The organism is Mammaliicoccus sp. B-M6, assembly GCF_022386965.1.
GTDB classification, from domain to species: domain Bacteria; phylum Bacillota; class Bacilli; order Staphylococcales; family Staphylococcaceae; genus Mammaliicoccus; species Mammaliicoccus sciuri_A.
Genome location: NZ_JAJNHJ010000006.1, coordinates 57,672 through 102,672, shown reverse-complemented (window position 1 = coordinate 102,672; position 45,001 = coordinate 57,672). Strand labels below are relative to the sequence as shown.

Below are 45,001 nucleotides of genomic sequence, written 5' to 3'. Positions count from 1 at the left end.
TTTTGAATGGTGAATTCTTTCTGAAAAATATCGTCTTGATAATGGGCAATAACACTTGTTCTTTTACTAATATCAATGCCAAAATAATTCATCTAACAACCTCCTTATTTTAATTGAGAAGCTCCAAGCTTAATTAACCTTTCTCATTTCACTTTCCTATACACGACTTCAAGAGCCCTACATACTACAACCGAATTTCAAAAGGTGAGAGTTAAGCTGACTAGTTTATCTTACGGATTTGAAACCCAATAGACTCTTCAGTCTACTTCTCTCTACAACTATAAAAAATAGCTGTGAAAAAATCTATCGTCATAGATTTCTTCACAGCTAATCTTAGTATGTTTATCTTGTTTGGTTAGTCTTGATAAATACAAGGTCCTCCAACATTGCTTGTCGCACCTCACTTGCAATATTCAGACCTCCAACATTGCTAGTCACACCTCACTTGCAATGTTCAGCACTATATTTCTGAAAATATGAAAAAGAGTCTAGAACATTTCTGTCCCAAACTCTTATTTTTATAATAAATGTTTTCTTATAACTTGCTCGATAATAGTAGGTATTTCTTCAAACGCACTTTTCATATTGATGCGTTCTGTTACTTGATGAGCATCTTTACCGATAGGTCCAATATTAATAACTGGTGCACTTATTTCTTGTATATCTTTAAATGGTATAAAGTATGATTGATTAAACACAGGTGTTTGCTCAATATAGCTTTCAAATCCTAAATCGTCTTGTCTATATTTGGCATAACTCAGATCGCTAATACCATTAAAGAAATATTGCCTTTTTGACACTCTATCAAACTGTTTTAAAGATGTCTCACTAACAGTTTGGACGATTTCATCAATAAATGGATCTTCAGAAGAGTGCGCAGCAGGGTAATAAGGTGGTGCAAAAAATGTCACAACACTTGGTCCTAAACCTTTTAACATATGCATAAATCGATCTGTTATTTCTATAGATTGTGCTCTTTCATCAGGAATTTCATGAACAATTTGTTCAATGATTTGATTAATTTTACTTTCACCATACTCTTTTATTGCAAGTGCTTTTAATTCTTTGAAAGATAAGATATTAATTGATAACTTTTTATCAAAGCCCTCGGATTTTAATGTTTCTTGGTATGCTTTTTCACAATTGTGAATGGCATCTTTAACGACATCATTAAAAATTTTAAAAGCTTGTTCTGCATTTCTGTTAAATAAGAATACATTATATAATGAAACAGTTCTAAATGGTGTTTGAACATCATAATGATCTTTAATATCTCTACTCATGAGAGAGACAGGAAGTGGCGTCGTTTCATCTTTATATGTTTCCTTAAACAAAGTACAGTATTCCATTTTGCTATTAATAAAGCTTTGTATGTAGTTCGAACTAATACCATTCAATGGTTGTCCAACATGAGTTTCTTTACCATAGCATAATACTGAAGGCATGATTTTGCCTATTGTACCTGAATAAACATAATGATTTGGGTCATTCTCTGCTTGTGAAAAAGTAGGTTCACTGTTTAAATGTAAAGCTATATCTAAATGGTCTTCTTTACGAATTTGATTGAGCTTTTGAACGGCAGCATGCATACCTTTAGATTCAACTTCTTCATCAGGTACTGAAACAACGATTATGCTAATATCCCATGATTCATGTATTGCTTTTTCTATCAGAGACATATGTATCATAAGACCTGGTTTCATATCCATTGAACCACGTCCGAATAAATAATTGTGCGTTTGGATATCTTTTTTAGCATCAGGCGTTAAGTATTTCATATCTTGTCGAAATTTCTCTGTAATTTTATCCATATCAAAAGCATCATCTTTATATTCGCTATAATCATCGATACCTACCGTATCAAAATGACTTATACAAACGAGCGTTTTTTTAGATTGTGGTGCTTTGTAATATGCAAGAACTGCATGACGACCATCCCCAGTCGGTTGCAGCATAACTTGATGAGCATTACGCTTAAAATAATCTAACTTTAAGTATTGATCTCTTAAAAAGTAAGGAAAAGTCTTTTCTCCTTCTGAATGTGTTATAGATTGATGTCTGACTAAACTTTTAAGTAAATGACTTCTATCTTCAAACGTTTGCCATAATAAATCCATTGTGTTCTAGCCCCTTTAAAATAGTTCTTGAATCATTCTTTCTAATCTATTCAGTCCTTCTTCAAGTGCATCTATATTGTAAGCATATGAAATTCTAATATAGCCTTTGCCAATATGGGTGAAAGCTGAACCAGGTACAATCGCGACATGGTAATCTTCAAGTGCTTTCATACAGAATTCATAATCATCCATTCCGAAATGTGAAATTTGTGGAAAAATATAAAATGCACCTTGAGGTTTTTCATTTAATTTAAAGCCGATTTCAATTAATCGCTTGTATACATAATCTCTACGTTCTATATATGCTTTATTCATTTCTTTAGGTGAATCAATTGCATTTGTTAATGCTTCAATTGCAGCATATTGGCTCGGTACATTCGCACAAATACAATTATAGGCATGTACAAATGTTAATTGTTTCATAACATATTGTGGTCCTAATAAAAAGCCAATTCTAAGGCCAGTCATTGAATGAGATTTACTCAAGCCACCTAGTAAAATACATTGATCTTTGATTGCGTCATATGAAGCGAAAGATGTATGCGTTTGATTAAATGTATTCTCAGCATAAATCTCATCGCTGACTACATAAATAGGGTAATCTTTAAATACATCAACAAGTGCTTCTACTTCTTGTTTATTCAACGTAATACCAGTAGGGTTATTAGGATAATTTAGCAAGATAGCTTTTGTCTTATCAGTAATATGAGATTTAACTAATTCAGGCGTTATTTTAAGGCCAGTTTGGGTAGTATCTATGTATATAGGCTTAGCACCTAACAGTTCGATAAGGGGGACATACCCAGCATATACTGGTGAAGGAATTAATACTTCATCGCCATGTTCAAGAATTCCTCTTAAAGTTGTGTCTAATGCTTCGCTTGCACCATTAGTGATGAGGATTTCATCTGTTTCAAATGAAGCATTGAAGCGATTTTTATAATATTGTGCAACGATTTTTCGCAATTCTGGTAAACCAGCATTATGAGAATAAGATGTAAAGTTATGATCAATTGCATCTTTCATTGCATCTTTAACACTTGTTGGTACAGGAAAATCGGGTTGACCAACTGTTAAGTTAATCACATCATCAATTTCAGGTATACGGTTAGATATCGCTCTAATACCAGACACTTGAAGTTGAGATGCAAATTTATTTAATGGTAATTGCATTTTTTTCACCTCTTCAAAACGATAGTTTAATTATAACTTTAAAAAGCATACAAATAAATGAATATAGCAAAAATTTAGAAAACGTATTACAATAAGGGAAACATTACAATAATAGGGGATGTTTATATGGTGAATTTAGCTAATATGAATCAACGATTAAAGTTACTATTATCTTTAAATATTTTTGATTGGTTACCACATCCAACGTTTGTATTGATACAAAATAATGAAGAACAATGGATGGTTTCATTTGAAGAAGATTCAATACATATTTGTAGAGCGGAAGCTCAATTACCACATTTTCATCGATATTATTTCGGGCAAGATAATCGGCTTATTAAGAATGCGCAATTTCATATTAAATTTAAAGTGAAAGAAGAACTATCGTTAGACGAAAGAAAATTTGTTTCTGATTTTATGCAACCAACGTCTAAAAAAGAGAATCCAATATTATTTATTCAGTCAGATACACCGTATACGCAAGAGTGGGTAGATTATTTAACATACTTATTAAGTGCGAGCTATGAAGTATTAGAAAATCTTTATAATAACAATCATGAGTTAGCGCCCATTACACATAAACATGTACAAATACCAGCCTATTTATTAAATAGTGAAGATAAATTTATCGGAACGATATCGTATGCAACATTAATTAGATAAACAAAAAAGCCAATCCTTAAGTTATGTACTCAAAGGATTGGCTTTTCTATATTTATTTTTTCTTTTTTGGTGGCTTTTTAATGTTAACAACAGGATTTGCGTAATGTCTTACAAGATCGCTACTAAAGAAGTAAACAATAGCAATTGTTATAAGAATGATTGCAACCCAAACATAAGGTTGGTCTAATAACATTTGATCCCATTCTTTTGAACGGAATAGACCTACGAAAAGTCCGTGTAGTAAATAAATAAACATTGTTCTTGAACCAATATAAGTTAATGGTAATTTACGTTCTGGTATTAAGTTTAAGAAACTAAATGTTGAAACGAAAATGACAACATATATGAATAATCTTTTTAATGCACTATAAACGTCTACATCGCCTTCAAGTGCAGAGTAAGGTTTGCTACCAAATAACCATTCAAAGTTATAATCAGTTAGTAAATAAGCAATGAAAATAACAATTAAACTAATGGAAGATAACCAAATATGCTTTTTATTTCTTAAAATAAATGATTGTTCTTTATTGATGTAATAGCCTAATAGGAAAATTGGGAAGAATACAAATGTTCTTGATAGACTAAGTTTTGCATTAATAAAGTCAAAATAACCGACAACTAAACCTAATAATATTGCTACTGTAAATGTGATATATGGATTGAAGTTTCTCACAAAGTGCAAAATAATATGCCATGAGAATAAACTTACTAAGAACCACATTGCCCATTGTGGATCGAAGGGACTAATATTTAATGTATCGTCTCTATCAATATAGTAGTAATATAAACCATAAAATAATTGGAATATTAAATAGGGTAGTAACAGTTTGATAGTAATTTTTTTTATGTAACCTGGTTTTCCTACGCCTTTAGCAAAGAATCCTGATATCAGTACGAATGCTGGCATATGGAAACTATAAATAAACATATATAGTGCTTTGAAAATATGACTTTCATTAACATAAGATCTTGTTAAATGACCGAATACAACTAGCACAATTAAGAAAAATCGTGCGTTATCAAAATAATGGTCTCTTTCTTTTTCGTTTGCCATGAAAAGTGCTCTCCTAAAACGATAATCTACAATTTGCTTGAAATGTAGATTATAAATTAAATTTTTCAAAAGTACAAATAATTTTATTTCGTTAACACTATAAAATCAAACCAATGCCTTATTAAAGGCATTGGTTTTTACTTTAATATTATGCTTTATATTGGTCGACATCGTAATATTGACCGTCTGTTTGAATCTGTTGATAGAAGTCGCTAATTCGTTTTGCATTAGACTTAGCGAAGTCTATGCCTGTTGCATATTGATGAACCCCTGGATTTTGTGGATTAAATCTCATTTTATAAAGTGTGTTTTGTCCTGATTTAATGTAATTATTAGCTATAAATTGAGCACCACCTAGGATTGCTTTTTCAGGTGTGTTCCATCCTGCTTGTTGAGCATATTTAATTCCGCCGTATAATGCATTTTTATCAATAGCGCCAACACCAAACATATTATAATATTTTGTTTGTGCATTTAAATCAACATTACCATTTTGGTCAATTGCTCCACCGTTAGCTAAATCACTTGTACCGTTACCAGTTTCTAATAATGCATGTGAAATTAAATAAATTTCATTAATACCTACTGCTTTTGCAGCTTGGCTAAAGGCACTACCTTGATTTTCAAGAATTCCTTTTCCACGTAACAAGTCATTTAGTTTAGTTACTGAAATATTTTGAGATTTGTTTAAGTCTAAAAATTGATATTTTTGAACTGGATCGTTTACATACTTACTTGTATCCATTGCATCTTTAACTTCAGCTCTCGTAGCATTTCTAATACCACTTGCTAATACTTTTTTAGGTTCAGTACCATTTCTTAATGCCATTTGAATATCAACAGCTTGATCTAACGTGTATGGGCTAGTTGAAATATTTGTTGATTCTGTAGCGAGTTGTAAATACTTAGCATTAATCCATACAGTTTTACCATTTAATAAACCTTTATACCATAATTCATTACCAACTTTTTGAGATGTAATCACTTTAAAGTATGAATATTGGTAGTTTTGTAATGAACCAAGTAATGTCTTTTTAGATACTGAAGGTTCACTATAGAAATATCCACTGTTATCAAAAATTAAGTAATTTTGATAGTTCTCTTTTAAGACAATAGGTTGATTGTTAACAGCACTTGATTTTATAGCATTAGTCTTTTTAGGTTGAGCGACAGTTGGTTTATTAACAACTTTTGGTTGTGTTGTTACTTTTTGCAATTGAATGTCTTTAGCGTTTACCCATCCTAATGGAATAGCATTATTATCTTGAAGTAGATAATATGTTTGATTGTTATAAGTTGATTGTTTACCAATCTTGAATGTTTTTCCTGCTTTGTTGATTGCAGGTACAGTTTTTTGATCATATACAGAAGTATATACACCAGAAATATTTTTATTAACTTTACCTAAATAGTTAACACGAACTGTTTTAGCAACTGCGTTTGCCTTTGTTGTCTTAGAAGCAACAGGTTTAGAAGTTGCTTTAGGTTTCGCTGTATTAGAAGCAACAGGTTTAGAAGTTGCTTTAGGTTTCACTGCGTTAGAAGCAACAGGTTTAGAAGTTGCTTTAGGTTTCGCTGTATTAGAAGCAACAGGTTTCGGAGTTGCTTTAGGTTTCGCTGTGTTAGAAACAACAGGTTTCGGAGTTGCTTTAGGTTTCACAGTGTTAGAAGCAACAGGTTTCGGAGTTGCTTTAGGTTTCGCTGTGTTAGAAGCAACAGGTTTCGGAGTTGCTTTAGTATTATTTTGCAGTTGAATATCACTAGATTTCACCCAACCTAAAGGTGTACCGTTATTATCTTGTAATAAATAATATACTTGGTTGTTATAGTTAGATTGTTTACCGATATTAAATGTTTTACCAACTTTGTTAGCAGCTGATTTTGTTTTAGTATCATAAACTGAACTATAGACACCTGATGCATTTGTATTAACTTTACCTTTATAGTTAACAACTACTGTTTTAGCAAGACTCGCTACAGGCGTAGAAGTCTTAGGTTTAGACGTTACAGGTGTAGTCGTTTTAGGCTTAGAAACTACAGGCGTAGAAGTCTTAGGTTTAGACGTTACAGGTGTAGTCGTTTTAGGTTTAGAAACTACAGGAGTAGTAGTTTTAGGTTTAGACACTACAGGAGTAGTAGGTTGAGTTGCGCTACCTGTTTTATATAAATATTTTTCACGCACTAAATCTACAAGCTCATTAAAAGTATAATTATTTTCTGCAAACCAACCATATGGATCACTATGATCCGTGCCACCTAGATATCTTGAAACGGCATCATGAGACCATAAAGTACCAGTACCATCATTTTCAGCACTATCAAATGGTAAGCCATAATATGATAAGTTAGTTGCGATATAATCTGCATAATTGTTAATAGAGCGAGCAAAACGATCTCCACCATATACACGAACTAATTCAACATGTATAAATCGTTCATTTGCGACACCACCAGCACCCCAAGCTAAGTAATCAGTTGGCGCAACTTCAATAATATTATTATCATCTACAAAGGCATGTACAAAAGCACTTTCGTAGTTGTTTTTCATATATGCAATTTCACCTTGAATTGTTGAATTAGGATTTGCAGTTTCATGTGCAATAATTCCTTCAGGTTTACCAACACCATTACGATATGGAATTTTAGGAATATGACTTGAAAAATCTTCAACATATGTCGGCACTGCATAATTATTATTTCTAATTTGACTATTTATTGATGAACTTACTGTAGGACTATAAGAACTAGTAGTAGCTACTGCTTTTTTAACAACAGGCGCACTACTTACAGATCTAAATGCAAAAGTGCTAACTCGTGGTTGAACACTAGCAGTTTCTAATTGAACTTTGTCGTTTTGAGTACTAGTAGCCGCTTCAGTATTTTGAGCATCATTAGTAGAAATAGGTTGAACTGTGTCTTCAGAAACTTCTTCGTTGTTTGTAACTTCAGTATTATCTTCAGTAGACGTTACATTAGTGTTTTGCTCTTCTTCGTTAGAAGTAGGTTGAACTGTGTCTTCAGAAACCTCTTCGTTATTCGTAACTTCAGAGTTATCTTCAGAAGAAGCTACATCAGATTTTTGCTCTTCTTCGTTAGAAGTAGTTTGAGTAATATCTTCAGAAATCTCTTCGTTGTTCGTAACATCAGAGTTATCTTCAGTAGGAGCTACATCAGAATTTTGCTCTTCTTCATTAGAAGTAGGTTGAACTGAGTCATCAGAAACGTCTTCGTTGTTTGTAACTTCAGTATTATCTTCAGAAGAAGCTACTTCAGTGTCTTGCTCATCTTCGTTAGAAGTAGGTTGAACTGAGTCATCAGCAACTTCTTGGTTGTTTATAACTTCAGTATTATCTTCAGTAGAAGCTACTTCAGAATTTTGCTCATCTTCGTTAGAAGTAGGTTGAACTGAGTCATCAGCAACTTCTTGGTTGTTTGTAACTTCAGTATTATCTTCAGTCGAAGCTACATCAGAATTTTGCTCTTCTTCGTTAGAAGTAGTTTGTGCTGAGTCATCCGAAACCTCTTCGTTCTTTGTAACTTCAGTATTATTTTCAGTAGTAGCTACATTAGTGTTTTGATCTACTTGGTTAGAATTAGATTGAGCTGAGTCATCCGAAACCTCTTCGTTATTCGTAACTTCAGAGTTATCTTCATCAGAAGCTACTTTTGTGTCTTGATTTTCTTCATTAGAAGTAGGTTGAACTGAGTCATCAGCAACTTCTTGGTTGTTTGTAACTTCAGAGTTATCTTCAGTAGGAGCAACTTCAGTGTCTTGCTCATCTTCGTTAGAAGTAGGTTGTACTGTTGCATCAGCTGTATTTTCCACTTCTTGTTTTGGTTCATCAATGATAGAAGGATCTTTATATTCTTTCGTACCTGAAACGTTTAAAGATTGGCTTTTTAATTCTTTTTGTTCATCTTGAATTTGACTAGCATTATCATGTTGTTCAATGATGTTTTTATTTTCTTTGTTTGTTGTTTGTTCTTCTGCATTAACTTGATGTGATACGAGCGTAGTACCTGCTAGAGTCATTGCTACAAGTGCGGGGGTTTTGTAATAGAATTTTTTATCCATAAACAATCTCCTTTTGTATAGGTATTTATTTATAAACAGTATAAGGCTTTTTAATATTAAAAGATGAACTTTTTATGAAATGTAATGTAACTTTAATATTTGAGATATTAATAATTTAATTAAAAAGTTAATTTCATAAAATAGTGAGGAATGTTTTCTTCTAAAAATTCTTCGCCTTCAGTTTTATAACCTAATTTTTCATAGAATCCTTTAGCGTGAGATTGTCCATTAAGTACAGTACCTTTATATCCATCTTCACTAGCTTTTTGATTAATAAAATTCATTACATCTTTGCCGTAACCAAATTTTCTATAAGGTTTTAAAACAGCAACTCTTTCTACTTTCGCATATCCATCTTTATAATTTCTAAAACGACCAACCGCAGCTGGTTTATCATCGTGATATAGAACAACATGCTTAGAAACATTTTCAAATTCATCTATCTCTGCATCTATAGAAACACCTTGTTCCTCAACGAAGACAGTTTTTCTAATATTTAATCCATCTTGTATATCTTTTTCGCTTTCCGCTATTTTAATCATCGTGATACCTCCATAGTTTTGATTCAATTTATTATACATTATGATTATTCTAATTGATGTAGTAAATAAAAAATCTCAATAAATATTTGGTAAAAAGAACTTGTATATATCAAGATTGCCCAAACAAGATAAATAGAAGCGCTGTATATATCAAGACTGACTAAACAAGATAAATAGTGGCGCAGTATTTATCAAGACTGACTAAACAAGATAAATATGAATCTCTAATATTGCAAGAGGGACGTGACTAGCAACATTGCGAGTCTGAATATTGCAAGTGGAGCATGACTAGCAACATTGGAGGCGTGAATATTGCAAGTGGAGCATGACTAGCAACATTGGAGGCGTGAATATTGCAAGACAAGGCTGACTAGCAACATAGAGGATCTGAATATTGCAAGACAAGGCTGACTAGCAACATAGAAGCCCCGTATGTTGCAAGACACACAAAACAAGCAACATAGAAGCCCCGTATATTGCAAGACACTCCAAACAAGCAACATTCACACTATATTTTCACAATAATTCCCATCTTATTTCTGTCCACACAAAAAAGCTGAACCACTTTATATGGTTCAACTTTTATTTTATATCGTTTGTACTGCTTGTCTTCTAACGATTGCGGTATATTGCCAGAATAATCTTAATTGGTGAATGCTCCAATTTGTCATACCCATTGTATATCCGCTCGGTGTGAATATTTGAATTTGGCTAGTTTCTAGTGCTGCTGCTACTAAATATTGTAAATGAACACTTAATGATTTCATTTCTTCTGTTAAGCCTGTTTCAGTATATACCCATGAAAAAGGTAGGGGGTTATCAAAGATATTGATAACATTAAATATTTCTGGGATGGCAATGATGTAACAAGCGCCATCTACAATTGGATCGTTGTTTGCTTGATTATAATATAGTAATAACGCTTCATAATTTTCATGATGTTCGTGATTAACATAGTATAAATTTTGTCTGAAGTGAGACAAATCTCCAGAATGAATGATTTGATTTTCAAGAGCATCAAACATTGTATTGATTTGTTCATATTTTTCATATGTTTTACGTTGAATCATAATTTGCCTCCTTTCCTAGTAAACTTCTGGACCAGGTTGTTGAGCGCTTAGATCTGGTGCTTGACCACTTAGATCTGGTGTTGGTTGTTGTGGTGTTTCTTGTGATGGTACTTCTTCTGTAGGTGTTTGTTGTACAGGTTGTTCTACAGGCTGTTCGGATGGTTGCTCAGACGGTTGTTCAGTTTGCTGCTCGGTTGTTTCTTCAGTATCAGGCTCTATAGCTGGTTCTACTGTTTCAGCTGAATCGTTGTCACCTGATGTGCTTCCACTCTTTAGACTTTTCTTAGATACTTCAATATAAGGTGTTAAATCACCATATGCTTGAATCATAAGATAATTCATTAATTCTGTTTTCTTAGTCTTAGGTAAGTTTAAGTCTTTTCTAAGTTTATTAGAAAGTTCTAATAAATTATCTAAGTCAGGATTGAAGAAGTAAACACCATTGAAATTAGCATCAGTTCCTGTAATTTGTTCTGTTTTGATTTTTACTTTACTTGATGAATAAGTCGTTGCTAAGTTTTGAATATCTTCAAATGAGAAATTGTGTTTCGCATTTTTACCAACGATTTTAACTAAGTCATCTAATTTATTAATAGAATTTGTTTCTTGAGCTTTTTTGATAATGGCTTTAATCATTTCCATTTGACGTTTACCACGCTCTAAATCTGAATCTTGTTTTCTTGAACGAACAACTGCAAGTGCTTCGTCACCAGATAAATTACGTTTACCTTTTTTAACTTTAATACGTCCTTTATCTTCTGTGTTTGGCTCGTTTAAATCAAATGGTACATCATACTCAATACCACCAAGCTCATCTACAACTTCAACAAAAGCTTCCATATTAATTCTTGCATAGTAATCTACTGGAACGTTTAATGTACTTTCAACACTTTCCATTGAACCTTCTGGACCATCTATTGCATGAGCGTGCGTGATTTTATCATAATATTTTACGGCTGGTATATAACTTAATGTATCACGTGGAATACTAACCATACGTATTTGCTTTTTATCTCTATTAAATGTTGTATAAATCATAGCATCAGTACGAGATTGGTTAGCCTTTTGACCACCTTCACGTCTTGATGTACTATCATCTACACCTAAAAATAATACCGACACATGATCTAAACTAGGATCTACTGGTTTATCTCTTAAAGATGATTTGCTTTTTTTAGAATCAAGAAATGAATCATTAATCGCACCTTTAGTTTCAAGATAAAGCATGAGTCCAAATACTACGGGTAGAATCATGAGTACTATTGACATCAAAAGTAAACCTATTTTTGCAAATCTTTTCATATTATATATTTACCCTTCTATTCGTATTGTGTTTTGAAATATCTATTTTTGCATATTATACATCATATATGATTATACAAGTAAAATTCAACAATTTAAATGAATTATGTGTACTACTTATCAAATATAGAATGTAAATTTGTTGTAAAATTTATGGAAATGGTGTAAATTATAGTGAAGAATGAGAGGTGAGACAAATGGCAAAAGTACTAGAAAAAGATTTAAATAGTATAAGTGAACAAATAGAGTTAAATAGAGAGAATTCGTATGATGTGATTAAGCCTCCAACCGTTAATGTTCTAGGTTTGCCATTTGCAAACCTGACGGCGAATGAAATGGTAGAACGTATTAAGTATTTTGTAAATCAGGAGACGAAAGACAATTTATTTATTGTAACAGCTAATCCTGAAATTGCACATTATGCTTATAGCAATAATCACTATCAACGACGTATTAAACATGCAGATTACATTGTACCAGACGGTATTGGTATTGTTAAAGCAGCAAAATATTTAAATACGCCATTGAAAGAACGTGTTCCGGGAATAGAGTTAATGGAAGAAATGTTGAATATTGCGAACGCAAGTAGCAAGAGAGTATTCTTATTAGGTTCTTCTAAAGAAGGCGTTAAAGCAACACGTAAAATTTTAGAAGAACAATATCCAAATATTACGTTTGATCATAAACATGGCTATAAACATGTATTAGATTATAAAGTAACTAAGAAAATAAAGAAATTTAATCCAGACTTTATTTTTGCGGCAATGGGTTTTCCTAAACAAGAAGATTGGATTTATTATAACCGTCATCACTTTGAGCATACAGTAATGATGGGTGTAGGTGGCTCATTTGATGTCATAAGCGGAAATGTTAAACGTGCACCAAAAATGTTTATTAAACTTAATTTAGAATGGTTATATAGAATTATAACTGATTTGAAACGTGTGAATAGAGCACTTAAAATTCCACTGTTTTTAAAAGAAGTTCAATTCCAAAAATCATGCACACCTAAAAAGAATAAATATGATTATATGAAGAATAGATAATTTAGAAACATCTTAATGTTGAAATTTAACATTAAGGTGTTTTTTTATGAAGAATTTTATCTATTTAATTGTTAACTAAATGTTATGATAAAGGTAACAATAAAAGTAGGTGGTATGATCATGCAAGTACTGGAACTTATAAATCAACAATTAAATACAAAAGCAGATAAAATTGCCATGTATATTGATGAGATGCATTTATCTTATAACGATTTATTGATAGAATCTGAAAAAATTGCCACAACATTAAAAGAATATCCAAAACATAACATGATTGGTATTTCGATGAAAAATCCACTTCAGTTTATAAAATGGTATATTGCAGCTTTAAAGTGTGAACTTATACCGTGCGTCCTAGATCCTTATATATCTGAAGAGAAGAAGCATGAATTATTAATGTTATATCGTATTCCATTATTAATAGATGACAGCAATAAAGTAAAATATCGACAAATAGAAAATAATACGGTATTACCTCAAGATATCTTACATATTGGATTTACTTCTGGGACGACAGGCATGCCTAAAGCATATATGAGGAATCATCAATCTTGGATTCAATCATTTAAATATAATGAAGACTTAATCAATGGTCATACAGACATTATGATAGCACCTGGACCACATGCACATTCTTTAACACTATACGCTATGATTTATGCATTAAGTACAGGTAGAACATTTATTGGCCAAAAGAAATTTAATACACAAATTCTAAATAAATTAATCAATATATTTAGTGAAAATCAAACGATGTTTATTGTACCTACAATGCTATATAGTTTATTGAATCATAACGTCCATTTAATGAATGTTTCGAGTATTTTTTCATCAGGTGCAAAATTATCTACACAAATATTTGAAAAATTTAAATACAAATATCCTGATATTGATTTAATTGAATTCTTTGGAAGCTCTGAAGCGAGTTTTATTAGCTACAATACTAATGGACAAGCAGATTCAGAATCTGTAGGTAAACTATTTCCTTCTGTACAAGTTCAAATTAAAGACAAAGATGAAAATAATATAGGCAGGTTATATGTCAAAAGTGACATGACATTTAGTGGTTATTTAAATGAAGAAGTCCGTGACGAGTGGATTAAAATAGGCGATTGGGCATCAATTTCTGCAGACCAAGAACTACGCTTATATGGACGAGAAAGTGACCGTTTAATTATTGGTGGTAAAAACGTATATCCAGAGATTATTGAGCAAAAATTATTAAATCTAGATATTGTTGATGAGGCAATTATTATAAGTAAAAAACATAATAAATTCGGAGAAATTGCTATTCTATTATATAAAGGTAAAGATCATTTGCAATATTTAAGTATGAAAGAGTATTTATTAGCGTGTGGGTTAAGTCGTTATGAAATACCGTCTCGAATGATACGAGTTAAACAGATGAAATATACATCTAGTGGAAAGATAGCGAGATATAAGATGAAATCTATTTATGAGTTAGGAGGAAAAGCATGGAACCAGTTATTGTAGCTGCAAAAAGAACGCCATTTGGTAAATATGGCGGTATTTTTAAACAATTAGAACCCGAATTACTCTTGAAACCTTTATATGAATATTTGTTAGCTGATCATGCTGAAGCACTTGAACATTTAAGTGAGGTTGTTTTAGGAAACGTAGTAGGTAATGGAGGCAATATCGCTAGAAAGTCTTTGCTAGAAGCAGGTTTGCCGGTTGATATACCTGGTATCACAATAGATAGACAATGTGGTGCAGGATTAGAAGCGGTAACGTATGCTTGTAGAATGATTCAAGCAGGTGCTGGTGATGTTTATATTGCTGGTGGTGTTGAAAGTACAAGTCGAGCACCTTGGAAAATCAAAAGACCACAATCAGTTTATGACTCACCAGAATTTTTTGAGCGTGCTTCATTTGCGCCTGATGGAGAAGACCCATCAATGATTGAAGCGGCTGAAAATGTTGCACAAGTATATCAAATATCTAGAGAAATACAGGACGAATATGCATACAATAGTCATCAAAAGACAATCGAAGCTATGGAAAAAGGTTATTTATCTAACGAAATTTATCCAATTAAAGTAGGTAATGAATGGATCCAACATGATGAAGGTGTTAAACCTAAATTAACTTTAAGGACGTTATCACGTTTAAAACCACTTATTAAAGATGGAACTGTAACAGTAGGTAATAGTTGCATGAAAAATGACGGTGGGGTATTACTTTTAATTATGAGTAAAGAAAAGGCGACTGCTTTAGGTTATCGCGAAGGACTGGAATTTATCGATAGTTCTGTAAAAGGTGTTGATCCAAGATTGCTAGGTATAGGACCAGTACCTGCAGTTGAAAGTTTATTAAAGCAGACACATTTAACAATGAACGATATTGACGGTGTTGAATTTAATGAAGCATTTAGTTCTCAAGTACTTGCTTCAAAAGATATGTTAAATATTCCAGACAATAAATTTAATTTGTATGGTGGAGCCTTAGCTATTGGACATCCATATGGAGCGAGTGGTGCTAGCCTCGTTACACGTTTATATCATATGAAAGAAATTGAGACATCGATAGCAACAATGGGAATAGGAGGCGGCATGGGACATGCAACATTATTTAGAAGATGGAATCGAAATAATTGACGTCATTTTCAACAAAGAAGATGTTGATGCATATAAAAAAACACTTCCTATAGAAAAGGATGTACCTTCAGTACCCGTATTATATTTAGCAAGTATATGGCCGGAATTTTCAATGTTTGAGCGTTTTTTAGAAAAAGAGATTTACTTAAAAGAAACATCAGTTGATGAGCTTAAAGCAATAGATGTTGATACAATTTATAAAGCAAAATTAAAAAATGAGAAAATAAAAAAAGTAAAGTCGTTTACGATTTACGAATTTAGTTTGACGATTACAAGTGGAAATGACATATACACTCGACTCAATCAAACATTCGTTGGAAAGTGAGGTATAGTATGAAATTTGATATTAGTCTTGTTAACAAATATTTAACTATTATTCATGATTCAAATCCAATCCATCAAGAAATTGTACCTGGCCAACTTGTATGTGAATGGTTGTTAGAAGATGTTGAGTGGCAACATTATACAGTGAGATACAAAAATCCAATTTATATAGATGAACCATTAGAAAAATCTTTGAAAAATAATAAAATTAAATGTATCAATCAACATGGGAAGATAAAGATTATAATTGAAAAGCAATAAAGTAGATTTAATATTTATCTAACAAAAGTTTTGTTATAACTATTATATAAAATCATTTTACAAGTTATTTAAAATCATGTAATCTTCATAAGTGACAAAAAATTATGAGTTGGAGTACTTATGAATAGAAAACATGAAATTACATATGCAAGGGCAATATTTTGCTTAATTATAGTAGCCGTGCATATATTATCAAATTATTTGAGAGACGTAGAATTACAAGATCATAATCGCATGGTTGTATTAACATTTCAAATATTAATTTTGTTTGCAACGCCGTGCTTTATTATTTTGTCAGAATCACTAATTTCAATGGTTTATAAAGATAAATTACCGAAAAACTTTCTAGTCAAACGCTTTAAATATATTATGATTCCTTATTTTTCAATTGGAACATTTTATGTGTATACAAAGTATAAAGTTGATGGAAATGAAGAAACATTCTGGCAGTTGTTTAAAGAAAATTTATTAATTGGTAATTGGTATGGCTGGTTTGTCATTGTCATATTCCAATTTTATATTCTACATTTAATCTTCCATAAATCATTAAGTAAAGCAAATCCAGTTGTTATGCTGGTCATCAGCTTTGCGATTAGTCTCGCACATTCATATCTAATGTACGATAATGACACGTATACGAATTGGTGGAATGAATTTTACCCGTTATTCCATAGAACGAATATTCTTTATTGGTTATTCTATTTTGTATTTGGTTTTTACTTAGGTAGATACTACAATGAAGTTCTATCGTTTATGGAGAAAAAGTTTATGTGGTTAGTTGGAAGTTTAGCTGGGGTAACACTTTTAGTTATTTATTCAATTTATCAAAATGATGTAACAGTTGTTCAATCTAACCGTTATGACATTTTAATATATTCAGCATTAGCGTTTATATTTATCTTGGTTATTTCTAAAAAGCTGGCTAACTTTAATATAAGCTTTTTATATTTTATTGGCGAAATATCGTTCTTTATTTACTTAACACATAAAATTATGGTCTATTACATGGCAAAATATACATTTCATTTTATAGATCAATTCTTTATGTATAATATTGCAACGTATATCTTTGCATTATCATTAAGTGTCGGTTTAGCAGTTGTTCTATCATTTATACCACTTTCTAGATTTATAATTGGTAGAAATTCTATTAACACAATGATTAGAGGAAATTATAGAGCAAATTAAGGGAGCGGGACAGAAATCTAATTTGTATAAAAAGATTTCGTAGTCCCGCCCCGGCAAGGATGACTAGAGTTGAAAAAAGCTTGATACAAGCGCATTTTCAATTCAGTCATCTACTGCCAATATACTAAAACAGGCTGAGACATTACTTTATGTCCCAGCCTGTTTTGTTATTTAAAATAAAAACGTGTAGCATCTAATTCGTCTTTAAAAGCTTTTTTATCGTTTGCTGACTTTTTGTTGAAATCTTTTAAGAATGCTTGGTATTTTGGAAGTACATCTTCAGTAGAACCAAATTCTTTTAGTATGCCGCCTTCAATCCAAGCTATTTTTGTACAAAAATCTTTAACTTGATTTATATTGTGACTGACAAAGAAAATAGTCTTGCCAGCTTCTTTAAATTGATTCATTTTATCTAAACTTTTCTTAGTGAATGTTTGGTCACCAACAGATAATGCTTCATCAATTACAAGAATATCTGGATCGACGGTAACATTGATTGCGAAACCTAATTTAGATTTCATACCGCTTGAATATTTCTTAACAGGTTGATATATAAATTCACCTAATTCAGAGAATTCGATAATTTGAGGTGTAAGTTCTTTAATTTGTTTTTTAGAGAAACCAAGTAATAACATCTTGTATTCGATATTATCTATTCCGTTTAATTGAGTGTTTAAACCTGAGTTAATTGCGATAACGTTAACATCACCGTGGCGTTCTATTACACCGTCTGTTGGTTGTAGTGAACCACCAATAATATTACTTAATGTCGATTTACCTGACCCGTTAATACCAACTAAACCGATAATATCGCCTTCATACGCAGTAAATGATATATCCTTAAGCGCGTAAAATCTTTGTGATTGATGTTTCGGTAAAAACACATCTTTTAATCTATCTTTATTATTACGGAAAATTTTATATTCTTTTGTTAGATTATTAATGATAACTGATTCTTTCATATGTACTTCATTCCTTATAATTATTAACATTTCTATTATGCATTATTTTATGAGTTTAGTAAATTTATTGTAAATTCTGTTAGAATCATGTAAATTATATATGTTCTATAATTATGAGATTAACCTAAAGTTTAATATATCATCTATGCTCATTTGATGCTATATTAAAGATTAAGTTATAAATGTCTTAGCGAGAGAGTGATATTCATGCATGCTGTTTTTACAGTAATAAAAGAGCACGTCAAAAACTTTTATTTGATTCAAAGATTAGCACAATTCCAATTAAAAATTTCGAATCATGATAATTATTTAGGATTAGCTTGGGAACTGATTAATCCTATACTACAAATATTTGTATATTGGTTTGCATTTGGCTTTGGTATTCGGCAAAATGGTCCAGTAGATGGTGTACCGTTTATCTTATATTTATTAGTCGGTATTAGTATGTGGTTCTTTGTGAACCAAGGTATACTTGAAGGGACTAAATCAATAGGTACTAGGTTTAATCAAGTTGCAAAGATGAATTTTCCTTTGTCAGCAATACCTGCTTATATTCTGACGAGTAGATTTTATGGTCATATTATTTTAGTTTTAATTATAATTTTATTATGTATTCCAACTGGTATTATACCTTCGATTTATATATTACAATTATTTATATATTTACCTTTAGTGTACATATTTGCATTTTCAGTTTCTTTATTAACGTCCACTTTAGGTGTTATTATTCGAGATACACAAATGGCGATGCAAGCTATTTTGAGAATGCTATTTTACGTGTCGCCAATTCTTTGGGTACCAGAAAAAGGTTCAGTGATTGAAATGATTATGAAATTAAATCCAGTATTCTTCTTTGCAGAAGGGTATCGAGCAGCAATATTATATGATAATTGGTACTTCATAGAACATTGGCAATTATTACTTTATAATATATGCGTGACAGTGTTATTCTTTGTAGTAGGTGCAATATTGCATGTTAGATTTAGACAAAGATTTGCTGACTTTATTTAAAATGATTAATAAATGAAAAGGCTGAGACATCAATGATTGTCTCAGCCTTTATCTCAATATAGAGCTTCTCATAGTCAATTTTTTTAACTTTAGTAAATTTACGTAAGGAAGTGTCAATGTGGTAAGAAGCATAATTAAACAAGTCTATCTTTCTGTTATTTTTGTATTTAATAAATTATTTAAAAGTAATGTGAAAAGTAAAAATGTCGTGGTATTTATGACATTTAAAGAAGATGTGTTACCTATAATCGAAGCATTAAAGAAAGAACAATATCATATTACAGTTATTGCGCATCCAAAGTGGATTGATTTTTTGAATGATATAGATGTAGATAAAGTGATCAATTTAAGTAATAAATATGTCTTACAACAGTTAAAAGCAATTAAAAGTAGTAAAATAATAATTATCGATACATATTATTTATTATTAGGCAGTATCAGCAAAACGCCAGAACAAAAAGTTATTCAAACATGGCATGCTGCCGGAGCCTTAAAAAAATTTGGCTTAGAAGATAAAAGTGTTAATCTTGAGCATAAACAACTCATAAAAAATTATTTATCAGTTTATCATTTTACAGATTATTATTTAGTAAGTTCAGATATTATGAAAGACGTCTTTATTAAAAGTTTAGATGCCAAACCGAATCAAATATTACCATTTGGATTACCTAGGTTAGACCAATATAAAAATAAACATGAATATCCTAATAAAACCAAAAAAATAGCTTTATATGTCCCTACTTATAGAGATTATACAAATGAAATTCATACGATAGATAAACAGAAATTTGAAAAAATGTGCCCTGAATACGAACTTGTGACTAAATTACATCCAAGCATTACTTCACATGATTCAGATCCGAGAGATATACAAGATTTAGTTGAAATGGCAGAAATCATTATTACAGATTACAGTTCACTCAGTATTGAAGCAGCACTTTTAAATAAGACGATTATTTTCTATAGTTATGATGAAGCAAAGTATGATGAAATGAGAGGACTCAATCAATACTATTATGAAATGACGAAAGAGAACAAAGCTTATGATTTAGAAACACTTTATAAACTTGTGAATCTGAATAAAATTAATCATAAAATTAAACCAATGTGGCATCAGTATACAAACTACGATGCAACTCAAAAGTTAGTTGATTTTATAAACAAAGGAGCTTAACGATATGGAAGTAAGTGTCATTATCCCTATTTATAATGCAGAAAAAACAATAGAGCAAACCATTAAATCAATTAAAAGTCATTATGAGCATGAAATCATTTGTATTAATGATGGATCTAAAGATAATAGTGCAGATGTAATTAGCAAAATTAATAATCCTAATATTGTACTTGTGAATCGAGAAAATAAAGGTGCTGCGGCAACGAGGAATGAAGGCATTAGTATCGCAAAAGGTAAATATATTATGTTTTGTGATGCAGATGATAAATTAGGTGAAGGCATTATCGACAAAATGGTTGATGCGATAAAAAGAAATGATACAGATATCGTGGTCGGTAAGGTTTCTCATTTAATTGGTGATCAGATTAGACCGATTCAAACATACAATGATTTAAAAGCTGTAGATCGTACGACATTAAACTTAACACCAGAAGTTACGCAGTCTATAGGTCCATACGGTAAATTGTACAAACATGACGTATTAGAAGATATTAGATTCGATGAAGATATTACTTTTTGTGAAGAGCATACCTTTAATTTAAAAGCTTGGTCAAAGAGTCGTATTACAATATTAGATGATTCAGCGTACTTGTATAATATAGGTATTGAAGACTCAATAGTAGCGACAAGTTACAAAAATATTGAAAAATATTTAAATGATGCCATTGAAGTTAGAAAAAGAACTTTGGACATTTTAAGTGATTTAAAAGAAAAAGTGAGTAACTATTATAGTTATAGAATGGATTATCTTATTATTTACTTTTTAATTCGAAATAATTTTATGAAAGTAGAAAACTTAAATCATGTTATAGATCCAGCAATTAACTATTTAAAAGTCGTACAACCACTTCAAACGAATAGTGTGAAAGATTTAAAAGAACTCGTATTGACAATTGCTGCGACTTACAATTTTGAAAGATTTAAAGAAGTGGCAAGTAATTTAGATATGCAAATTGATAAAAAAACTTATCGTACTTATAAACTCAAACTATTTAAACTTAAGACAAAAATGAATTTAAGAAATATAAGAAATAAAAGAAAGAAAATATCTCATTAAATTATAAAAAATAAAAATACTAACAGCCTTAAATGGTTGTTAGTATTTTTTATTTATTTTCATATATTAATTTCCAGTGTTGAATCAATATTTACATTTATTAATTAAATATACATAAACTTTACAATAGTTAATTATTTGATATAATTTACAATTGCATATCAAATTAAATTAAAATGGAGTTAAAATATGGATAAAAATATAATTGATATTGAAAGAAAGTTTAGGCCAGAAATTGAAGGCCTAAGGATTGTTGCAGCTTTATTAGTCGCTATTTACCATATTTGGTTTGGTAAAGTATCTGGTGGGGTAGATGTTTTCTTTGTTGTATCAGGATTCCTGATTACAACATCAATCATATCTACAATCAATAAAACAGGGGAATTTAAGTTTTGGCCATACATATCTAAATTAATGAAGCGTTTATTTCCGCTTGCATTTATTATTATATTAGTGATTCTCATATTAAGTATATTTTTCTTACCATCAACCATTTTTGATAAAACAATGAAAGAAGTCATTTCATCAATGTTCTATTATCAAAATTGGCAGTTGGCAATTAGTAATACAGATTATTTAGATGCACACCAAATGAAAAGTCCACTTGAACATTATTGGGCAATGTCCATTCAAGGACAATTCTATATCATTTGGTTCTTATTATTTACATTTATATTATTCATAATAAAAAAATATAAATTAGTAAATGGAAAGAGAATAGTAAATTACTTACTCGGTTTTATATTTATTGTATCCTTTGCATACTCAGTATATTTAACAGCAGTTAATCAACCTTTAGCATACTTTATTACATTTACGAGAGTATGGGAATTTGCGTTAGGTGGTTTACTTTGTATTAACTTAAGCAAAATTAAAATCAATAATTTAACAGCAGAAATTATTGGATGGATTGGTCTTATTGGTTTAATTTTAACGGGGGCTTTATTTGATGTATCAACAATGTTTCCAGGTTATATTGCTTTATGGCCTATGACTTGTGCATTACTGATTATTTTATCAGGTAATAAAGATACTAAATACGGTGTTAAGAACTTCTTATCTATGCCGATTATGATTAAACTAGGTGGCGTATCATTCGGAATATACTTATGGCACTGGGTATTGCTATCATTCTACAAATACAATATTTCAGAAACACCTGGTATTATTTCAGGGATACTTATCATTGTATTATCAATTGCTCTGTCATTTATTACGACTAAATATATTGAAACACCTATAAGAAGTGCAAATTTAAATAAAGTCGCATTCAAGAGAATAGGTATTATTGCATTAGCTAATATCATTTTAATCGCTGGTTTAGTCTCTCATAATGCATATGTGAAAATATCTGACGATAAAACACTAGCATCGAAAGATTATCCAGGAGCACTAGCCGCAACATCAAAACAAAAAATTAAAGAAAATGATCCAAAGCCTGAATTTGCCAATGTATTTGATGATTTACCACAATCACACTTAGATGATTCAAATCAAGGATTAAAAAAATCAGATTTAAAGATTGGTACTTATGGTAAGAAAAAAGACTACAAAGCAACAATTGCTTTAGTAGGTAGTTCACATTCTGAACATTGGTTAGGAGCAGTTATTGAAGCGGCAAAAGAGCATGATTATAGAGTGATTAATATCACAAGATCTGGAACAAGATTCTCTACAGGTTATGATGATAATTCATTAAAAGGGCAATGGGTTAAAAATGTCGAAAACTATTTAAAGAAATCTGATGATATTGATCTAGTGTTATCACATGTTACAGCAGCTGACTCAAATAGCGATAAGATTCAACAACAAATGGTAGATGAATTATTAAAAGTTAAGAATGATTATAATATAGAAGTAATGGCAATAAGAGATATTCCGAGATATGATTTTAATGTTTCAGAAGAACTAGAAAAATCTGGTGAAAAAGAGACAATTAAACTTATGAATAAAGGAAATAACCAACAAGATACTTCATATTGGAAAAAACTATCAGAAACAAGCAAAGATTTACCAAAATTCGATCCATCAGAATACTTTAAAGTGAATGGCAAGTATAGACCGATTATAGGTAATATTGTTGTGTATCGTGATATGGACCATATGACAAACACTTATTCAGAATCTTTCGGACCTATTTTAGCTAAAGAAATTAAATCTATCGTAAAAAAATAGAGAGCGGACAAAGTCCACTCTCTATTTTTATAATTTTTGTTTGAGTATATCTTTAAAGACGTGCTTTAAAATTTTTTCAGTGTCACCATGATAATGGTCATTCAATTTATTGCTAGCAATAGAAACAATAAATTCGTTGTTAGAATATGTTACAAAATCATTTTGATAAAATATGCCTCTGTATCTTTGGTGATTAGGGTAACTATAAAATCAATATCTATAAGGGCTAGGATATAAATTTGTAGAGGCTTTTGATAGTAAATTATCAGTTGATGATTTAGAAAGTAATTTATTTGATTTAAATTGACTTACTAGTTTAGCCATATCATCTGTTGAAATATAGATATTGCCAGCGCCATCGTATTTATCCAAAGTGGATGGGTAGAAATATATGGATTGATTATTTTTAAATTTATATCCTTTTACCATAAACTCTTGTTGAGTAATTGCGTCATAGCGAGCAGTATATTTTAAATGAGCTTTATTAATGATAAGTTCATTTAAGTTTTGTGCGTATGATTTTTTTGTAGCATTTTCTATGACTTTAGCAATTGTGATGTAGTTTGCATCATTATAAAAATAATTATGATAATTTTGGGGTACAACACCATTTAACTTATTACTTTCTATAGCACCATTTAAGCCCATCGCACTAGTTGGGAATTTTGCTTTAGCTAAGCCACTTCTATGCAACATTAAACCTGTTATAAATTTGTTAGCTGACTCAAGTAGGTACATTGATTTGCGATCATTATTTATATTGTTCTCAATATCCCTGAAACCATATGCTTTACTCATTACTGGTTGATTATGTTTATAAATGGTTATATTACCATTAAAAGATTTTGATTTTAAATACTTATCAATTTTTCTTTCCTCTGAAAAATTGATTTTAGATGTTTGCTTATTTTCTTTATGTTTTTTATAAATATGGGTTTGTGATTGCTCTTTTTTATATTGGCGAGCTTGGTAGACATCTTTTAAAAAGATGATTAGGCATATAGCGATGATGCATAATATAAGTTTATTTAATTTCTTCATGTTCTTCTCCTGATGTTTTTACATTATATTACCATGAATGCTATTTTTTTACATTTGATATTGTAAAAAAGAACACATTGATGTGTTCTAGTCATTACCGTATAATTCTTTTTTGATTTGAGTTGTTGAAATACCTTCTGTTCTCTTAAGATAAATCACTTCACAATGGTCTTTTAAGAAGTCGAATTCGCCTTCCCAATCATGTCCCATTAAGAATGTATCAACATTAAATTTTTCTACATCTTCTGTTTTTTGTTCCCAATTATTCTCTGGAATAACTAAGTCAACATATCTAATAGACTCTAGCATCATTTTTCTTTGTTCATAATTGTAATATGATTTTTTATTTTTCAACTTATTGAATTCGTCTGTTGATAAAGCAACAATTAGATAATCTCCATGCTGTTTAGCTCTTCTTAAAAGCTCAATATGGCCGTAATGTAGTAAATCATATGTTCCATAAGTAATTACTCTACGCATTATTTCACCCCATTATTTGATATCTTTAATATTAATATATATATGTATTATTGTAAATAGTTTGCGAAGTTTGTAAATTTATTTTGAAGGTATTTTAATTGGAGGAGTATAAATTTAACTTAATAAAGCTATTTTACATTTCGCTAAATAGTCATCAGTTTAAATTTATAAATATGTAGTGTATTATAATAGAATATGTTAATTTAATGTAAATTATGAATTAGAGGAGTATCTATGGAAGAAAAACTATTTTTAATGACTGAAAATTCATTTAAAAGTACGATAGAATATTTTAATAATAAAGAAGATGTCAATTCTACAGATAAAGAGAAATTACTTTATTATTTAAACAAAGTTTTCAATCCTCTATTTCCTTATAAATTTGACTTTATACTAAAAAATAGAAATGGTTTGTCAATTTTGTTAAGAAAGATTAACTACAGCACTCCTAAAAAAAGTGTTTTTAAATATTTAGAAGGTAAAGCTATGAAACGAGGAGATTTTAAATATAGTTATATGCTATCACAGTTTCGTAAATCTTTATCCATTTTACGCTCTAAAAACTATGTCTTAGATTTTAATCCAAGTAATGTAGACAAAACTATTGTTTATGAATCATTTAATGGTAGGGCATTTACGGACTCTCCAAAGATGCTTTATTTTTACTTAAAAGACGCACTACCTAATTATAAACATATTGTAGTAACGGATAATCATGATTTAGATGAAAATCTTAGATTATTAAATATAGAAACAGTTAAAAAAAATACTAAACAATATTTCAAAGTATATCAAAAAGCCAAATTATGGATTGCTAATACGAGATTATCACCCCAACTTGAGAAAAAAGAAAATCAACTTTTTATTCAAACATGGCACGGTACGCCCTTAAAGAAATTAGCTAATGATCAAACGGTTATTTCTATTCCCGAAATTACGCTTGAAGAGTATCTTTATGGCTTTAATAAAGAAACAAGTAGGTGGGATTTCCTAATATCTCCGAGTGAAACTGCTACTAAACGATTTAAATCTGCTTTTAATCTGAAAGAAGAACAGATTTTAACTTTAGGATATCCAAGAAATGATGATTTAGTTCAGTTAAATAATGAAGATTATATTCATCAACTCAAACAAAAATATGAAATTCCTTCTCATAAAAAAGTCATATTGTATGCACCGACATGGAGAGATAATGATCGTACAGATATAGGTAATTACAATTTTAAATTGAAGATTGATTTAGATTCGTTTAGTAAAGAACTATCCGATGAATATGTATTGCTCATAAGAGCACATTATTTAGTATCAGAACATTTGAATTTAGAAAATTATACAAATGTATATGACTTATCTAATGCTAATGATATCAACGAATTATTCTTAATGAGTGATGTATTAATCACAGATTATTCGTCTGTTTATTTCGATTATGCGAATCTAAGTAGACCAATCTTATTTTTTGCATATGATAAAGATGAATATGCTAACGATATTAGAGGATTTTATTTACCGTATGAATCAGATATACCAGGACCCGTCTTTGAAACAAGTGAAGCATTAATTGAATATATTAAATCAATGCAATATGTAGATATTCCACATTCTGATAATTATAGAAAATTCAATAATAAATATAATCAACTTGATGATGGAGGAGCAACTGAAAGAGTAAGTGAAAAGATTATCGGCACTCTAGATAAAGAAAAGGAGTTTCAATAAATATGAAAATATTAAATATTTATCAAGAACGCGATTTACTAGTCTTTGAGTTTGATCAAACATTGGATAATATTAAAAATGTTTATATAAAAAATGAATTTGATGAAATAATCATTCCACAAACCAATATCAAAAATCAATTTAAAATTAATTTGAATGACGTTTTAGAAAAGTTTTCAAAGTATGATAGAGAAACAATCTTTATTTTACTAGAAAAATCTGATGGCATTACGCAATCCATTCAAAAAATAAACATAAAAAAATATGAATATAATATACAAAACTTTGAAACAGTTATTCATGATGAAGCGACTATTACCCCGTATATTACTAAAAACGGAATTATACAATTCACATTAAAACCAGAATTACCAGTGTCTACTTATTTTGCAAGAAGACATATAGATAAAATTATCATAAATAATAAACAAGCATTTTTAAAAGGGAAGTTCTCAATTCAAAATTCAACACTTGAATATGCTCATATAAGAATTACTTCAAGGTTAAGTGAGCATGTTATTGAGATACCATTAGAACCAGTTGTATTTAATGTGTATAAGTCACTAAATTCTACAAGTTATGATTTTGAAATTGATATTTTTAATGAACTTAAGCAGTATTTAGAAAATGACTTTGATTCTGAAGATATTATTGATATCTTCTTAAATATTAAAGTAAATGAATTTAAAAATGTAATCGATGTAAAATTAGGTAACCCCAGAATTATGGTAGAAAGATTTGCTAAAGGTGAAGTATCAATTGATCTTGGGCAAACTGTAAAAACGGCTATACCATATTTCACAATAAAAGGTAGAAACCTATCATTTAGAATTAATGAATATACAAAAGAAGATTATGAAGCATACAAAAAATTAATGCACGACTATCCAACATTAATCAAAAACAATTTGAACAAAAATAAAGTTTGGGTGATTGGTGAAAAATCATATAAAGCCCAAGATAATGGCTATCATTTCTTTAAATATATGAGAACTGAGCATCCTAATGAAGAAGTATATTATGTTATTGATAAAAATTCTGAAGAACGAAAAAATGTAGAACCATATGGAAATGTCATCGATTTTAAATCAAAAGAACATTTCGAAGTTATGATTAAAGCAGATATTATTTGCAGTACGCATCATACAGAATTATTGTTCCCAAGTCATGAAGCAAGTTATGTGAAAAAAATTAGAGCTAAACGCGTCTTTTTACAACATGGTGTACTAGGTGCTAAAAACTTAACACAGATAAATGGTAAACAACTGAAAGACTTTAACGTTGATATGTTTATCACAAGCTCTAATCGAGAAAAACAAATCGTCAATAGAGATTTATTATTTGATTCATATCAGGCAAAAGTTACTGGTCTCTCAAGATTTGATGAATTATTTAAGGAAAACGTAGAAGTTAAAAATCAAATCTTAATTATACCTACATGGCGTGATTGGATAACAAATATTAATAGTCTTTTAGAATCTGATTATCTACAAAATTATAATAACTTATTGAATAGACCAGAATGGAAAACAATTGCTCAAACAAAAAATGTAGATATCATATTCTGTTTACACCCAAATATGCAGGCATTTGTTGAGTATTTTGATATACCTGATTACATTAAAGTCATTAGACAAGGTGAAGTAGATGTTCAATTACTTATTAAAGAAAGTAAATTGATGATTACAGACTATTCAAGTGTTGCGTTTGACTTTAGTTTCTTAGAAAAACCAGTTATTTACTATCAATTTGATAGAGATAGATTTATCGGTAAATTACCATCGCATTTAGATCTTGATAAAGAACTACCTGGTAGAATTGTTGATAATGTTGAAGCAGTTATAGAAGCGGCTAACCATTATGTTGATAACGACTTCAAGAATGAACAACAAATTATCAATAAAGCTAATAACTTTGTAGCATATAAAGATACAAACAATTCACAACGTATATATGAAGAATCTAAATCATTTAAACGTAGAAATATCATTAAAGATGCATTAAAATATGATATTCTTTCACAACATGTGTTTAAACGATTTAGAAGACATAAAAAATACTTTGATATTATGTCGTATATGAATAAATTCCTAGTGAGATTTGGGAAAATAGATGAAAAATTAATTGTGATAGAAAGTAACTTAGGTAAACAAGTTACAGATAGTCCTAAAATGATTTACGATCAAATTAAAGCGCTCGATAAAGGTTATAAGATCGTATGGGTATCCAACAAAATATATCCATTTGATGATGAAAATGTAATAACAGTGAAACGTTTAAGCCCAAGTTATTATAAATATTTATCATTAGCTAAATACTGGATCAATAATCAGAACTTCCCACACTATATCGAGAAAAAGAAAAACACAACATATATTCAAACATGGCATGGTACGCCATTGAAAAAAATGTTAAATGATGTTGATGACTTTAAAGGTAGAGATGAAGGTTATATTGATAGAATTAATCGTTCAGTTTCAAGATGGGATTATTTAGTTTCACCAAGTCCGTACGCAACGAGTTGTTTTAAATCTGCATTTAACTTTAAAAAAGAAATGCTAGAAGTGGGCTATCCACGTAATGATATCTTCTATGAAAATGAAAGTGATATTGAAGAAAAACAACATATTATCAAACGTAAACTTTCAATTCCTAAAGATAAAAAAGTGATATTATATGCACCAACATTTAGAGATGACGAAGTATCATCTGCGAAAAAACATTTAATTAATTTAAAATTAGATTTACACCAAATGAAAGAAAAACTTGGAGACGAGTACGTACTTCTCTTAAGACCTCATATCATTATTAGTAATAATATTATTATCGATAAATCATTAGAAGGTTTTATATATAATGTTGCGAGCTACGAAGATATTAGTGACTTGTATTTAATTAGTGATATTTGTATTACAGACTATTCATCTGTAATGTTTGATTATGCTAATACCCAAAAACCATTACTATTCTTCACATATGATTTAGAACATTATAAAGATAATTTAAGAGGATTCTATATGAACTTCGAAGACGAAGCACCAGGTCCATTGTTGAAAGACAATGAAAGCTTAATAGATGCTATTCTAAACATAGAAACGGTTAATGAATCATATAAAGATAAATATGATAAATTCTATGAGAAATTCTGTTCATTTGAAAAAGGAACAGCGGCGAAACAAATTGTCGATAAATTATTTTAAATAAACAAAAAGCAGAACTGACGCTGTAATTGTATGTCAGTTCTGCTTTTTATTATTTATTCGTTAATTTTAACGAAAGATTGCCATTTATAGTAGGGTAGAAAACACCTTTTTTATCTGTTAAATTAATTTTCTTATCATAACCAAATTTAATATTTAAATGCTTAAATCCATCATATACGATGATACAGTTATAAATTGCTGCTGGTTTATTATTGATTTCAGTTTTTGGTATTGAGATGGTTATGAGGTTATCTTGGATATCTATATTCTCAATAACAATATCATCTTTGTAATCTTTACGAGACATAAGAGACAAGTTACGTATTTTGTCAGTATCTATACCATCTATTTCAATTTGTATTTTGATGGATTTGTCTACTTCAGCTATGTTTAATAACGTTGCCTGTTGAAATGGTATTGTGAATCTTTCATTAGAATCAGTTAATATTGTTTGTTTTTGTTGCTTTTGAATGATTTTAGGTTGTTTTTTCAGCCAAGTAAAGAAATTGATGAATGATTCATAATCATTATTTTGAATAAAAGTAATTGCGTCTGTATATTCTTGACTGATTGTTTGAATGATATCTGTTTTTATATATGATTGGTTGAAAAGCTCGTTCAGTTGTTTAAAATACCGAACTTGTTTTTGTTTATCACTATTTAGGAATACATGACTATTACAACTTTTCAATAAATCATATTCTAAAAATCGATTTAACAATCGAATGTTTTTAGTGTTTGATTCTTGTTTTAGTAAATGTTGAATAATTTCTAAATCTGAATCACGTTTTTCATAGAAATCTATACCCGTTGTAAGAGATTCATTAGATGTTGTTCTGTCAATAATTGAACAATTATCTGTAAACGTAGATACATCATTAATATAAGGACTCAAGTTAGTGAAAAACATTTTATCTTCCCCGAAATGTAAGTTTTCCGGGAACTTTATATTGTGTTTTTTAATATGACTTAGTTTAATAAATTTTGATGGCGGACCAAAGTGATTATATATATATGGGATGTCATTGATGTTATAATTATAACGATTATCGTTACTCATAAATCTAGCATGTACAGTTAAAGAATGGTCATTTTGACGTAACGTTCTACCAACAATCATGTCTGATTTAAGAAGTTTATCGTCATTAGCAATTCTTGCTAATATATCTGTTGCTAAATAATCATCTGCATCTAGAAAATAAATATATTGGCCTGTTGCTTCTCCAATACCGATATTACGAGGTTTTGAAGGACCACCTGAATTTTCGTCTAAAATGATAACTTTGATATTTTTAGCATCATAGTTTTTAATTAAGTTTTGAGTATTATCTGTAGAATGATCGTCTACAATGATGATTTCATAATATTTTTTATCTAGTGATTGATTTAATATTGAATCGATTGCACGTTTTATTTTAGCTTCATTATTATATGATGTGACAATAATAGAAAAAAGCTTTTTACTTTTGAATAACATAAATTAACTCCATTCGTTTAAAAAAATCAAATTGCATAAACAATGTGGCATATTTGTCTCACATTGTTTATATAATGTAATATGAATAGAAAGTGAAGTCAATTTATTGTATTAACTTAAAATATATGAGGTGTAAAATGATTAAAATTATAAATGTTCATGACCAGCATAATTTAAAGAATTATTTAATTACAGAATGTCATGAAGAAAATCATATTATTTTAATAGATAAATATACGCAAGTTAGGGAAGAAGTATTAAACAATTTAGAATTGGATAACCAATCTTATATTGTTGATTATACAAACAATGGTTTTTATACAAACGATAGTAGATATATGGGGAAGGCATTTATTACAGTTGCTGATTGGTTTAATAATATTACACTTCAACCAAATATTATTTTCAAAAAAGATGAGCTATTATGGCTAATTTCTAATTATAAGTGGGAAACGATATTTGATATCACATTAAATGCGATTTTCCACTTGGATGAAATTAAGATTGATCCTCACGTTATATTTGACTATGTTCATCAAAGTAAACCAAGTGCAAGCTGTTTAGCAGCATTTAAAAATGAAAGTCTCAGTTTTGAAGAAAAATTCTATTTAAACAAAATTGCACTTTTAAATGGCATAACGCCAATATTTAAAGCGAAAGAAACATGTCTTCCTTCTATCGCAAGAACAATTGATAAAGTCATGTTAAAATCACATTTTCAATTACCTAAAGTTGCGTATCAAAAATTAAATAATACGGCACTACAAAAACAAATGAAGGCAATTAATATTTATGAAAAAGATCAGTCGAAAATTAAGCCACATATTGTATTTTTAGGTTTCGATTATGGTTACAGAGGTAATTCAAAATATTTATTTGAATATTTAATAAAGCAACATCCTAAATATACTGTTTACTTTATTACGGACCAAGAAAAGGGTGATCACTTTGTGTCACCATCTCATTCTGATACGAAACAAATTATAGAAGAAGCAAATGTAGTAATACTTGAAAGCTACTTGCCAGATCATTTTAAACCTAATGGTACAATCATTCAGTTATGGCACGGTACACCTTTAAAACGACTATTCTTAGACAGTAAAGAACCTAAACAAAATATTGATATTTATAATTATCGAGCACGTAAATATAATAAATTAATTAAACAAGATTATTTTATAACGGATGTGGATTCTATCAATGGTGTATTTAAATCTGCATTTCCATTAGAAGAAACAAAAATTGTTGCATGTGGTTATCCAAGAAATCAGTATTTATTAGAGCAACACTCAAATTCAAATGAAATAAATAAAATCAAACAGCAGTTAAATTTAAATACTGAAAAAGAAACAATTCTGTATACGCCGACATGGAGAGATAATCAAGAAGAAGAGTTTTTATTAGAATTTACAGATGAGATGAAAGCGAAATATAACATTATTTATAAATATCACGAAGAAGATCATGCCAATAAACAACATAATTATATCGATACAACACAGTTTGAAACACAACAATTACTACTTGTTTCTGACATTGTAATCAGTGATTACTCTTCAATCGTATTTGATGCATTAACAATTGATAAAAAAGTATATCTATATACACCAGATTTTAATAATTACGATTATAACCGTGGTTTATATAAAGAAGTTTATGAAACAATCAATGATAATCAATATTTTGATCAGTCATTATTGTTTAATGCAATTATGAATAACCATTATTATACGATTAGTGATCAATTTATCAACAAAAATAATCAGTCATACGAAACTATCACGCAATTGATAGAACAAGCTATGGACTGAAAAGGGGGATTTATATGAAATCTTTTACATTTTTAGTTCACAATATTTATCATATGGGTGGGACGACGAAATCAATTTCTAATTTGGCAAATAAATTAAGTGAAAAAGGTCACTCTGTAAAAATATTGTCAGTATTTAAAGCGAGCGATGAACCTTATTTTAAGTTGCATGAAAATATAGAAATTCAACCCATTATTGAATATAACAAAACCATTAAAGGTTTGAAAAATATATTTGTAAATAGAATCAATAAGTATACACCTTTTTTGAGTCCTAAAATTATTCATCCGTCTGAACCTGGACTTCATCAATTTTCAAGTCATATCGAGCAACATATTGTTAAAGCCATTCAGAATGTGAATACAGATATTATTGTAGGAACACGCGCAAGTTACAATATACTTGTTAGCAAATATGCTAGTCAGTCGGTATTTAAAATTGGGATGGAACATATGTATTTACATGCACATGATGAGCAATATCAAAAAGATATGCTTAAAAGTTATGAACGACTAGATTTATTTACGACATTAACTAAAGAGGACCAACAAGATTATCAACAAGGTTTAACACATACTAAAGTAATCATTGTTCCAAATATACTAAATGAAACTCAATATAACGTAGATAAGCAAAATACAATTGTTGCTGCAGGTAGATTTGAGCGTGAAAAAGGGTTTGATTTGTTACTGGATAGTATCAATTTAATTCAAGACACAATGCGAAAATATCAATTTCAATTAGAACTATATGGTGATGGACAAGAAAAAGAACAATTCCATCAATTGATCAATCAATATAATATTCAAGATATTGTGAAGCTTAAGCCTACTACTAATGTGTTACCACAAGTATTAGCTGAAAGTAAAATTACGGCTGTTCCATCTAGAGTTGAAGGTTTTGGACTTGTTATATTAGAGGCCATGTATCAACGAAATGTAGTTATCAGTTATAAAGGATGTTATGGTCCAGAATTTTTAATTGAAAATCAGAAAAACGGTTATTTAGTAGACTACCAAGATGCTAAACAATATGGCGCGCAACTTGCATATGTCATTGAAAATTATCATCATCATGATGTTCAAAATGTCATTCAAAAAGGTCTTGAAAGAAGTAACGATTTCGACGGTGATGTCATTTATGAGCAATTCATGAAAGATTTAAACAAGCATTTTAAATAAGCAACAACCTCAATCCCTAACAAGACAATTGTTAGGGAATTTTTAATAGGGTGTTAAGATATTGTAAATATTAATTAATTGTCTTTCTTATAAATATCCTTATATATATACTTACAACTGTATAATACTTAAAGGAGATTTTTATATGCAGACAAATCCTATTAATCTAGACAAAAAATTTAGACCTGAAATTGAGGGGCTAAGAGTTATTGCAGCATTATTAGTTGCGATATATCATATTTGGTTTGGGAAAGTGTCTGGAGGCGTCGATGTATTTTTCGTTGTTTCAGGATTCTTAATTACCACTTCCATTATTTCTAAATACAATAAAACAGGGTCATTTAAATTTATACCTTACATAACAGGATTAATTAAACGATTATTTCCTTCTGTTATAACTGTTTTACTCGTAACAGTTATCTTAAGCTTTTTCTTATTGCCAGAATCAATACTTGGCAAAACGATAAAAGAAATCATTGCTTCTTTATTTTATTATCAAAACTGGCAACTCGCTTTATCGAGTACAGATTATTTAAATAAAGATCAAATGAAGACGCCAGTTGAACATTTTTGGGCAATGTCGATTCAAGGACAATTCTATATTATTTGGTTTGTTATTTTTAGTTTGATTTTTATGTTATATAAAAAATACACTAACCTTAAAGTTATTAATGTCATAAATCTTTGTTTAGGTACATTATTTATCGTTTCGTTATCGTATTCTATTTATTTAACGCACGTCAATCAACCTTGGGCATATTTCCATACATTTACAAGAGTTTGGGAATTCTCTCTCGGTGGCTTATTAGCAATCAATCTTAATAAAATTAAAATTAACCGACTAGTAGCAAGTTTAATTGGATGGTTAGGCTTAATAGGCTTGATCTTAACGGGTATTATTTTTAATGTATCAACCATGTTTCCTGGATATATTGCACTATGGCCAATGTTATGTGCCGTATTTATACTCGTTTCTGGTAACTATGAAACTAAATATGGTGTTAAGAAATTCTTAGGATCATCCATTATGGTGAAGGTTGGCGGATTGTCATTTGGCTTATATTTATGGCATTGGGTGATTTTATCATTTTATCAGTACCATAATAATGAACGACCTGGAATTGTATTAGGTATTTGTATGATTTTACTATCATGGTTATTATCATATTTCATGACTCGTTATATTGAAAAACCAATCAGAACAGCATCTTCTGATAAAATTGCATTCAAAAAATTAGGAATTGGATTAGCGATACAGTTATTGGCAATCGCATCTTTATATTTCGTTATCTTTAATAATCCTTTTGAAAAAGAAAAGGTAGCATTGAGTGAAAATTATCCTGGTGCAATGGCTGCAGAAAAACATGTAAAAGTTAAAGAAGGTGTTGAAGCAATTCCAGAGTTTTCAAAAATCAGAAACGAATCACCAGATTCTACAAGAGACAAAGTACATCAAAAAATAGGTGAATCAAAAGTTCTAGTAGGTGAGTACGGTAAAAAAGAAAACTATGATAAGACAATCGCTTTAGTAGGGAGCTCTCACGCTCAACATTGGTTAGGCGCACTTCAAAAAGCAGCTGAAGAAGGAAATTATAGAGTATTAAGCATGACGAAAAGTGGCTGTGTATTAACAACGAAAGACAGTGACCGAGATTGTACAGAGTGGAATAAAAATTTAATTAAAGAACTTGATAAACAAGACGTCGATTTAGTTGTAACAACTGCAGATTCAAGTACAGATGTAAATGGGAAAATCGATCCATTACAATTAAAACAATATCAAAACATTACAAATACAAAAACACCGATTATGGCAATAAGAGATAATCCGAGATATGAGTTTAATGTTCCAGAAACATTAGATAAATTCGGAGAACAAGAAACGATACAGAAGATGAATGCTAAACAACGTTTGCCAAAAGTATCTAAATGGGATCAACTTGAAAAAAAGCCAGCAAATACAAAATATGTAGACTATACATCGTATTTCAAAGAAGATGGAAAATTTGCGCCAGTTATAGGTAACGTCATTGTATATATGGATAAAGGGCATATATCAAATAGTTACTCTAAAACGTTTGGTCCTAAAATAAAGAAAGATATCGAACAATACTTTAAAGAACTTAATCATTAATCTATAAAGCCCCTCAATCATATGAATTTATATGAGCGAGGGGCTATTTTTAACACGAAATATTGAGCAATTGTAAACAATGATAAAAGAGTGTAAACCCTTCCTTAAGTATCTGTTAAACGACTGTTTATTGTATTCATAGAAGTTACAATATATTTAACATTACGAAAGTAATAGCTTAACAATTAATTATTAAAGGATGGATAAAATATGAAATTAACTACTATTGGTTTAGGATACATTGGATTACCAACATCAATTATGTTTGCGAAACATGGTGTAGATGTTGTAGGTGTCGATATAAATAAAGAAGCAGTAGATAAATTAAATAATGGTCAAATTCATATTGAAGAGCCTGGCTTACAAGAAGCTTATGAAGAAGTGTTAGCTAAAAATAAATTCAAAGCAAGTATGCAACCTGAAAAAGCAGATGCATTTATTATTGCAGTTCCAACTCCAAATAATGATGATCAATATGAATCATGTGATATTTCGTTAGTAATGGGTGCAGTTGAATCTATCGTACCATTTTTAGAAAAAGGTAATACGGTCATTGTAGAATCTACGATAGCACCAAGAACAACTGACGATCATGTTAAACCATATCTTGAAAGCCAAGGATTTGAAATTGGTAAAGATATATTCTTAGTACATTGCCCTGAAAGAGTGTTACCAGGAAAAATATTACATGAACTTATTCATAACAATCGAATAATTGGTGGTATAACACCAGCATGTGTTGAAGCGGGTAAACGTGTATATGGAACATTCGTACAAGGTGAAATGATTGAAACAAATGCTAAGACAGCAGAAATGAGTAAGTTAATGGAAAATACTTACCGTGACTTGAATATTGCGCTAGCAAATGAACTTGCGATGGTATGTAATCATTTAGATATTAACGTATTAGAAGTTATCAAGATGGCGAACAAACATCCACGCGTGAATATTCATTTACCAGGTCCAGGCGTTGGTGGTCATTGTTTAGCAGTTGATCCATACTTTATTATCGCTAAAGATCCAGAAACAACGAATCTCATTCAAGAAGGTAGACGTATTAATCGTTCAATGCCTCAATATGTTATTAATGAGTCTAAGAAAATTTTAGAAACTTTAAATGGTCATAAGGTTGTTGTATTTGGATTAACTTATAAAGGTGATGTAGATGATGTCAGAGAATCGCCAGCATTTGATATTTATAATGATTTGAGAAAAGAAAATGATATTCAAGTAGAAGCATATGATCCACATGTTGAGCTAGGTTTTGTCCAAAAAGATATTCAAAAAGCAGTTAAAGATGCATCTCTTGTATTAATTTTGAGTGACCATTCAGAATTCAAAAATTTAGTAGATCAAGATTTTGAAGGTATGAAAGACAAAGTCATTTTCGATACGAAAAATGTCGTTCAATCACAATTTGAGCAAGTTAAATATTACAACTACGGTAATTTATATACTTTCGGAAAAGATATTGCACTTTCATTTAATAAGTAAAGATTGAGGGGTCTTCATATGATAGACGTTAAAAGTCCAATTATTCAAAGCGGATTGAGCTTTCAAATTATTTTAAGAGAACCAGAAAATCAAGAAATATTTGATGTAGATGATGATGAACTTACAGTCGGCTATGCGTCTGACTATTTAAATAAAGCATTAAAAGTTATTTCTGTAAAAGAGATAGAAAGTGAACTATATGGATTAATTGTAAGAGGTACGAATATTATAGGATGGACAAGATTAAATCATTCTATCAAATTAATTTCGAAACCTATTGATACGATAAGAGTAGATTTACGTCATTTCTCTACACCACAAATTAATAGAGAGCTAGGATTTAAAGTTGATTATAATTTGTTGTTTAAAGAAAAAAACTTTTCATCTAGAGCGTTGTATTTAATTGAAGGTGAAGTGTTAGAAGCTGTATTTAATAAAGGAACATTTACAGGGTTTGTGCCTACGAAAGATATAGATAGAGCAATTCCTATTAATAAAAAAGTATCGATAGAAGAATCTACAATTTTTTATCAAGATAGTGCATTGCACAAATCAATCGATTTATCATTGGATGAAGAACAATTTGATTTCAATAACGTCTCGATTGATATGGTTTTCTTAAAGGCAGAATCGGTAAGGATCATAATTAAAAAGAAAAAATATTGGATTAGCTTAAATGATTTAGAAGATAAAAGTATAATTCAAGATTTAGAAGCTAAGCAATATGAAAATTATAACGAGTTAACACTAGAACAGCTGGATATGATTACAAACTTTCAAGAAGAAAGAAAAGAATCAAAATCTGCAATTGTTCGTTTGATAAACGAAAATATCTCATTACAAAAAACAAATAAAAAAGAAGAAAAAGCGCAGTATGAAAGACTATATATGAATTTGAAAAATTCTAAATTAGGAAAGATTCAAACGAAATACTGGAGTTGGAGAAATAGGAGGAAATCATAATGTCTTCAAATATGCCAACAAATATCAATCGAAATAGTAATATCGAATCCACTAAAGAGGCTTTAGTTAATTTTGATGATAAAACAAAAGTTGAACAATTAGAAGAAGTGTTAGATATTGTTGAACAAGATTATATGTATGGACTATATAAATTAAAAAAGGTTAAAGATCATACAAATCATCATAATTACTATAAAAAAGTAGCAGAAGAATCAAAATTAGATTTCCTTGAAAATCACCAACAACATTTATCAAAACTTGTAAATTCTGATACGTCACGTGTATTTATTAAAAATAAATACAAAGTTGGTCTCATTGCTGATGAATTTTTATATAACTCATTTAAAGATATAGGTAATATCGTTTATTTAGATAGTGAATTTACGGATTTAACTAGAGATATGGATGTTGTGATTGTTGCGACAGCATGGAGAGGTATAGACGGAAGTTGGACAGGGTTAGCTTCAGTAAATAGTGAGAAACGAAGAATGCTCATTGAAGGCATTCAAAAGGCTAGAAAATTCAATATACCGATAGTCTTTTATTCTAAAGAAGACCCTGTCAATTTCCATTTATACAAAGATATCGCGACAGAATGCGATATTATTCTGACATCTGCTGCGGAAGTGGTAGAAGATTATAAAGAGTATTGTCAAAATGATAAAGTACATGTACTTCAATTTGGTATTAATCCTCATTACCATAATCCAGTAGGTACGAGAAATCCATATAATAAATCATTTAAAAACGATGTTATTTTTGCAGGAAGTTGGACTGAGAAATATCCTGTTAGAAACCAAGAATCTGCAAGAATCTTTGATGAATTAATCGATAATGAAAATGACTTAACAATTGTCGATAGAAACTTACCGTTAAGAAGAAGACGTTACCAATTCCCAATGAAATATATCCCATTTTTAACTATGCCAATCGATCATGAAGAACTAATGAAATTGCATAAAGTATATAGATGGGCAGTAAATGTCAATTCAGTAAAATATTCAGAAACGATGTTTGCTAATAGAATCTTTGAATTACAAGCTTTTGGGAATTTAATCTTATCTAACTATTCAGTAGGTGTTAATAATCAATTTCCAAATGTATTTATGATTAATCATAAAACTGATGTGGCACCAATTATGAACCAATATCAAGAATATGAAATAGAAGATATGCAGGCTAAAAGTATACGTAGTGTGATGAGAAACTGTACAACGTATCATCGCTTAGATGAAGTTCTATCATATATTGGCATTGAACCGACTCAAAAAGAATCACAAATACTCGTAGTTGTTGATGCATTAACCGATAAAATGAAAGATATTCTATATCGACAATTACATGTTCAGTTTGATGTTATAGAAGCGCAAGATACGATAGAAGATGCATCACAATATGATTTTATAACTTACATGAAAGATTCAATCGAATATGAAGAATATTATTTAGAAGATTTATTAACAGCATTTAAATATGTAGATGTTGATTTTGTTACGAAAGATAAACAACATGAAGCACATCAATTTATTGAAAAAGCTCAAAATAAATATGTAACAATGTATCATAAAAATATATTCGATCAACAATTGAATATTACACAATCTCAAAATGGCTATAATTTAGATCAATCAGAAATTTATGACGCATCTTTATATGGTCAAAGTAACCGTAAGAAAAAATTAAGTGTCATTATTCCAATTCATAATAATGGTACTTATTTAGAAGACAAGTGTATGAGAAGTTTAAGAAGATCTTCAATATTTAAAGATATGGAAATTATATTCGTAAATGATGGTAGTACGGATTCTGAAACGATATCTATTATTAATCGATTAAGAAGACGATACCCAGATATCGTTTACTATGCATATGAAGAGGGATCAGGTAGTGCTTCAAGACCTAGAAATAAAGGTGCTGAACTTGCTTCTACAGATTATATTACTTATTTAGATCCTGATAACGAAGCTACTGGTGATGGTTATGCAACATTATTAGAAGAAATAGAATCGAATAAAGATGTCGATATGGTTATCGGTAATATTATTAAAGAAGATAATAAGCGCAGAGCATTGTTTAATTATGCTGGCACAGTGATGAAGTATAACGATGGAAAATTATTAATCGAAGACCCTAAAAAATATATGAAAAAATGTGGTCTGCGTGCTCAAAGTATTCAAGCTTTAATCATTAAATCACAAATTATTAAAGACAATAATATTCGAATGATTGAAGGTGCTGCTGGCCAAGATACTTTATTCTTCCAAGAATTAATGATTCATTCTAAAAAAGTACAAGCTGTAACAGATGTTATTCATATGTATTATGCTGCTGTGTCTGGATCAGTTACAAATTCGATTTCTAAGAAGCTATTTGATAAATATTACACGTTAGAAATTGAAAGAATTCCATTTTACGAAAAACATGGATTGTTAACATCCTACTTAGAACATAGATTTAATTTTTACGTTAAAGGCTGGTATTTGCCAAGATTAGAAAAAGTAAAACCGGAAGAAAGAAAAGAAGCGGTAGAACGATTTTTAGAAATATATAGTTTGTATGATCAATATAAACGTCCAGAAGACCATGATTTAAATCAATATGTTGAACATTTAAAGCAAGAAGTTCAGCAATAATTGCATGATTGATATAAGGGGGTGTGTATGATGGATAATACGTTCATAAATTTTAACAAAGCATATATGATCGTTCCTCGACAAATTTCAATTGAAGATAAAAACTATCGTCAATATGTTCAATTCACTGACTTTACGATTTATTTTTCAAATGATTTAAGTGATTATGAGTATACAAAGAATGACATCAAAGTAGTCATATTAGGTCATTTTGTGCATACGAAACATGTCGATTTAAAATATCCTGAAATATGCGCCCAATTATTATCTCACGAAATAGATTCTTATGCTTTTCTTGAAGAGATGAGTTTTTATAATGGCAGGTATGTTATGTTAATAGAGTATAATGGACGTTTGCTACTATATAATGATGCAACGTCATTTTTATCATTGTATTATCATGCATCTCATGATTTATATGCTAGTCATTCTGAATTAGTGAATCAACTCGTAAAGTTATGTTTTGATAAGACTTGTGAAAGAATCGCACATAAGTCATATGGATTTTTAGACTATAGTAAATATAAAGATGTTTATAAATTCAATGCCAATACAAGATTTAATATAACAGACCATACAATTAAAAGAATTTATCCAATCAACCCATGTGTTAAGAAATCAGCAGAAGAAGTATATAGTATCGTTAACCATGAAATTGAAGCAGCGGTTGATTATTTATTTCGATTTAATCAAAAAGTGATTTGTTCTATCACTGCTGGTCATGATTCTAAAGTATCCTTATCTTATATTAAAGAACATATCAATGATGTGAATTTCTTTACTTATACAAAAAATATAGATGAATTAGAACATGAACATGCTGCTCGTATTTATCGTATAGATGAATATATCTCTCAAAAAATGGCATATAATTTAAATTTAAAGCATACGCTATTTAATATGGATCAACTAGCAGTCAATTCAAATTTGATAGATAGATATCGGTTATACGAAACAGATCATAGTATTCATTTAATTAATTATTATCATGAGAATAGGTCGTTTAATCATTGTATACATTTAAAGTCTACTATCTTTGAACTTGCTAAAAACATTATTCCGAAGCGGATACAAAGAGCAGACTCATTTTTACCGTATGAAAATGCAATCAAAAAATGGGCTAAAGATTTTCCGCTAGATCAATTATCTCACGATTATTTACTAGAATTTATTAATAGAAATGAGCTCTATAAGACGATTGAATTAGGTTATCATCCTTACGAAACGTTGTATTACGAATCTAGAATGAATGGTTGGCATAGCTGTATTGTTCAAGAAAGTGATGATTACTTAGATGTATTTAGCTTAATCAATACGAGGCATATCTTATTTGAATTCATGAGTATTGAGCAGGAAGATAAGCAAAACCAAATGTTACATAAATTGATGATTAAACATCATTGGCCAATTTTAAATTATTTTCAAATCAATGACATGAACACATTAGAGGATAGAATAATTCAATTAGAAGAAGACACTAATGAGCAAGTAGAAAGTTTGGCGAATATTATGATTCAAACTGAAGATTTCTACCAAGTGATACAAAATGAAAAAAAGTTATTTCGTGCATTAACACCTAAATTTAGTAATGACAATCAAAAGAAAATGATTTTAACGAATACGCAGGATAACACGATTACACTTGAGTTGAGAACATTTTATCATAATAAAAATGGCAGAGATACGGTGTACTTTGATATTGAAAGTGAGCCAATCGACTTAGTAGATTTGAGTAAAAACAATTTGGAATTGACGATAGAACCACAATCATCAATTACAATTTCTGTCTACGCAAGTAAAAAAATTGAGAAAACATCTTGGATCAGCGCTTCACAATTTGAACTTATTGAAAAATAAAAATCAAGTAGGTCGTTATATATGAAGATAGTTACTGAAATCTTTAAAGAACAATTAAATAATTTACCTAAAATTTTTAAACTTGCAATTTATAATATGAAAAGTCAATATGCCAATCATTATCTTGGTGTATTTTGGAATATATTACAACCCATCTTACAAGTTGCTGTATATTATCTTGTATTTGGTTTAGGGTTAAGAGGTGATGCGAGTGCACAAGTAGTAGGTGTACCATTTTTAGTACATCTTATTTCAGGTTTGTTTCCTTGGTTATTTATATCACAAGGGATCAATACAGGTGCATCTGCAATTCAAGGCAATGTAGGACTCTTATCAAAAATGAAGTTTCCATCTTCAATATTTATTTCTATAGCTTTAACAAATAATATGATTAATTTAATGATCACATCAGCCATTTTATTTGTTATATCTGTTATTAATGGATATGTACCTTGGTGGCATTACTTTTGGTTTATATACTTTTTAGTCGCATCTTATGCAATTATTTTTGGTATTTCATTAATTATGAGTACATTAATTATTGTTATTCGCGATACTAAAAATTTATTACAAAATGTTATAAGAATGCTATTCTTTATGACACCTATCTTTTGGGCGATGGAAGAAGCGCATGGTATTTTACAAAGATTAGCAAGCTTAAACCCATTTGCATATTTAGTAGGTGTTTATCGTACGGCGTTTGTGCATGATAACGTTTCTGTGTACGGACAATGGCATGATCATTTATATTTTTGGCTTTTAACAATTATATTATTATTAATAGGTTCATTGGTTCATTCAAGGTTTAAACGGAAATTACTAGACTACTTATAGGGTGTTCATAATATGACAAAGAAATTATTAATGATTTCACAAAATTTTTATCCAGAACTTGGGTCTGCCGCAAATCGAATGAAAATGATGTTCAAAGCTTTTCGTTCAAGTGGTTCAGACCCGACAATGTTAACAACTGAGCCAACATATCCTAACCAAAGTTTATTTGAAGACCAATCTTATTTTACAGATGAATCTTTAAATAAATTAGAAAAGAAGAAAATTATTCGTATGAAAATGCATGGTAACAAGCAAAATAGTAATTTTATCATGAGGTTAGTCTATTATATAGAACAATACGTTAGATTAAGAGTCTTCTTGAAAATGCACAATGACGATTACGATATTGTGTATGTTTCTAG

The 45,001-nt window shown here is 29.8% G+C and carries 33 protein-coding genes (1 of these 33 running past the window's edge); 22 read left to right on the top strand and 11 right to left on the bottom strand.

Annotated features, from left to right (window positions below; all coding sequences use genetic code 11):
* Positions 1–518: 518 nt before the first annotated feature.
* Both LQ693_RS03840 and LQ693_RS03835 read right to left on the bottom strand, forming a co-directional pair.
* A complete protein-coding gene (locus LQ693_RS03840; RefSeq protein ID WP_107565982.1) occupies positions 519–2,117 on the bottom strand; it encodes a M20/M25/M40 family metallo-hydrolase in 1,599 nt (532 codons plus the stop codon).
* Between the two features lie 15 nt (positions 2,118–2,132).
* Complete coding sequence (locus tag LQ693_RS03835) at positions 2,133–3,290, bottom strand: aminotransferase class I/II-fold pyridoxal phosphate-dependent enzyme (protein WP_107573101.1); 1,158 nt, start codon at positions 3,288–3,290, stop codon at positions 2,133–2,135.
* A 126-nt stretch (positions 3,291–3,416) separates the two neighbouring features.
* Here LQ693_RS03835 and LQ693_RS03830 point away from each other — a divergent pair, with 126 nt between their 5' ends.
* Positions 3,417–3,953, top strand: a complete 537-nt coding sequence (locus tag LQ693_RS03830; RefSeq protein WP_107565984.1) for a hypothetical protein — start codon at positions 3,417–3,419, stop codon at positions 3,951–3,953.
* Between the two features lie 52 nt (positions 3,954–4,005).
* On the opposite strand, the gene LQ693_RS03825 is transcribed toward LQ693_RS03830, so the two are convergent.
* The 5 genes from LQ693_RS03825 to LQ693_RS03805 form a co-directional block, all read right to left on the bottom strand.
* The gene (locus LQ693_RS03825; protein WP_107565985.1) at positions 4,006–5,007 is read right to left on the bottom strand and encodes an acyltransferase family protein; all 1,002 of its coding nucleotides are present in this window, start codon (positions 5,005–5,007) and stop codon (positions 4,006–4,008) included.
* A gap of 148 nt (positions 5,008–5,155) precedes the next feature.
* Positions 5,156–9,082, bottom strand: coding sequence for a glucosaminidase domain-containing protein (locus LQ693_RS13670; RefSeq protein WP_275584170.1), 3,927 nt, complete (start codon positions 9,080–9,082; stop codon positions 5,156–5,158).
* Between the two features lie 119 nt (positions 9,083–9,201).
* Positions 9,202–9,624 (bottom strand): GNAT family N-acetyltransferase, encoded by a 423-nt coding sequence (locus LQ693_RS03815; protein WP_103361173.1) that lies wholly within the window; start codon positions 9,622–9,624, stop codon positions 9,202–9,204.
* Between the two features lie 587 nt (positions 9,625–10,211).
* Positions 10,212–10,691: a DUF2538 family protein gene (locus LQ693_RS03810; protein WP_025905460.1), complete on the bottom strand. Its 480-nt coding sequence runs from the start codon at positions 10,689–10,691 to the stop codon at positions 10,212–10,214.
* A gap of 18 nt (positions 10,692–10,709) precedes the next feature.
* Entirely contained in the window at positions 10,710–11,996 is a 1,287-nt protein-coding gene (locus LQ693_RS03805; RefSeq protein ID WP_107565987.1) for an LCP family glycopolymer transferase, read from the bottom strand.
* Positions 11,997–12,193: 197 nt separating this feature from the next.
* Between LQ693_RS03805 and LQ693_RS03800 the strand changes: the two genes are divergently transcribed.
* From LQ693_RS03800 to LQ693_RS03775, 6 genes are all read left to right on the top strand, one after another.
* Positions 12,194–13,042 (top strand): WecB/TagA/CpsF family glycosyltransferase, encoded by an 849-nt coding sequence (locus LQ693_RS03800; protein ID WP_025905458.1) that lies wholly within the window; start codon positions 12,194–12,196, stop codon positions 13,040–13,042.
* Between the two features lie 120 nt (positions 13,043–13,162).
* Entirely contained in the window at positions 13,163–14,536 is a 1,374-nt protein-coding gene (locus tag LQ693_RS03795) for an AMP-binding protein (protein WP_107573104.1), read from the top strand.
* Positions 14,518–15,660, top strand: a complete 1,143-nt coding sequence (locus tag LQ693_RS03790; RefSeq protein ID WP_239703060.1) for a thiolase family protein — start codon at positions 14,518–14,520, stop codon at positions 15,658–15,660. Before LQ693_RS03795 ends, LQ693_RS03790 begins: the two co-directional genes overlap by 19 nt.
* Positions 15,623–15,985 (top strand): hypothetical protein, encoded by a 363-nt coding sequence (locus LQ693_RS03785; protein ID WP_107573106.1) that lies wholly within the window; start codon positions 15,623–15,625, stop codon positions 15,983–15,985. Before LQ693_RS03790 ends, LQ693_RS03785 begins: the two co-directional genes overlap by 38 nt.
* Positions 15,986–15,993: 8 nt before the next feature.
* Positions 15,994–16,245 carry a hypothetical protein gene (locus LQ693_RS03780; protein ID WP_107573107.1) on the top strand — a complete coding sequence of 84 codons (252 nt, stop codon included), beginning with the start codon at positions 15,994–15,996 and terminating at the stop codon, positions 16,243–16,245.
* Positions 16,246–16,365: 120 nt separating this feature from the next.
* The gene (locus tag LQ693_RS03775; protein ID WP_107596777.1) at positions 16,366–17,433 is read left to right on the top strand and encodes an acyltransferase family protein; all 1,068 of its coding nucleotides are present in this window, start codon (positions 16,366–16,368) and stop codon (positions 17,431–17,433) included.
* A gap of 167 nt (positions 17,434–17,600) precedes the next feature.
* Here LQ693_RS03775 and tagH read toward each other — a convergent pair whose 3' ends face one another.
* Positions 17,601–18,395 carry a teichoic acids export ABC transporter ATP-binding subunit TagH gene (gene tagH / locus LQ693_RS03770; protein WP_025905453.1) on the bottom strand — a complete coding sequence of 265 codons (795 nt, stop codon included), beginning with the start codon at positions 18,393–18,395 and terminating at the stop codon, positions 17,601–17,603.
* 207 nt (positions 18,396–18,602) lie between these two features.
* On the opposite strand from tagH, the gene LQ693_RS03765 reads away from it, so the two are divergent.
* From LQ693_RS03765 to LQ693_RS03750, 4 genes are all read left to right on the top strand, one after another.
* Positions 18,603–19,406 carry an ABC transporter permease gene (locus tag LQ693_RS03765; RefSeq protein WP_025905452.1) on the top strand — a complete coding sequence of 268 codons (804 nt, stop codon included), beginning with the start codon at positions 18,603–18,605 and terminating at the stop codon, positions 19,404–19,406.
* 118 nt (positions 19,407–19,524) lie between these two features.
* Positions 19,525–20,580: a CDP-glycerol glycerophosphotransferase family protein gene (locus LQ693_RS03760; RefSeq protein WP_107634411.1), complete on the top strand. Its 1,056-nt coding sequence runs from the start codon at positions 19,525–19,527 to the stop codon at positions 20,578–20,580.
* A 4-nt stretch (positions 20,581–20,584) separates the two neighbouring features.
* Positions 20,585–21,637 carry a glycosyltransferase family 2 protein gene (locus LQ693_RS03755; protein WP_239703061.1) on the top strand — a complete coding sequence of 351 codons (1,053 nt, stop codon included), beginning with the start codon at positions 20,585–20,587 and terminating at the stop codon, positions 21,635–21,637.
* Positions 21,638–21,826: 189 nt separating this feature from the next.
* Positions 21,827–23,812, top strand: coding sequence for an acyltransferase family protein (locus LQ693_RS03750; protein ID WP_239703062.1), 1,986 nt, complete (start codon positions 21,827–21,829; stop codon positions 23,810–23,812).
* Positions 23,813–24,022: 210 nt separating this feature from the next.
* Here LQ693_RS03750 and LQ693_RS03745 read toward each other — a convergent pair whose 3' ends face one another.
* On the bottom strand, positions 24,023–24,853 hold the full coding sequence (locus LQ693_RS03745; protein ID WP_239703063.1) for a serine hydrolase: 831 nt from the start codon (positions 24,851–24,853) through the stop codon (positions 24,023–24,025).
* 87 nt (positions 24,854–24,940) lie between these two features.
* Positions 24,941–25,333 carry a glycerol-3-phosphate cytidylyltransferase gene (gene tagD, locus LQ693_RS03740; protein ID WP_037588940.1) on the bottom strand — a complete coding sequence of 131 codons (393 nt, stop codon included), beginning with the start codon at positions 25,331–25,333 and terminating at the stop codon, positions 24,941–24,943.
* 234 nt (positions 25,334–25,567) lie between these two features.
* Here tagD and LQ693_RS03735 point away from each other — a divergent pair, with 234 nt between their 5' ends.
* Positions 25,568–27,052, top strand: coding sequence for a CDP-glycerol glycerophosphotransferase family protein (locus LQ693_RS03735; protein WP_239703064.1), 1,485 nt, complete (start codon positions 25,568–25,570; stop codon positions 27,050–27,052).
* Between the two features lie 2 nt (positions 27,053–27,054).
* Positions 27,055–30,252 carry a CDP-glycerol glycerophosphotransferase family protein gene (locus LQ693_RS03730; RefSeq protein WP_239703065.1) on the top strand — a complete coding sequence of 1,066 codons (3,198 nt, stop codon included), beginning with the start codon at positions 27,055–27,057 and terminating at the stop codon, positions 30,250–30,252.
* Positions 30,253–30,304: 52 nt separating this feature from the next.
* On the opposite strand, the gene LQ693_RS03725 is transcribed toward LQ693_RS03730, so the two are convergent.
* The gene (locus LQ693_RS03725; RefSeq protein WP_107573167.1) at positions 30,305–31,732 is read right to left on the bottom strand and encodes a glycosyltransferase family 2 protein; all 1,428 of its coding nucleotides are present in this window, start codon (positions 31,730–31,732) and stop codon (positions 30,305–30,307) included.
* A 137-nt stretch (positions 31,733–31,869) separates the two neighbouring features.
* Between LQ693_RS03725 and LQ693_RS03720 the strand changes: the two genes are divergently transcribed.
* The 9 genes from LQ693_RS03720 to LQ693_RS03680 form a co-directional block, all read left to right on the top strand.
* Positions 31,870–33,543 carry a CDP-glycerol glycerophosphotransferase family protein gene (locus tag LQ693_RS03720; protein WP_107573166.1) on the top strand — a complete coding sequence of 558 codons (1,674 nt, stop codon included), beginning with the start codon at positions 31,870–31,872 and terminating at the stop codon, positions 33,541–33,543.
* 14 nt (positions 33,544–33,557) lie between these two features.
* Entirely contained in the window at positions 33,558–34,724 is a 1,167-nt protein-coding gene (locus LQ693_RS03715; RefSeq protein WP_107573165.1) for a glycosyltransferase, read from the top strand.
* A gap of 145 nt (positions 34,725–34,869) precedes the next feature.
* A complete protein-coding gene (locus tag LQ693_RS03710) occupies positions 34,870–36,858 on the top strand; it encodes an acyltransferase family protein (protein ID WP_107573140.1) in 1,989 nt (662 codons plus the stop codon).
* A 210-nt stretch (positions 36,859–37,068) separates the two neighbouring features.
* Positions 37,069–38,352 carry a nucleotide sugar dehydrogenase gene (locus LQ693_RS03705; protein ID WP_103361560.1) on the top strand — a complete coding sequence of 428 codons (1,284 nt, stop codon included), beginning with the start codon at positions 37,069–37,071 and terminating at the stop codon, positions 38,350–38,352.
* Between the two features lie 18 nt (positions 38,353–38,370).
* Positions 38,371–39,315: a hypothetical protein gene (locus tag LQ693_RS03700; protein WP_025905442.1), complete on the top strand. Its 945-nt coding sequence runs from the start codon at positions 38,371–38,373 to the stop codon at positions 39,313–39,315.
* On the top strand, positions 39,315–41,948 hold the full coding sequence (locus LQ693_RS03695; RefSeq protein ID WP_239703066.1) for a glycosyltransferase: 2,634 nt from the start codon (positions 39,315–39,317) through the stop codon (positions 41,946–41,948). Before LQ693_RS03700 ends, LQ693_RS03695 begins: the two co-directional genes overlap by 1 nt.
* A gap of 30 nt (positions 41,949–41,978) precedes the next feature.
* On the top strand, positions 41,979–43,805 hold the full coding sequence (locus LQ693_RS03690) for a hypothetical protein (RefSeq protein ID WP_239703067.1): 1,827 nt from the start codon (positions 41,979–41,981) through the stop codon (positions 43,803–43,805).
* A 21-nt stretch (positions 43,806–43,826) separates the two neighbouring features.
* Entirely contained in the window at positions 43,827–44,639 is an 813-nt protein-coding gene (locus LQ693_RS03685; protein ID WP_107573136.1) for an ABC transporter permease, read from the top strand.
* 12 nt (positions 44,640–44,651) lie between these two features.
* On the top strand, positions 44,652–45,001 hold the beginning of the coding sequence (locus LQ693_RS03680) for a glycosyltransferase family 4 protein (protein WP_107573135.1). Its footprint extends 862 nt past the window's final position; the window shows 350 of its 1,212 coding nt (coding positions 1–350); it begins with the start codon at positions 44,652–44,654; the stop codon falls past the right edge of the window.

Excerpts from the sequence above, each read along its gene's own strand:
- LQ693_RS03795 (WP_107573104.1), top strand. The coding sequence starts at position 13,163 with ATGCAAGTACTGGAACTTATAAATCAACAATTAAATACAAAAGCAGAT.
- LQ693_RS03805 (WP_107565987.1), bottom strand. The coding sequence starts at position 11,996 with ATGAAAAGATTTGCAAAAATAGGTTTACTTTTGATGTCAATAGTACTC.
- LQ693_RS03750 (WP_239703062.1), top strand. The coding sequence starts at position 21,827 with ATGGATAAAAATATAATTGATATTGAAAGAAAGTTTAGGCCAGAAATT.
- LQ693_RS03835 (WP_107573101.1), bottom strand. The coding sequence starts at position 3,290 with ATGCAATTACCATTAAATAAATTTGCATCTCAACTTCAAGTGTCTGGT.
- LQ693_RS03790 (WP_239703060.1), top strand. The coding sequence starts at position 14,518 with ATGGAACCAGTTATTGTAGCTGCAAAAAGAACGCCATTTGGTAAATAT.
- LQ693_RS03690 (WP_239703067.1), top strand. The coding sequence starts at position 41,979 with ATGGATAATACGTTCATAAATTTTAACAAAGCATATATGATCGTTCCT.
- LQ693_RS03830 (WP_107565984.1), top strand. The coding sequence starts at position 3,417 with ATGGTGAATTTAGCTAATATGAATCAACGATTAAAGTTACTATTATCT.
- LQ693_RS03755 (WP_239703061.1), top strand. The coding sequence starts at position 20,585 with ATGGAAGTAAGTGTCATTATCCCTATTTATAATGCAGAAAAAACAATA.
- LQ693_RS03785 (WP_107573106.1), top strand. The coding sequence starts at position 15,623 with ATGCAACATTATTTAGAAGATGGAATCGAAATAATTGACGTCATTTTC.
- LQ693_RS03780 (WP_107573107.1), top strand. The coding sequence starts at position 15,994 with ATGAAATTTGATATTAGTCTTGTTAACAAATATTTAACTATTATTCAT.
- LQ693_RS03800 (WP_025905458.1), top strand. The coding sequence starts at position 12,194 with ATGGCAAAAGTACTAGAAAAAGATTTAAATAGTATAAGTGAACAAATA.
- tagD (WP_037588940.1), bottom strand. The coding sequence starts at position 25,333 with ATGCGTAGAGTAATTACTTATGGAACATATGATTTACTACATTACGGC.
- LQ693_RS03710 (WP_107573140.1), top strand. The coding sequence starts at position 34,870 with ATGCAGACAAATCCTATTAATCTAGACAAAAAATTTAGACCTGAAATT.
- LQ693_RS03705 (WP_103361560.1), top strand. The coding sequence starts at position 37,069 with ATGAAATTAACTACTATTGGTTTAGGATACATTGGATTACCAACATCA.
- tagH (WP_025905453.1), bottom strand. The coding sequence starts at position 18,395 with ATGAAAGAATCAGTTATCATTAATAATCTAACAAAAGAATATAAAATT.
- LQ693_RS03765 (WP_025905452.1), top strand. The coding sequence starts at position 18,603 with ATGCATGCTGTTTTTACAGTAATAAAAGAGCACGTCAAAAACTTTTAT.
- LQ693_RS13670 (WP_275584170.1), bottom strand. The coding sequence starts at position 9,082 with ATGGATAAAAAATTCTATTACAAAACCCCCGCACTTGTAGCAATGACT.
- LQ693_RS03695 (WP_239703066.1), top strand. The coding sequence starts at position 39,315 with ATGTCTTCAAATATGCCAACAAATATCAATCGAAATAGTAATATCGAA.
- LQ693_RS03815 (WP_103361173.1), bottom strand. The coding sequence starts at position 9,624 with ATGATTAAAATAGCGGAAAGCGAAAAAGATATACAAGATGGATTAAAT.
- LQ693_RS03685 (WP_107573136.1), top strand. The coding sequence starts at position 43,827 with ATGAAGATAGTTACTGAAATCTTTAAAGAACAATTAAATAATTTACCT.
- LQ693_RS03730 (WP_239703065.1), top strand. The coding sequence starts at position 27,055 with ATGAAAATATTAAATATTTATCAAGAACGCGATTTACTAGTCTTTGAG.
- LQ693_RS03840 (WP_107565982.1), bottom strand. The coding sequence starts at position 2,117 with ATGGATTTATTATGGCAAACGTTTGAAGATAGAAGTCATTTACTTAAA.
- LQ693_RS03700 (WP_025905442.1), top strand. The coding sequence starts at position 38,371 with ATGATAGACGTTAAAAGTCCAATTATTCAAAGCGGATTGAGCTTTCAA.
- LQ693_RS03745 (WP_239703063.1), bottom strand. The coding sequence starts at position 24,853 with ATGAAGAAATTAAATAAACTTATATTATGCATCATCGCTATATGCCTA.
- LQ693_RS03720 (WP_107573166.1), top strand. The coding sequence starts at position 31,870 with ATGATTAAAATTATAAATGTTCATGACCAGCATAATTTAAAGAATTAT.
- LQ693_RS03735 (WP_239703064.1), top strand. The coding sequence starts at position 25,568 with ATGGAAGAAAAACTATTTTTAATGACTGAAAATTCATTTAAAAGTACG.
- LQ693_RS03825 (WP_107565985.1), bottom strand. The coding sequence starts at position 5,007 with ATGGCAAACGAAAAAGAAAGAGACCATTATTTTGATAACGCACGATTT.
- LQ693_RS03775 (WP_107596777.1), top strand. The coding sequence starts at position 16,366 with ATGAATAGAAAACATGAAATTACATATGCAAGGGCAATATTTTGCTTA.
- LQ693_RS03725 (WP_107573167.1), bottom strand. The coding sequence starts at position 31,732 with ATGTTATTCAAAAGTAAAAAGCTTTTTTCTATTATTGTCACATCATAT.
- LQ693_RS03715 (WP_107573165.1), top strand. The coding sequence starts at position 33,558 with ATGAAATCTTTTACATTTTTAGTTCACAATATTTATCATATGGGTGGG.